The following is a 57671-nucleotide window of genomic DNA, read 5'->3' as shown; positions in this document are numbered from 1 at the left end:
TTGCTCACTTTATTGCCACTTACCTTTTCTTCAATAACTTCCCAGCCTTGCCTGTTGAGGATCAGCGTACCGTTGTTACCGATATAGGCAATCCCATGATTACGGTTATAAGATCCATTATCAATGCCCATGGCAGAGTCCCATACCATGTTGAACTTGTCAAACTCATATAAGGTAGTCAGCGTATCAGGAGTTTCTTCATACAGATCAGGATAAGCAAAGCGTCCCCCTAATGCAGATATGGTTTTGGGTACAGGAGAATTCATACCCAGCAAGCCATAATCCAATAAATGCACGCCCCAGTCCGTCATTAACCCACCGGCATAATCCCAGAACCAGCGGAAATTGAAGTGATATCTGCTCGCATTGAATGCTCTTTTATTCGCCGGCCCAAGCCACATGGCATAATCAACGCCTGCAGGCGGTAAGGTATCCGGTACTACCGGAGCAGGTTTCATCCAGCCCTGGTAACACCATACTTTTACAGTTCTGATATTTCCCAGCTGGCCGCTCTTTACGAAATCAACGGCATCTTTAAAATGTTGCTGACTGCGCTGCCATTGACCCGCCTGTACAACCTTATTATATTTTTCCTGCGCTTTTACCATGGTACTGCATTCGACAATAGAGTTACCGACCGGCTTTTCAACATATACATCTTTTCCAGCCTGTACGGCATGAATCATCATCAAGGCATGCCAGTGATCAGGTGTCCCGATAATTACGGCATCAACATCTTTATGATCAAGCAGCGCACGATAATCTTTATATCTTTTTACTTTTGCGGCATCAACATTCATCGACTTTAATTCGGCCATCCTTTCATCAAGCACATTGGCATCACTGTCACACAGGGCAATCAGGTTTACGCCCGGTACTTTGAGGGCCGCTTTAAGGTCAGACCATCCCATGCCTTTGATGCCTATTACACCAATATTGATTTGGTCGTTTGCGCCAATAGTCCTATTAAAAAGAGCATAGGCAGGATTGTCTAAAGCAGAAAGCATGGCAGTGGTTCCCACTGCGGTTGCAGCGTAGTTGAGGAATTTTCTACGGTTTAGCATTTATATTTGGTTTAAGGTTCATACTGAAAAGTAAATTACAAAATAATTAGTAGAGCATCCAAGATATATCGTTAAAATCAATAAGAATGTTACCCACATTGGTGTCCTTTATAGAGCGTGATCCCATCCTGTTATTCCCACTTTTGTTTTTCCCCTTTGTAAAAAACAAAGTCGCCCAGTTTACCAGGAAAACTGATCATTCCATTTAATGTTGCCATAATAATTGAGTATATTAGCGTAAGCAAGGGAATGATCAATTGAATATAGCATTTCCCCCCCGCTCTTTGTCAAAAATTGACTTCTTTACCCCGCCTCCACTCCACGTTTACCCCACATCTACCCCACCTTTAACCCACTCGTGCTTAGCTTTTGCTTCGTATATGATAGAAGATTGTTTTATGCGCCATTTGAGATCAGGTTTATTTTTGGCAACAAGTGAAGATGATAGTTTACATGATACAGCCAAGAGGGGAACTCCCCTCCTAATTTAGGAGGTCCAGAGGGTGGTTAACCATTCAGTAGCAGTTTTCAATTGACAAATCATAACCTTCCGAACAACTGAGGTGAGACACCAACCAGTAGGTTAATTCTATGCTTTCAAAGGAGTGCGGGTTCGATTCCCGCCCCCAGTACTTCAAAAAAAACCGAGATGAAAACACTGACTAAAATCAGGTTTTTTTTAAAAAGAAAAATTTGTTTTTGAAGAACGCTGTAGGCATATAAGATTGGTTTAGATCAAAACTATGCCATGTAAGGTTGGAAACATACCAGGGTAACTAAGTTAGCAAATGCAGGATTTACTTATCAAGAGATCATGAAGTTAACTGATACAACAACCATCAGTCATTTATTGCTTACAAGCGAGATCTTATCGTAAATACAACGATGATGAAAGGAAAGACATTTGGCTTTTAAAGCGTGACTTATCGTTTTAACTCCTCAATAGCAATGCTTCAGGCGCGTTAATCATTATTGATTCTATAATATTAGATTGAATGGGTTTATTATTAATAAGTACATTTTCATTTGAGGACGTCGGCCAGATCTTGATAAGATTAACACTTGCTAAGTCCTTATCTGATAGTTTAACTTCATCACTTCTTAAATACCTAGAAATCAAAACCATCTGCTTAATACCCAAAAGGGACAATTGATAATTGCATTTCTGGCTGAGATGATCAACTTTGCCATTCATAATATCTGATGCAGGCATAATTTTGAAAGCTTGATGAAAGAGTCTCCTTGAAAAATCAAGATTCCCTTCTTCTGCACGAGCGAGAAAGAACTCCCATTTACCAGTGGGAACCTGAAAATTATATAATGCTTCTCTTTCTTCTTTATCTACTGCCATGCTATCGGGCTGATCATTTTCAAGGATTATTGAAACTAACATCATCCAAACAGCAATCGATTCCCGTTCTTTCTGTGTTAGCGTGACCTTTTGTTCATTAACCAATCTTTTGACAATAGGCTTTGCTTCGTTCTCTATTATGGACATCCAATGGTTATTACATTTAGCACATACTATTTTCAATCTCTTAACTCCCAATCGCCCTTGTTTCAATTTTTCATTTGGCCTTATGATTAACTCACCATTCGAATATTCAGTTATAGTTTCAAAATTGAGATGACTTATCCTATTCTCTGGAAATTCCTTCTCAATCCAGTTAGGAATGCAGTGCTGTTCAGAAAGTGGTGAACCTCCACAAAAGATGCAAACTCGCTTAAACTGTTGCTTTTTTATTCTTGATTTCGATTTAGCCATTTCCAAAAATATAAAAAGCCTTCCATTTCTGAAAGACCTTTAAATCAAACGGGAAATGATTTATTTATTATTTAAGCCAATGCCAAATTAAGAAAGCAATTACGCCAACAACTATCCTAAAGGTCCAGAAGCACGGTTTTTTCCCTTGGTTTCATCAAGTTGGCTTTCCTGCTTCTTTATTTTTTGTTTTGAGTTATCGATACTATCTTTCTGCAGCTTATTGACCAGAATTTTTAATTTGGATGAATCAGTTAAATCCTTATTATTTGTTATCTCTCGATTTATAAGCAATTCATTCACTCCAACATTTCTTGATTTACCACTGCTTTTAAGATTCGTGATTAAATTATTGTTAAAGGGGTTTCTTGTAATGGTTAACCTTATTCCAGAACCTACCAATGTTAATGTTGTGTCGCTTTTAAGCTCTTTGCCGTATCTATTCTAAAAGAAGCAGTATTCAAAAATAATTTAGCACATTGGAAATCATTTTTTGACACGGAAAGTAGACCCGGTTCACTAGCTTACTTAAGTTTTATTGATCATCTTTTAAACAAAGATGAAGCATATCTCACAGGATTATATAAAGCTTTATATAGCGAATATATTAATTCAATAAATTGATAATCTGAACTTCTGTTGAGCTTGAAACTAAAATCATCTATCCTAAAAGATCGGCCAAACTTTGCAAATCGTTAATAAAATAATTCGGCATTTCTTCCAGTGAGTACTTCAAAAAAACCGAGATTAAAGCCTTCATGAAAATCAGGGCTTTTTCAGTTTAAGCCAGAAAGATCATATTCAAATTTGCGCAGAAAAGAATTAAAATTTATCTTAGAAGCAGTCTAAAAATTATAAGTTATCAACTTACGAAATTTCCTAAGCCAGTGCGCTGAAGAATTTCGTCAGTTTTGATGATAATACCACAAACTTTCGAAGTATTTCCCCAACAACGGCCACCAAAACTTCGCAAGTTGATCCTTATTTATGAAATTTAGACAGTTTCTTAGAAAAGAATAAAATTATATTTTAGGCATAGAATGAAATAGAACTGATCTATGCTGTCAGAACTAATCAGAAATAAACGATTCATAAAAATGAAAAACATAAGCTTATTGATGCTGATTGGTTTGTTTAGCATATCCTTATCTGCATCTGCGCAAGAGAATCGTTCAGATACTTTGTATACAGACTTAGACCATGATTTGATTAAAGACGTAATTACTATTGATCGACAAAGCTCAGTGATCATCTGCAAGCTCTCCACGCAGAAATTCAAATCCATCCGAAGCCTGGAACTGGAACTCGACCCCTCCTCATCTGGTATCCGAAAAACAAAGAGCGGCTTTGAGTATTATAATAACTGGATGCGTTCTGGTTATGCCTGCCAGTTCAGGTATAATCCAAAAGAAAAGCAGGTGCAATTAATTGGTATGAGCCGGTATGAACTCGGACCTGCAAGCAATGATGGCAGCGGAGAATCAAGTGTTAACCTCTTAACTCATGATTATATTGGTAACTGGAATTACTTTGATAATAACAAAATGAAATTAATTCCAATCCCTTCCATCAAGAAAAAAATGATCTTCTCTACGGTGTATTTATCAAAATATAGTGAGAAAACATTTTATAAATATCAGGATTGGTGTACTCAGTTATTTGAAAAAGCGAAGGCAAAAATGCTTCAAAAAGGATAAATAGATTACACCAGAATAATCATGTATTGGAATATATCCCCTAAAACAGCCAGACAACCATCTGCTCTGCGCAACCATCTGCATTAAGGCATCTAAAATAATTTTTAAATTAGTTTTGCATCTGATATTTATATTCCTATATTTGCAACCCCAAAGGGAATACAGCGATTGTATTCATTATGCGAAAGTAGCTCAGTTGGTAGAGCACGACCTTGCCAAGGTCGGGGTCGCGAGTTCGAATCTCGTCTTTCGCTCTAAATGCCTTCTTACCAGGAGGCATTTATTTTAAAAGGTTAATCGTCCCGAACTATCGGGATAGACTAATGCTCGGGTGGTGGAACTGGTAGACACGCAGGACTTAAAATCCTGTGCTTTCAAAGGCGTGCGGGTTCGATTCCCGCCCCGAGTACTTCAAAAAAAATCGAAATGAAAGCCTTGATGAAAATCAGGGCTTTTTGTTTTGCAAAGAGTTTTTCCTCAAAATAACTATTTTAAGAATATCGCATATTCAGGTACTCTATAAAATCCTATCTACATACAACAGAATTCCACTACGATTCCAACTTCACATTTTCTTTTAGAAACTCAAAATATTTTCCATCGCTGTCTTCAAAAATCTCATGACCTGCCAACATATAGGCACGTAATAAAAATTCTTTGGCTTCGTCAAATGCTCCCGCTTCAAAATGCAATTGCCCTGTTCTTAATAAAATAAATGGATTTGTTAAGGCGATTTCTTCAATGTTATCCATAGCATTGTTAAAGTGAAATCTGGCTTCATCATATTTTTTCTGCATGAAATAGGCATCGCCGATAGAAGATTCCAGCCACAAACTTTCGGCAAAGGTATGCTGAGGTTTGGGAATCAGGTTCAGCGCCCTTTTCCAAACAAGAATCGCCTTCTCATAAGCCTCATCTTCAAAATAAACATTCCCTTCTTCGCTCAATGATTCGATCTGTCCGGATATTTCTTCTGATAATTCGATTACGTTTTCTTTTGAAGATAATGATAAACGTTGCGATGTTTCCTTATTGAACAATCTTTGGATCTCTTCCAGATCGATTATTTTCGCTTTTGCGATTTCAAAATATAAATCCGGATATTCACTAAAATCCCTCTTACCTGCGCCATAATGTACGGCTTCTTTAAATGCTGCTATAGCCAACTCTGATTCTTTCAAATAAAGAAAAGTTTCACCTAGCAGGATGAAAGGTATGGTTTCGTAAATTTTATAACCACTTGTTTTTAAATCGTGAATCCACGCTTCTAAAATGGCTTTCGCTTCCAGGTGTTTCCCGGCCTGGTTTAGGATCCCAGCCAGATCACATAAAATTAAGTAAGAACAGGAGGTATTAAATTTGGATTCAGGGAGCAATTCCCAAGCCTTGGTTATTTTGACCAATGCCAGATCAATCTGATTTTCATCCAGAAACGCCAGGGCATCATCCCGCAAATCAAATACTTCATTTTCTAAGGCAACGGGCAAGGTCTGTGCCATGCGGATTTCATTATTCATCGACTAATCAGTTTAATAAATTAAAACGAATGATGCATTGATAAATGATATCTTAATTACATCATTAAACAAGGGCGGTTAAAATTCCGGCTTAACCGCTTTATTCCAGATATCTGCATATTCATCAGGATGGCGCTTAAACTGTGCAGCTACATAAGTACATAAGGGAATCACCTTCAGCTGATTGGAACGGGCATAATCACTCATGGCATCTAGCAGCATTTTGCCATAACCTTTCCCCTCCTGATCTTCATCCACTTCGGTATGGTATACTTTAAGATTGCCATCCAGGATCTCCACAATCATTTCACCAATTTTCTCATCCTGATCAAACAGATTGAATGCGGCAGGCGCTGCCCCATCATTTTCAAATTTAACTTCTGCCATAATATACCATGTAAAACAATTTATTTTTCTTCAGTATCTGCACCTGTTGTTCCTTCTTCGTAACGGTCTTCCCCACTTTTATCCTCATGAACAATTAAAGAATTCGGTGTTGCACCTGCAGGATTGCCACCTGTTCCGGTAGTGATTGGCGTGCTAAGCAGATCATGGTTATCAGATACATCTTCTGTTTGGTCAATAGCTGTATTACCCAATGCCTGCTGATTTAACTGCTCCTGATTTTTTCGTTCGTTGATTTCATCCAATGGAGATGAATTTGAATCTTTATTACTCATATGTTTTTCTTTGATTATAGAAATAACAAAGCGCAAATGTGAATGTTTCAACAAATAGCAAACGAAAATAAATTGCTTTAAAGCAAAAAAACAGTATCGAGGTTCGATACTGTTTTTTTTAAATCATTTAGCTGTAAATGATCTGGTAGTTAACATTTACCCGTTTAGGATAATTGCTTTCCTTTTCATTTAAAGATACAAAGGCTGCATTATTGTGAACCTTTGCCTTCAATGCATGTTCGTAATGAAACTGAATTGTTTTTTCGTAATCTTTTTCTGTGTGCATGGTGTTTTCAGCTAACAGATTCCGATCATTCAGATCTTCTGGCAATAAAGTGATGTCGCAATTTCCATCACTTATTTCTTTTACTAGATACTTCATTTTTGTTTAAATGTTGGTTTCCGCGCTCTAAACTATCTTTTGCGAAAGCACCAAAAATATGCTAAGTCTACGTGTTGCATGTAATCTGAAAGTTAATTTTCAATTATTTGTGCTGCAATCATCCTTTCACAATTTACCTGATTATCATTAGCTATTATTTTGGCATCAAATTGCCAAAAGTCAAATATCTTTAATGAACAAATTGGTTTACATCATGGATAATATCCAATCTAAATGCAAAAAGCAGGCAGGCAGTCTATTTTAAACCACTGTAAAAAACATACTGAAGAAAATTAGATCTATTCTGTTTAAACAGATCAGGTGATTAGCCACGTTTATTCATTCTTTTATTTCGCCTTACTGATGTAACATTTCGATTATTATTTGATTCGCATAATTATTGATTTGAACTAAATAATTAGATATTGTATCCATAATTTACATTTGCGGTGTAAATTATACAATATGTTTCGCACACCTTTATCTTATTTTGCCGTTTCATCCCTTATCTTTTTTTCACTAAGTACAAAGGCTCAAACACTAAGCCTGAAAGAAGCCGTAAATACTGCTTTAAATAACTATGGTACAATTAAAGCAAAGGATAATTACGCAAGTGCATCAAAATCTTCTATTCAGCAGGCCAAGCGGGAATACCTTCCTAATTTTAGCTTAAGTGCTCAGCAAGATTACGGAACCATTAACGGTCAAAATGGCCCTCAATATGGTTTTGGTGGCTTAGGAACGGCATCATCTGGCCCTGCGCTTGATCAACAAAACTGGAATGCTGCCTTTGGTGCCCTATATTTAGCCAACATCAACTGGGACTTTTTCACTTTTGGAAGGGTAAGCGCACGGATCAAAATTGCCAATGCAACCTATCAGAGAGATAAAAATGACCTGGAGCAGGAGAAATTTCAGCAGGAAATCCGGGTTTCAGCAGCCTATTTAAATCTACTGGCCGCTAAGCGGTTAACCCGATCACAACAAAAAAATTTAGACCGGGCCGTTATCTTCAAAAACACAGCTGTAATCAGGGCTAAAAATGGTTTAATTGCTGGTGTAGATTCCTCCTTTGCCAATGCAGAGGTATCAAGCGCCAGGATAGCTTTAATAAAAGCCAGAGATTTAGAGCAAGAGCAAGCCAACAAACTCGGAGTGCTCATGGGCTTAAATGCAATATCATATGAAGTAGATACCGCTTCAATCACCCGCATCCCAACCAATTTGATGAGCGATACCACCATCAAAAGTTCACATCCGGTATTAAGATTTTATCAAAACCGGATAGATGTCAGTAATCAGCAGGTAAATTATTATCGAAGATTATATTACCCAACCTTTTCTCTGTTCGGTGTAACCCAAACCAGGGGCTCTGGTTTTAGTTCTGGCTATTTGTTAAACCAGAGTGCTTACACCACCAGCTATATTGATGGCGTTAAACCAACACGAGAAAACTATTTGATTGGAATAGGTGTGACCTGGAACTTAAGTTCTCTGCTCAAAAACCAACCGCAGGTCAGGGCCCAATCCTTCATCAGTCAGGGCTTAAAAGAAGAATATCAAATGGCCGACCAACAATTAAGAGCGCAACTTCTGCTCGCCGAAACAAAACTGAAAAATGCCTTGGAAAATTACAAAGAGGCCCCTATACAAGTTAAGGCTGCATCCGATGCTTATTTACAAAAAAGCACTTTGTACAAGAACGGGCTAACTACTTTGGTTGATTTAACCCAATCATTATTCACCTTAAACAGAGCGGAAACCGATCGAGACATTGCCTATACGAACGTTTGGCAAGCCTTACTGTTGAAATCGGCAGCGCTAGGCAATTACGACATATTTATTAACGAATTTTAATCAACACCATCAATGAATCTTATACGTTTTGCCTTACGTAAACCCATTTCCATATTGGTTTTAGTTGCAGGCCTATTCTTTTTCGGAATCGGGGCCATTACCCAGATTAAGGTTGATATTCTGCCGCAAATGAATTTGCCCGTAATTTATATTGCCCACCCATTTGGCGGTTATACACCCACACAAATGGAATCTTATTTTGGGAAGCAATACATTAACATTTTGCTATTTGCGAATGGCATAAAAAGCATTGAAACCAAAAACACACAAGGTTTGATGCTGATGAAACTAACTTATTACGAAGGCACCAATATGGCTCAGGCCGCCTCCGAGTTAAGTGCATTATCCAATCGTGCGCAAGCAATTTTTCCGCCAGGGTCTCAACCACCCTTTATTATCCGTTTCGATGCCTCGTCACTACCGGTGGGTCAGCTGGTTTTGAGCAGTCCCATCCGCTCCAATAACGAACTGCAGGATTTAGCCAACACTTACGTCCGATCATCCTTCTCAACCATACCCGGGCTCTTATCGCCGGCGCCATTTGGTGGTAGTCCCAGAACCATTGAAATCAATGTCGACCCTACCCTTTTGCGTTCGCACAACTTAACGGTTGATCAGATTGTGGAAGCCATCAGATTAAATAACCAGACGGCACCTTCAGGGAATGTTCGCATTGGTGATAAAAACTACATCACGCCAACCAATTATACCATTAAAAAGATCAAAGATTTTGAGAACATTCCCTTGTTTAAAGGCGGCGTTCAAAATCTTCAGCTTCGCGATGTGGCAACGGTAAAAGATGGTGCCGACTTAACCGCAGGCTATGCGCTCATTAATGGAAAGCGATCAGTGTATTTAAGCATTGCAAAATCCGGCGATGCATCTACCTGGGATGTGGTTAAAAACTTAAAGAAGAACCTTCCTGCGATACAAAATACTTTACCAGAAGACGTAAAATTATCTTATGAATTTGACCAGTCTGTTTATGTAATTAACGCTGTAAAAAGTCTGGTGAGTGAAGGTGCTATTGGTGCCATTTTAACAGGATTAATGGTTCTGCTTTTCCTGGGCGATAAAAGAGCCGCATTAATTGTGATCCTTACCATCCCCACTTCCATTATTGCGGGTGTTTTATTCCTGAAACTTTTTGGACAAACCATCAATATCATGTCGTTGAGCGGTTTGGCTTTGGCTATTGGTATTCTGGTAGATGAATCTACCGTAACCATTGAGAACATCCACCAGCATTTTGACATGGGTAAACCCAAGGCGCTCGCCATTTGGGATGCCTGTAAAGAGATTGCTTTTCCGAAACTATTGATTTTACTGTGTATTCTGGCTGTATTCGCACCAGCCTTCACCATGACCGGAATTCCGGGAGCATTATTCCTACCTCTTGCTCTTGCCATTGGCTTTTCGATGGTGGTTTCATTTTTATTATCTCAAACCTTTGTGCCCATTATGGCCAATTGGCTAATGGTTGCGCATCCTAAAAAAGGAGCGGCACATCATCCTGGCGTAACACAGGATGAGGCAGATTTTGAGGCTACCGGAATTCCAATGAAAAGCGAAGGAGACACTTTGAATCAAAAGAAAATGCTTGCGGATCGTGAAGATTTCAACGCGGATGGAAAAATCAGCTTCTTTGATAAATTCCGGAACCGTTTTATGCGCTTTCTGGATCGGATTCTTCCACACCGAAAAATAGTAGTGATGCTTTATCTGGTGGTAATTATCGGATCTGCGGCATTACTTTTAATGAATATTGGGCGAGATGTATTGCCGAAAGTTAACTCCAGCCAATTTCAATTAAGGTTAAGAGCACCCGATGGAACACGTTTAGAACGGACGGAGGAAAAAGCGAATACGGTATTAGCAGAACTTAAAAAAATGGTTGGAGCAGAGCACCTTTCCATCTCATCTGTATATGTTGGTCAGCACCCTGCACTATTTTCTGTTAATCCCATCTATTTATTTATGGCTGGTCCGCATGAAGCCGTTTTCCAGGTAAGCTTAAAAGATTACGAAGCCGATATGGATGATTTCAAAGATCAGCTAAGGGCAAAAATTAAGGAAAAATTACCAGATGTAAAACTTTCCTTCGAACCGATTGAACTCACCGATAAAGTATTAAGTCAGGGCTCTCCTACTCCTGTTGAAGTGCGTATTTCAGGTAAAAACAAAAAACAGAATGAACTTTACGCAAACAAAATCCTGGCTGAATTAAAAGAAATTCCATACATGCGGGATGTGCAACTGGCGCAGCCGATAAAATATCCTTCGCTAAATATTAATATCGATAGAACCAGGGCAGCACAAGTGGGTGTAGACATGGCTGATATCTCCAGATCATTAATTGCCTCTACATCTTCATCACGTTATACAGATAAAAATGTTTGGCTGGATGAAAAAATCGGATTGCCTTATAACGTACAAGTCCAGGTTCCACTTAACCAAATGAACAGTAAGGATGATATTGGTGAAATTCCGCTCCTGAAAAATACGGCACGACCGGTTTTGAGTGATGTCGCCACGATTACACCAGACACCACTTACGGAGAAAACGACAATATAGGCGCCATGCCTTACTTATCGGTTACCGCTAACCTTTACCATACCGACCTGGGTACAGCCACAAAAGATGTGAATAAAGCAATTGCAGGTATTGGCGAATTGCCAAGAGGTCTAAACATTTCTGCCATTGGTTTAGGAAAAGTATTAACAGAAACATTAGATAGCTTACAATCAGGCTTATTAGTGGCCATAGTGGTTATATTTTTGATGCTGGCTGCAAATTTCCAGTCGTTTAAAGTTCCTTTGGTTATTTTAGCAACCGTTCCGGCAGTAATTTTAGGTGCTTTACTGTTGCTTACCTTAACCGGATCGACGCTTAATTTACAATCATACATGGGGATTATTATGTCGGTTGGAGTATCAATTGCCAATGCTGTTTTGCTCATTACCAATGCAGAGCATTTGCGCAAACACAACGGAAATGCCTTGCAATCGGCCAGAGAAGCCGCATCATTACGCTTACGCCCAATTATTATGACAAGTGTGGCGATGATTGTAGGGATGATGCCTATGGCAATTGGCCATGGCGAAGGTGGCGGACAAGTTTCGCCGTTGGGTAGAGCGGTTATCGGCGGATTATTGGCCTCTACATTCGCCGTTTTGATTATTTTACCGCTGGTATTTGCCTGGGTACAAGGCAAAGAAACTACTGATTCCATGTCATTAGACCCCGAGGATGAAGAAAGCGTTCACTACATTAAAGGTTTAGCAGAAAACGAATAAATTACGACCATCATGAATATAAAAATATTTTACACATTCTTAGGATTAACCTTTATTACCGCTATTTATGGCTGTGGAAATGGAGAAAGTAAGGCTGAAAAGCAAAAAGAAAAGCCTTTAACCATTGCAACCTTCGCATTAAAAAAAGAAAAGCTCTCTACCCAATTGAGTTTACCCGGAGAATTAATTGCCCTGCAACAGGTTGATCTTTACGCAAAAGTAAGCAGCTTTGTTAAATCGTTAAAGGTTGATATCGGATCGGAAGTAAGCAAGGGCCAGTTACTAATGACTTTAGAAGCACCAGAAATGGCTTCTCAACTGGCCGCATCACAATCCAGAATTAAAGCACAAGAGGCCATTTATACCGCCAGCAAGGCAAACTATAATCGTTTATATGAAACCAGCAAAACGCCGGGAACCATTTCAACAAATGACTTAGATCAGGCCTTGGCCAGAAAAAATTCAGATCTGGCACAATTGGAAGCTGCCAAAGCAGCGTATAAAGAAGTGGGTTCGGTACAGGATTATTTAACCATCAGAGCGCCATTTAGTGGTATTATCTCAGCAAGAAATGTAAATTTAGGTGCCTACGTTGGTCCATCTGGTAAAGGCTCAGACCTACCCTTGTTTACCCTTCAGGATCAGAAAAATTTGAGATTAGCGGTTTCGATACCCGAAGTTTACACGGGTTATTTAAAGGCCGGCGATGAGGTAAGCTTTACCGTTAAATCTATACCCAATAAAACTTTTACCGCAAGGGTTAAGCGCCTTTCTGGCGCATTGGATTTACGTTTAAGATCCGAACGCATTGAAATGGATGTTCCAAATGCCAGTAAAACGTTATTACCTGGAATGGTGGCAGAAGTGAATATTCCATTACCCGCCAACGCAGGTACTTTTGTAGTGGCTAAAAAAGCATTGCTTGATACCAGTGAAGGCTTATTTGTACTTAAAGTTGTGGATGGAAAGGCCGTTAAAGTGGCGGTGAAGAAAGGCAGGGAAACCGATAATCAAGTGGAGTTATTCGGAAGCCTGGAAGAAGGCGACAAATTAGTTGCAGAACCAACCGAAGAAATGCATGAAGGAATGCCAATTAAATCTTAAATTTGATTTTATAACTGCTTTAATATGCTGGCCAGAAATCAGGAAATTAATAACATCAATAAGAAGGAAACACTGGAGGATTTTTACAACAAACTAAAAATCACCCGCCCTGAAATTCCTACCCCTAGCCTGAGAATGATTGATGACATTGGCCACTTCAATGTTTTTAATCGCGCTGTGGTTTGTACCAATATGCCATCAGCCTTTAGCAGACGAGATTTTTATAAAATTTCGCTTATTATTGGGAACGGCATATTGCATTATCCTGATGCACAAATAGAGATCAAAGGAAGAGCCTTATTATTTACCAATCCCAATATTCCATACTCTTGGGAAAGCACCTCGCTGAAACCTGCAGGATATTTTTGCCTCTTCACGGAAAATTTTATCCATAGCCGAAATGAAAGCTTACGGGATTCTTTAATGTGGCGGATAAATGATAACCCTGTCATTCATGTTGATGAAGCACAGGAACAAACATTAGTGGGTATTTTCTCTGGCATGATGAAAGAAATGGATGGAGACTATGTACATAAATATGATCTGCTGCGCAATTACGTACATTTACTGGTGCATGAAGCTTTAAAAATAAAGCCACAAGGCAGCATTTTCAAGCAAAATAATGCTTCAGTAAGGTTAACTTCTTTATTCATGGAGTTGCTGGAAAGGCAGTTTCCGATTGGCTCTACCGAACATGTACTGGAATTAAAAACAGCGCACGACTTCTCCCAAAGATTATCAGTTCATGTAAATCACCTGAATCATACTGTGAAAGAAGTAACGGGTAAAACCACCTCAGAACATATTGCGAAAAGAATAACCACCGAAGCAATTGCACTTTTGAGAAATACCGAATGGAATATTTCTGAAATTGCCTATTGCCTTGGCTTCGAGTACCCGGCAAATTTCAATATCTTTTTTAAGCGTCAGCTACAATGTACACCTAAGGCATTCAGAACAAGTTAATCTTCAACCAGCCAGTAATGCCCATCCGCTGTCTATGAATAATATTTAAACCTTAACTTTATCGGAAACTTTCCGATCTCATGAACGCACAGATTTTTCCGGCGCAATATTCCACCCTCTCTTCAGCTGCTTTACAGATACATCTTGTTAATACCTATCAATTACCTGCTGATACCACCTGCAGGCTGCTGATTAGAAATGTAAGCGACACTTATATTTTAGAAAACCTTGAAAGCAAGTATATTTTTAAAATCTATCGCAATGCGCATCGCAAGTTAGATGAAATCAGGGCCGAGGTTTCCCTATTAAATGCATTAAGAGCAGAAGGTCATTCGGTATCTTATCCAATAACAGACAAAGATAATAAGCAGATTCAGCAGTTTAATGCAATAGAAGGCTTCAGAAATGGGGTACTATTTACCTTTGCACCTGGAAAAGTAATTCATGACCTCAATACAATACAACTCCAAACCTTAGGTACTGATGTTGCAAACATGCACATCACCATGTCATCAGTAACACTGAACGATTCAAGACCGGTGTTTAATTTTCAAACGACACTACTAGACCCGTTGGGTACGCTGGAACCTCATTTAAAAGAAATGCCTGAGGAATTTCAATACCTTGAGGAAATCTCCAGCCGTGTGATACAAAAATTTGAGTCGTTTGATACAAAATCCTTCTCAACAGGCTATTGCCACTATGATTTATTACCGAAAAATTTCCATTTTGATGAGGAAGGAAAAATCACTTTCTTTGATTTTGACTTTGCTGGCCATGGTTATCTGATTAATGATTTGATGTCGTTTTTGAATCACTTCTTTTTTCATCAGCTAAACAACGCCATTACCAAAGAACAGGCAACAGCAGACTTCGATATCTTTTTAAAGGCCTACCAAAAAGTTAGAAAACTTACTACAGATGAAATTGAAGCCATCCCCTATCTTGGCATCTGCTTCCATCTATTTTTCCTTAAGTTTTTTTATGATCATTTTGATGACTTTTCAAATCCCTTTCTAACGCCTAAATTTACCAGGCACCGAATTGATTTAATACGCAAATGGGAAACCTTGTATTGTAACTTTTAGCTAACGGAAAGAAAAATTCAGGCAACATGCTTATCTTGTATTAAACCTAAAAATACGTCAGATGGATCAGAAAATAATCACGCTTTACGATGAATACACCCATAGTGGTCTAAGCCGGAAAGATTTTATGAAGAAACTGGCTTTGTTAGCAGGTGGCACAGCCATGGCAATGACTATTTTACCTTTACTGGAGAATAACTATGCAGCAGCAGCGCCCTTTGTTAGTGATGAGATTTTGGTAGAAAATATTACTTATGCCGGGGTAGAAGGAAACATGAATGCGGTTTTGGCAAAACCTAAAACAGATCGAAAAATAGGCTGTGTATTGGTTATTCATGAAAACAGGGGCTTAAATCCACACATTATTGATGTTACAAAAAGAGTTGCAGCTGAAGGCTTTATTGCCCTTGGTGTTGATGCACTTTCGCCTTTAGGCGGCACACCAACTGATGAAGATAAAGGCCGTGAGCTGATCGGAAAACTAGATCCGGAAAAGAATTTGCAAAACTATTTAAGAGGGCTGGAATATCTCCGTAACCGAGAAGATGCCAATGGCAAAGTGGGTTGCGTTGGTTTTTGCTGGGGCGGCGGAATGGCAAATAAACTGGCTGTGAATGATCCAAAATTACAAGCTGCCGTGGCCTATTATGGGGCACAGGCAAATGTGGTGGATGTCCCTAAAATAAAAGCGAGTTTAATGTTGCATTATGGTGGCCTGGATGAACGAATTAATGCAGGTATTCCGGCTTATGAAAAAGCATTAAAAGAAAATAATAAAGATTACAAAATCTATATCTACGATGGCGTAAATCATGCTTTTAATAATAATACCTCACCAACCAGGTATAACGAAGCAGCAGCAAAACTGGCCTGGCAACGAACAATTGATTTGTTTAAGCAGAAGTTGGCAATATTAACGAGATGATAACCCACCCGTCATGCTGAATTTAGTTCAGCAACTATCTTAATAAGATCCTGAAACAAGTTCAGGAAGACAATCCCTTAAGCAGTATCGTCATTGCGAGGAGGAACGACAGCCTGCCCCAACCTTTCGGGGAAGCAATCTATTTTGTGGATTCTTCGATGGAGATTGCTTCAACAAATGAAGAATTTGCTTCGCAATGACGTTCTTTTTGAGTAGAATACTTAACCCAACCGTCATGCTGAATTTAGTTCAGCACCTTTCTAAAAAAGATCCTAAAATAAGTTCAGGAGGACGAATCTTCAAAGGGCATCGTCATTGCGAGGCACGAAGCAATCTATTTTGTATATTCTTCAACGGAGATTGCTTCAGCAAATGAAGAATTTGCTTCGCAATGACGGTCTTTTTGAGTAAAATCCTCAACCCAATCGTCATGCTGAATTTAGTTCAGCAACTATCTTAATAAGATCCTGAAACAAGTTCAGGAGGACGAATCTTCGAATGGATTCTTCAACCCAGCCTAAAACAAATCCGTTTTCAACATGGCCTTTAAGATATTCGATTGCACATCGAAATTGTTGAGGTGATTCAGGAAATTAATATCTGAAATTTTAAGGTAGCTATCTTCGAGCAATGCATTTATCTCTGCCGGGATCGCTACCTTCAATACGGCCGCATTACTTTTAAGCTTATCGTTTTTATATTCCAGCTCTTGAATAATACGCTCTTTCTCTGAAAGGTTATTATCTTTTTCTATCCCATTTAGAAGGCTTAAATCACAAAATAAAAACAGATTTCTGCTGGGAAAAAATAAGAAATACCTGTCGAGATCTAAAAAACGATATACCTCTATTACCAATTCACCAGATTTTAAACCGAATGAAAAAGCCGTACGGAAATCATATTTACACAACAGCCCCATCAATTTCCTTTCAATAATCGCATTGATATTGGTGTACACTCGCTTCGTACTAAAATCAATCAATTGAGAAAGTTGATCTGGAGTTACATCAAAATAAAAATCATTGGCATACTTTGAGCTAAATACATTAATGTTTCTGGAGAAAGGAAAGTCAGTACTGAGATCGGATAACACGGCAAATAGCCGCCTTAAAGATTGATTAACTTTTAAAGACTGCTTTTGTTGGTCAAGACGGTAATTTTGCTGATTAACTACCGAACCAGATATTCTACCAATGAGTTCTTCATTAAGATCAATCTCATCATAAATCAGACTCACATTTTTTTCGTTGCTCTTTTTTATTTTCCGCAGTAGCGCAATTACACTTTCGGTAAACTGAACATGGAAAAGATCAAGCTTATCAATTTCCAGTTCTTCATTATTGGCAAATAACTGGTGAATAACCTGGCTCCGTAAATAAATTTTATAAATAATCTCTTCATCAAAAAACACCGAAAGCAACTGTAAACGGTTGATTTCGGTGCTCGATTTTTTTAAAATATTTAAACGGTAATCATCCATGCTTTAATTTAGCTCACCCTCGTAACGTTCTTTTTCAGCTCTGCTTCTAAAGTTTTCAACTCACCATCAAGCACTCTTCTGCTTTGTGCACCCGCTTCATGAATTTGTTTAACTTCGTTCAGGGTACTGATTAAGGATGCTGTAGTCATTTTTAAGGTTTCCAAAGATACCACAGTTTTTTCATTCTCTTTAGCTACATCGATACTGTTTTGCTTCAACATCTCTGCATTTTTCTGTAGAATGGTATTGGTGGTATCAGAAACTTTCTTCTGCATTTCTACATTCGCCTTTTGCCTTTGTAGCGCCACGGCAAGGGTTAACTGGTTTTTCCAAACCGGAATAGTAGTAGAAACAATTGACTGTGCCTTTTCTGCGATGGAAGTATTGTTGTTCTGCACCACACGAATCTGCGCCAGCGATTGAAGCATAATAAACCGCACGATTTTCATGTCGGCCAGCCTTTTATCTAAACGATTGGTAAAATCTCTTAAATCCGCAATTTCATAATCCTGGTAATCTGCTGGTCTGCCTTCCATTTCCGCCAGTTTTAAAGACAATTCATTGTACTTTAACTGTCCGGCAATAATCAGCTCTTCCATTTGATGGATATAACTCACATTGCTATCAAACATGGTTTGAAGCGAACTGTTATCCTTGATTGAATTGAGGCGGCCCGCCTTGATTTTGTTGGTGATCTTATCGATGTTATTCACCACCACATCATACTTCTGGAAGAGTTTTTTAACATCTACCACCAATGATTTTAAGAAAGGAATCTTCGAAATAAAACTTTTAAAGCCACTTTGCTCCAGTTCAGAAACATCGATATAATTCAGTTCGGTAAGCAGTTCGTTAATTAAGCCGCCAACTTCGCCACTGTTATAGGTTCTTACAGATGATAAAAAATCATTACTGTATTTCTCCATAGAGTTTTGGGCATCACTTCCATAATTTAAAATAGAATTGACATCAGATGGCTCCAGAGACTTACCAAGTGCTGCATATTTTTCTGTTTCCTGAGGTGTTATTTTCTCCAGATCTACATTTCCATCTTTATCCAGTTTTACTGGTGTTAAATCCTGAGTAACGTTAGGGTTGGTTTCCATAGTTTTATATTTGTTAAGCCACGCTTATAAATAATTTTGAGTAACCGTCTTCACCGTATCTTCCAGTTTTTTATCTTTTGTTGGTTCACCTATGGCATTGAATTTCCATTCGTTGTTTTTCTTATAGAAAACACCCATCACCATAGATACATGGCCAGCAAAGTTTGAACCGTTGGCGATATCATATTTTGCAAAAACTTCCGTTACCTGTTTGGTCGTTCCTTCGTAAATCCGGATGGAGGCAAAAGGAATGGTTCCGAAATCATGCCCTCTAAAACTATTTAATACAAATGCCACATATGCAACACTCGCATCTAACTGAGAAAAATCTAGTGTGATAATTTCATTATCCAGTCCATCATCTCCCCCCATATCACCTGTCAAATCATCACCGCTGTGTTTTACAGATCCGTTTTTTGATTTGAGGTTACCAAAATAAACCACTTCTAAAAGTTGCTTATTTTCATTGTATAAAGCACAACTGGCATCTAAATCCACAGCCTCCTTTGATGCTCCAAAACCAAATAATCCTTTTTTCTCTATTGCGCCCCAGTTGATGCCTACACAAACATTTTGCAATTTGCTTCCATTACTTTTTTCAAGGCTAATGCGTTGTCCTTTTTGAAGATTGATTGCCATAATTTTATTGATATTTATTTAAATAATCCTGTAAACCACCTTTCATGCCCATTCCAACGGCTTCAAATTTCCACTTGCCTTCACGTTTATAAATTCTTCCGAATTCTACAGCCGTTTCAATAGAGAAATCTTCTTCCAGTTCATATTTCAAAATGACTTCATTGGTAACGGCATCAAAAATGCGTACAAATGAATTTCTCACCTGACCAAAGTTCTGTCTTCTGTTTTCAGCATCATGGATGGTTACCACCACGCAAATTTCACTAACCCTTGGATCTATTTTGGTTAAGTCAACTTTAATTTGCTCATCATCACCATCGCCATCTCCGGTTAAATTATCGCCAGTATGTTCTACTGCGCCATCCGGTGAAACCAGGTTATTGTAAAAAACGAAATTCTCATCAGAGACTAATTTCTTCTGATCGTTTAAAATAAAAATTGAAGCATCTAAATCGAAGGCAGAGCCTGTAGATGAATTGTTGGTATCCCAACCTAAACCTATTGTAAATTTTGGTGCATCGATATTTTCTCTTTGCCCCTTTTGCAAGTTGATAGCCATGTTATATTAATTTATAAGTATTGTCTTTGATGTAACTTTTAATGAGCTGTAAATTATCTGTGTAAGCCTCCATTAAATGGTAGCTGTTGCCTAACGCTAAATCATAAAGCTGATGGATAAAATCGTGGTCCATCCGCTCTAAAAATATCGAAAAGCTATTGTGTTCTGTATTCAAAATATATTTAACAATTCTGGTATTGAAACAAAAATAACCGCTCTTGATAATTTTTTCCAGATCGAAGATGGATTTAACCTGATGGTAATTTAGAACATTTTCGATATTCGGGTGGATCTGATGATTGACCAGTTCGGCAAAATAAAGCATATGAATCTCATTGTTTAAGCCATATGCTTTCGCCATTTTGATAATCATACGTTCATGACTTCCGGTGATTTTAATATCATCTAAAAACAATAAGGTTTTTCCTTCTAAAAAGTCCTTATCGATATGGAAGGAATCATTTCCGATCAAATTCATGCGTTCTTCAGCACTTAATTCACCATAATCTTCTTTGTAAGTAATGGTACGGTGTACTTTAGCCTCCTGCGCAGTAAGCCCTCCGTTTTCAACCAGCCAGCGGTTCAGTTGCGAAACAAAATAATTTTTCATGGCAAAAGTTGCTGTCGGAATAAAACTGTAAGGACTTGAAATCACTACTATCTGATCGGCAATCCGGTTTTCTGCCAAGTAGTACTTAATAAAGCCATCAGCCAGTGCTTTACCAAAAGAACGGGCAACTAAATCATCGCCGAATTTAAAACGACTGTAATCATTCGGATCAAAGCCAAAATCGGCCGTATTATCAATTTTATGGAGTGAATAGGTATATGGAATCATGAGAGTAGATTTGAGATAGATAAATTATTGGAGTGGATCAGCATACTGCTAATGCCCATCATTTGTGCTCCACGGATATCCGCAAATGGGTTATCACCTACATGGATAATTTCGTTTAAAGATAATTGCTGATGCTTTTGCCGATCAATGGTGTTGATCATCAATTGAAAAAAGCCACTGTTGGGTTTTGACATTCTTACTTCATCAGAATACAATTGAAAGTCTATAAATTCATCAATTCCCAAATGGCTAATTACTTTTCTGAGGGTATGTCCTTTTATAAAACCAGTGTTGCTCAAAATATTGGTGGAAGTTTCACCACTACTTTTTATCGCAGATAGCACATTCAGGCAATTATCGCAATAAATTAATGGCATATGGTTAAGCAGCAACACTTCCATTTTCTGGTATAAATCGTCTAGGTCGAGATCATGAAAGTTAAAGTCATAATCATTGATCAGGCTGATGACCATCAGGTACATTTCATCCGCATCAACATTTTTACCTGTTTTTTCATTCATGGCATTAACCATTAAATCTACCTGCCTGAAAATGACACCAACTTCCTGAACACTTTTATTTTTACCATTAAAATGTTGATGAAAATAGCGTGTTCGTTCTACCTTAAAGGCAGGGTTTGATTTAATTAAGGTTAACCAGAGATCAAAAGAGTAATGTTTATAAGAGTTCATTCCCTATGTATTTTCTTTAGCTATAAATTATAAACCTTAATATTACTTATTTAACTCAGCTTTTAGAATTATCATATGTAAGAATTTAATAGACATTTCATTGAAAATATGCTAAGACTTCTTTAAAACATCTTCGGCTTTGGCTGCCACTTCAAGCTCAGTTTTTGTTTTCTTAGGAAAGTTAAACAAGAGTGACGTTATTACCGGCAAAATAAAGATCGCTACGGTAAATATGGAAACAAATAAATCTGTTTTCTCACCTTCTATGGCATGAGAAATGGGTGATTGAGGATTAAAATGTGTAAATAATGATGAGGTTAACTTGATACCCAAAACGCCGATCACAATAAAAGCTACGGTTTCTAGAAAGGTAAATTTCTCCATTAGTTTCACAAAAGCCTGTGCAACGAAACGCATGGCTAAAATCCCTACGAATACACCAATATAAATCAGGTAAATATTATCAGTGAAGGCCACTGCGGCAAAAACGTTATCAATAGAGAAAGCCAGATCCATTACCTCTACCAGAGCCACTGTAGCCCAAAAAGTACCAATCAAACCCACCGTTGATTTATAAATCCAGCTTTTGCTTTTATCAACTTCTTCCTCTTCTTCATTCTTTTTGGCATTCTTTTTCCAGAAATAATCAAAGGCAAGGTAAATTAGATAGAGTCCGCCGAGTGGTTTTAGCCACCATATTTTCACTAACCAGGCGGCCAGAAATAAACAGATACCACGGAAAACATAAGCGCCAATGATACCGTATTTTAAAGCTTTATCACGTTGGTCTTTTGGAAGATCCATCACCATTGTAGCTAAAACGGCGGCATTATCAACAGATAGAAGGCTTTCGATTACAATTAAGTTTAAAATAATAAGCAAAGAAGCCTGAATGTCATCACCTAAAACAGTGTGCAAAAAATCCATAGAACGTTTAGTATATAATTAAGTATTAGTTAACAAAGAAAACAAAATATTCCCATTCCAGTATATTTCATCAATTAAATTCATTACCGTTTAGATAGGGTTTACAAAAAACTGTTACGTTTTTAGAGGAATTTATTTCTTGATGATCAATTCGAAAATGCTTCCTTTTTCTCCAGCCATGATAATACGGTTTCCTTTCCCTGCTTTTTGTACCGCATTAAAGCTTTGATCTGAAATATGTTTCCAGTTTTGCCCACTATCAGTAGAGATATCTGTGCCTGAAGTTCCTGTAGCCACTAATATCTGCTTAGTCAGGTAGGTTACAGCTGATCGGAAACCTGCAACTGGTGTTAGGGGCTTTTTCCAGGTTTTGCCACCATCATTGGTAAGTAATACATTGTTATCATTGGCTTTATTCTTCACATAATTTCCGCCGACTACAATTCCATTTTTAGCATCGTAAAAATCGATTGAAAAAGGTCCGGTAGTGCTTTCACCTTGCAAAATCGGACATTTAAAAACGCTCCAGTTTTCCCCGTAGTTATTAGAAAAATAAATATTGGATACTGTTCCACCGCTAGCAATCCAGACTTTACCATTTGATAAAGTTTTAATGGTGGTTCCACTTGCCGCAAATCCAGCCTCACCCTCGGCTAGCGGAAGTTTAAGATTAGAGGATATATCTTTCCAGGTTTTACCAGCATCTGTCGTTTTTAATAACTGCATTTTACCCCGAATCGGATCTCCAAAAATGATTCCGTTATTTTTATTCCAGAAACCTAACCCATCTAAAAAGATGGCAGAATCAATATTTTTATAATGCTCAGTCCAGGTAGCACCACCATCATCCGTTTTAAGCACGTAAGCGGGCGATCCGGCATTTACTATAATAGCATGCAGCTGGTCAAAAGCTTCTATATCTCTGAAATCCAGCTTTTCATACCCTTTTGGTTTGACCCATTGCCAGGTTAAGCCACCATCTTCAGTTTTCCCTACAGAACCATTGCTCCCACTGGCCCATATCACCTGATCAGACACCACATTCAAGCCACGTAAACTGGTTTTGGTATTTTCATTTAAAGGCTTCAAACTGAACGACTGCGCAGTGCAAAAAAAAGGTGCCATTAAAAGGCACCATATTAATCTTTTCATTTTATTTATTTAACTCGCTTAAAAGTCTCAGATCTACCCAATAATGATATTCCGACATAGCCCCTTACATTTAATACATCATTACCTTTCATGGTCATGTTACAGCTATAGGTTTTGCCACTTTTAGGATCATAAATAGTTCCATCTGTCCATTTACCATCATCATAAACAAAATCTTTTAACAATTCGAGATTTAATAAAGGTCTTTTCTTCATGGTGACACTTGGATTGTTAACATCCAGTTTAGGTTTTCCATTAATATTAGGTTCTTTAATCCAGGCTAATTTACCGAAGTATTTATCGCCCTTTTTATAGATTTCGATTTGTCCTTCTCCGGATGGATTTAGCCATTTACCAACGATTGCATCTTTATTCTGTGCAAACACTGAAAATGACATGGCTACAAACAGCAGCATTAGTAAGGGAAACTTTCTCATATTTTTTATTTATAGTTAGTTTTTAAAGATAGTGAATTGACTTTTGTATCCAAATAATAAATTAAAAAGAAAATAGTGTGTGCCTTAATTTATTTAGATATAATAGGCAGATATTTTTGCTTGTAGGCAAAGAAAAGAAACACATTAAAAATAAGCATAACCGCTACCATCGGCAATTCTTTAGGGCCTAAGAAAGCATGATAGAGAAAAATGTTTAAGGTAACCGGAAAGATGAGCAAAGCGCCTAATGGTGCAGTCCGCCCGATGAGCAGCAAAATTCCGGAGATAAGCTCCGTTCCTTTAATTAATGGCATGAGGTAAACCGATGCTGTAATTCCGGTCATAAAGGTAGTCTGATCGGCAGTCATGGCTGGCATTTCTCCAGGAATAATTTTTAAGAAATAAGGAATAGAGGCGAAAAGGTACATTCCTGCTAAGAGCACACGAATAACAATGGTTGCAATTTTCATAATACACTGATTTTTATTGGTTTATAAAACTTTAAATTATAAAAATTCAAGGATAATTTTATCATCTGCTTCTTATTTTTTCTGCCCATCATAATTAACCATCCATTGAATACCATATTGATCGGTTAACATACCAAAAAGTGCACCCCAGAACATTTTTTCTAAGGGCATGGCAATCTCTCCGCCAGCAGATAGGTTTTCAAAAACCTGACTGGCTTCCGCTTCACTCTCCGCATCTATAGAAATCGAAATCCCGGTGCCATGGGTGGCCGGAGACATGGGTGGCATCACATCTGTTCCCATTAAGATATTGCCACCAATGGATAGGGCAATGTGCATGATTTTTTCCTGATCAGCTGGTTTCATTTCTTCAGAGCCGGGCGCATCTTTAAATCGATGAACAGCTAAAAACTCACCTCCGAAAACGGATTTATAAAAATTAAACGCTTCTTCGGTATTGCCATTAAAGTTTAAATACGGATTAATTTTAACCATTTTCGCTGGATTTAGCCTTTCGGTATTTAATAAAGATTTGTTTTTATTATTTGGTTAAATGAAACTAAAAAAAAATTAAATAAATATTTTTCAACACTATTGACTTATTTCATTTTTATTTATATGTTTAATAAACAATTCACGAAAACTTAATGTTAAAATAACCTAACCAAAAAAACCTTAGATCATGAGCACATTCCTATTAATCACAGCAGCTTTCTACATCGGATCATTCGCCATCATGTTATATTGCTATTTTTCTGCAGAACAGATTCCAAGCGATGATGAAAAATTCTAAGTTAATTTATTGAACCACTTAAATTAGCGCTCTCGCAATCATTTCAATTTCAGCCTGCAACCTTCATTTACCATCTTTTGAAAGGATAGGCACTAAATCATTTTACTTTTTCTCTATCCACTCTATAATCATAGATGCTGATCCAGTGTACCAAACGATTAGCAAAATAATAGAAAGAATTAATAAAATCCACAAGATTGGCCATCCTTCAAATTTTCGCTTTGAAGTCTGCGCATAGGATTCGTTAAAGGTCTTATGATTGGATTCTACCCTATCGGATTTTTTTACTGGTTCCGGATGAGATAAATTGCTCATAAAATTATATTTGGTTAGCGCCACAAAATTATACTATTTACATTATAATTAAAAGAATTTACTTAAAAAAGTTTCGATTTTTTTCGAATTACCTAAACACCAATCAAAACGAAAGAAAAAACAACCCTATTTCGTACTAAGATCAATAATCTTTAATTCACAAAGGTTATCCCAGATTTAAAATACAGTATATAATAAGCGGCCTTCGAAAAGATTCGAAGGCCGTTTAAAAATTTGCTAAAACAAGAGATGGGCTTTAGTTCCATCCGCCACCAAGGGCGTGGTAAATATTGACTACGGCATTTAGCTGTTGCTTTTTAGTTTCAATTAATTCCAATTTTGATTGCAACGCATCACGTTGTGTCATCAAGACTTCAAAATAATCTGCACGGGCTGATTTAAATAAAGCATTGGATATGTCTATCGATTCGGTAAGTGCCTTCACCTGCTGATTTTTTAAATCATAACTTTTCTGCAGGTTATTGATATTAGACATTTGATTGGCCACTTCTATATAACCATTTAAAATGGTCTTCTCGTAATCAAACAACGCTTGCAACTGTTTAGCGTTTGCAGTAAGATATTCAGCTTTAATCGCATTTTTATTAATCAGCGGTCCGGCTAAATCTCCAGCTAAAGAATAGATTAGAGATTCTGGTGTCCTTAATAAATAGCTTGGGTTAAAAGCCTGATAACCTAATGTTGCAGAGATGCTCAAAGAAGGATAAAATTGTGCCTTTGCCACTTTCACATCTAACTTTGCTGCTGCCAGTTCCAGTTCTGCCTGTTTAATATCAGGTCTGTTAGCCAATAATTGAGATGGAATACCAGATTGTACCGTTGCGGGAACCAGATCTGTAAAACTTTTTCCATCCCTGATAATCGGTTGAGGATACCGGCCTAATAAAAAATTGATTTTATTTTCTGTCTCCGTTATATTTTGCTGAATATCAAATTGCATGCTCTTAGAGCTTAAAACCTCCGCCTGAAATTTCCTTACAGCAAGTTCAGTAACCCTAGTAGCCTCTTTCTGAATCTTCATGAGTTCCAGGGCATCGCTTTGAATTTTAATATTTTGTTTCACAATATCCAGCTGGTTATCTAAGGCCAGTAATTCATAATAAGAATTGGCTACCTCAGCCACCAGGTTAGTGACCACAAAATTTTTCCCTGCAATGGTTGATAGATAATGATTTACCGCCGATTGCTTTGCATTTCGCAATTTGTGCCAGATATCTGCTTCCCAGTTAGCCTGAAGACCAAATTTGTAATCAGGTAACACTTCAGGAACACCTTTTCCAGGTATAATTTCCGTTGAGGCATCACCAGCACCAGAGCTGGTGTATCTGCCTACTTTTTCCAGCCCAGCACCAACACCATAACCTACTGTAGGTAAAAGGTCACCCTTTTTAGCTTTAATGTCATTTCTGGCAATTTCAATATCCTGTAAAGTGATATTTAATTCCTGATTATTTTTTAAAGCCGTATCAATCAGGCTAACCAGGTTTGGATCTGTAAAAAATGTTTTCCATTGGATGCTTGCACTGTTCACAGTATCTTTTGAGTCACTAAAACCCTCAGGTACGTTTTTATTTTCAGCACGTTGCGCAACCTCTGGTAATTTACAGGCGGTATAAGCTGCACATATCACAGCTAAACCAAGGCTTTTATAAATGCTATTTTTAAACATTGTCTTCAATTTCTTCAGTTAACGGATGTCCTTCTTCAATAGTGGTGAGCTTACGTTTGGTTGCTATTGTACCGAATATGTAAAACAAACCAGGGATGATTAATACACCTAAAACAGTACCGAATATCATCCCTCCGGCGGCAGCTGTACCAATTGTTCTATTACCAATTCTTCCTGGCCCGGTAGCTATTGTAAGCGGAATTAAACCTGCAACGAAAGCAAAGGAAGTCATTAAGATTGGCCTGAACCTGATTGCTGCACCTTCCATGGCGGCTTTAAGAATCGTAACACCCTGACTATGCCGGTGCATCGCAAATTCAACAATCAGCACGGCATTTTTACCCAGCAACCCAATCAGCATGACCATGGCGACCTGTGCATAGATGTTATTTTCTAATCCAAACAGTTTTATGAATAAAAATGCACCAAAAATACCGGTAGGAAGTGATAAGATAACAGCCAGTGGCAGAATAAAGCTTTCATACTGAGCGGCCAATACCAGATACACGAAACCCAAACAGATTAAGAAGATATAAATGGCTTCATTTCCACGCGATACCTCATCTTTTGAAATACCCGCCCAGTCTATGGCATAGCCACGTGGCAAGGTTTTTTGTGCCACTTCTTTAATGGCTTCAATAGCTTGGCCTGAACTGTAACCTGGTGCAGCCTGGCCACTGATTTCGGCGGCATTGTGCATATTATGTCGGGTAATTTCTGATGGACCGTATACCTTTTTCATGGTCATAAAGGCTGAAAAAGGCACCATTTCATCTTTATTGTTTTTAACATAAAGCTTTAATACATCTTCTGGTAAGGCCCTGTATTGCGGCGAAGCCTGAACAACCACTTTATAAGGACGGTCATATTTAATGAAACTGGTTTCATAATCACTACCTACATAAGTAGATAAGGTACTCATTGCATTATCAATACTTACGCCTTTTTGCTGCGCCAGATCATTATCAATGTTCAGCATGTATTGTGGGAAACTTGCACTAAAGAATGTAAATACCGAAGAAAGTTCTTTCCGCTTATTCAATTCCTTTACAAAATCATTACCAACTGTTTCCAGCTTTTTGTAATCACCACTTCCGGCCATATCTAAAAGACGGCATTCGAAACCACCTGCTGCTCCATATCCCGGTACTGCCGGTGGTTGGAAAAATTCAACTGTAGCACCCGGAATATCTTTGGCTTTTTCTTCTAGCGCTTTAATTACATCTGTTGCAGAGTTTTTACGTTCGCTCCAGTCTTTAAGGTTAATCAAACATGTACCGGTATTTGATCCTGTACCTTCTGATAAAACCTCATAACCTGCCAATGATGAAACAGACTTAACACCTTCCACATCTTCAGACATTTTTTGCAATTTTTCTGCAGCCTGATTGGTACGCTCTAATGTAGAACCTGGAGGCATTTGAAGAATGGCATAAACCATCCCCTGATCTTCATTCGGAATAAAGCCTGATGGCACACTATTACTTATGAAATAAATTCCGACACAAAATACCGCCAACACACCAAAAGTAAATAACCGTCTGCCTACCACCTTACTTAAGATATTTTCATATCGGCCAGTCAGTTTAAAGAAGGCATTGTTAAAGCCATCCAATAATTTATCAACAACAGTTTTCTTTTTAGCTACGCCATGTTGATTTTTCAACATCATGGCACATAGGGCTGGCGTTAAAGTTAATGCCACCACACCTGATAAAATAATTGCTGTAGCCATGGTGATGGAGAACTGGCGGTAAAAAATACCTACCGGGCCGGACATAAAAGTTACCGGAATAAACACCGCTGCCATCAAAAATGTAATGGCAATAATGGCTCCGCTGATTTCTTTCATGGCCATTTGTGTCGCCTTCAAAACAGATAACTTCGGATCATGCTCCAGCTTGGCGTGCACGGCTTCAATTACCACAATCGCATCATCCACTACCACACCGATCGCCATTACCAAGGCAAATAGGGTAATCAGGTTTAAGGTGATGCCAAAGAACTGCATAAACACGAACGTACCAATTAAGGATACCGGAACTGCAATCGCCGGAATTAAAGTTGACCTCCAGTCTCCAAGGAACAAGAACACTACTAAACCCACCAGAATAAAAGCTTCTACCAATGTGTGAACTACCTTCTCTATAGATGCGTCCAAAAATTTAGAAACGTCATAACTGATTTCATAATCCAAACCTTTAGGAAAGGATGTTGCTTTGATTTCAGCCATTTTGGCTTTAACATCTTTAATTACCTGCGTGGCATTACTTCCGTAAGATTGTTTTAATACAATAGCTGCCGAAGATTTTCCATTTAAGGTAGAGTAAAGGTTATAGAATGAAGAACTGAAACTAATGTCAGCCACATCCTTTAAACGCAACATTTCACCATTCGCATTGGCCCGTAAAATGATGTTTCCATATTGCTCAGGTGTAGTAAAACGACCAGAATATTTCAACACATACTCAAAAGCTTCAGAACGCTGACCAGAACTTTCACCTGTTTTACCTGGCGATGCTTCTAAACTTTGTTTGCCTAAAGCATCCATTACTTCATCAGGAGAGATCTTGTAGGTCTGCATTCTATCTGGCTTCAACCAAATCCGCATGGCATAATCCCTGTCTCCAAGGATATCTGCATATCCTACTCCATCTACCCTTTTCAATTCAGAAAGTAAATTGATATCGGCAAAATTGTACAGGAAGTTCTGATTCATTTTCGGGTCTTTACTATACAAATTGATATACATCAACATGTTAGGTTCTTCCCTACTAATTTTCACCCCTTCACGAATAACCAATGGCGGGAGCTTGTTGTTCACCGCAGCCACACGGTTTTGCACGTTTAATGAAGCTTGATTAGGATCTGTTCCCAAATTGAAAACCACCTGAACACTGGCTTCACCATCATTACCGGCATTTGAAGCAATATATTTCATTCCCGGTACACCATTCAAGGCACGCTCTAATGGAATGATAACTGATTTAACTAATAACTCGTTATTTGCACCAGGATACTCAGCCGTGATGTTTACTTTAGGTGGAGATATCGTTGGGAATTGGGTTACGGGCAGACCTGTGATGGCCAAAACACCCAGAAACACAATAATTAGCGATATTACGATAGAGAGGACTGGCCTCTGTATAAATTTACCGAACATAATATTAAGATTAAAGGATGATTACTCTGCAGCAAGTCTTAACTGGTTAATTACATCTTTCGGATTGGACAACTTGTATTTAATTTTGTCGCCGTCTTTTACCTTCTGAATGCCTTCCAGCAAAATTTTATCGCCTTCTTTTAAATCAGTACCTACAATGTATAAATCTGGTATTTCGGTTACGATGGTAATTTCTCTTGAGTGCACTTTATTATCATTGCCAACAACAAATACATAGGTTTTATCCTGAATCTCATAAGTAGCTTTTTGCGGAATAACCAATGCATTTTTTAATGGGACAACCATTTGAATTTTACCTGTTTCGCCGTTTCTTAACAAATTATCAGGGTTATTGAAGCGGGCCCTGAAAGCGATATTTCCAGTCTCATTATTAAATTCACTTTCAATAACTTCTACCTTCCCCTTTGATTTAAGCACTTCGTTATTAGCAAGCAACAAACCAACTTCCTGTCCACCCTTTGCTTTAACTGTGCTTTGGTAGGTCAGGTATTCTGGTTCTGAAACATTAAAGTATGCAAAAACCTGGCTATTATCTGATAGGCTGGTTAATAACGCACCTTCATCAACCAGACTTCCCAATTTAAATGGAATACGATCTATCGTACCCGCGAAAGGTGCCCTGATTTCTGTAAAAGCAAGGTGCATTTTAGCCATTGAGGTTTCAGCATTGGCCGATTGTAATTTAGCCTTCGCCATGGCCAGCTCATTTTTCGAAACCACATTTTTATCTGAAAGCAACTTTGTATTTTCCAGTTCAATTTCTGCGGCTTTGGTTTCGGCTTGTGCTTTTAGCAATTCAGCCTGCGCCATTCTAGGCATAATTTTAAATAATACCTGCCCGGCATTTACATGCTGACCTTCATCAACATAAATGTTTTGCAAATAGCCTTTTTCTTGTCCGTGGATTTCGATGTTTCTTACCGATTTAATTTGAGAAACATACTCTTTGGTGTATGAAGTATCGATCTTTAACGGTGTAGTAACCGCGTAAGTAACCTCCTCTTCTTTCTCCTCTTTTTTTGATGTACATCCTGTTACATAAAGCAAAACGCTTAAAGCGAGGAACATGACATTTCTTTTCATTTTGTTTTTTGTGAATAGTTATCTGATTTTTTTTCTATCTGATTAATCTGGGATCGATTCATTCAGGATGATCACTGCTTCATGATGCAGTTCTGTTCTGTAATTTAGTTTACCCCATTTAATTAATACTGGTACGAAATAACTACAGATTTATGAAGTTATAATGAAGTTGAACTTCAGGTTGGAATGGATCCGTGCGAATGGCACCGGAATTAAACTAAAACAGGCTATAGCTGGGCGCTAAAACAGTGTTTTTTGGACAAGTTACAATATGCTTATCCCCTCTTCATGTTGCAAGTAAACAATGAGATTTAATGGCGATAGCAGGGTGCTATACCCAATAATATAATGATTAAGAAAGGGGAAAATGAGCTTATCTTTCTTGATGTTTAAAATAGTGGTGAAGGTTTAAAGGTCATAGCAAGCCACCAAAACCTGTGATGGCCATACTAAGATCAGTTTTAGATTGCAGATGATAATGTTTTACGCATCATAATATCAGTTTGCTCATCATCACCCATTTTAAAAATGTGCCGATCAAAAGCAACAAAGCCATTTTTTTCATAAAACCTAATGGCTCTGGAATTTTCTTCCCAAACCCCTAGCCATAGGGTATTTTTCTTTAATTGATTTGCAGTAACCAATGCTTGTTCATAAAGCATTTGGCCAACCTTTTTACCATGATGAGTTGATTTGACATAAATCCGTTCAATTTCTAATGCCGCATGCCCCTGATCTTCAGTTTGTGCAGCGCCAATATTCAATTTTAAATAACCTACAGGAAGACTTTCATCCCATGCAATGAAAAACATTGATTCACTATTATTTAGTTCGCTTTTAACTTTTTGTTCACTAAAGTTTTCATCAAGGTATTTTTGCATATCCTCTTTGGTATTGCTCTCAGAGAAAGTTTCGTGAAAGGTTTCTTTACCAATTTGTTGAATTGTACTGATGTTTTCAGCCGTAGCTGCAGTGATTATGATATGTTCCATATGATTAAATACTGTTCCCAAAATTATGTAATCCTTGGTCATTTACTTTTAACATTTGTTAAATATTTTAAATAAAGTGGCTGATCCGATTGAATAAAGGCATTTTTATATAAGAACAGTACTCACCCTACCATAAATCAAAAACAAGCCTGATTAATTTTTGTTAGCTTTTTGTACCAGTCAGCGCTATATGAAAAATGAACGACCGTATGTAATTTGCCTTATGATGACTTCTGTAGATGGAAAGATCTTAGGAGAAAAATGGGGCAATGGTAAAAAGATGCAAAAGCTTAGAGAAAAGTTTGAGCAGGCACATGAAGAAATCGGAATTAAGGCCTGGATAGTAGGTAGAACTACGATGGAAAAGGATTTTACGAATTTCGAAAAACCGATTATAAAGCGTGGGCATTCAGCCATAGATCGAAGTGACTTTATTGGCAAAATTGATGCTTCGGGCAAGTTTGCTATTGCCTTAGATGGGCATGCCAAATTAGGCTGGAAAGAATCAACGTTGCATGGCGACCAAGTGATTACCATTTTAACTGAAAACGTAAAGGATGGTTATCTGGCCCACCTTCAGGAAATTGGGGTGTCTTATATTTTTGCCGGAAAAGATGAAATAGATTTAACAATAGCCTTAAAAAAACTGCGTAAATTGTTCGGAATTGAAAAACTGATGCTGGAAGGCGGCGCACGTATTAACGGAAGCTTTCTACAGGCTGGATTAATTGATGAATTTCATCAGTTATTATTGCCCATTGCAGATGGTGGAATGGAAACATCATCAGTTTTTGAGATTGATCCAAAAATAAAAGGAAAAGACGCAACCCTGATGAAGCTAAAAAATGTTAAACAAATTGAGGATGATGTGCTTTGGATAACTTATACATTTTAAAGAACGATTCAAAAGTTGCCTCCCAGGATCAACATTTTTAATACAGATAAATTATGACCAGTTAAATCCCTATTCCCTTTACATGCTTAAGAACACCATTCCCCTCCTGCTTACACTGCATTTCCTCATCTTCTCCAATTATACTTTTGCCCGCAACGAAAAAATATTATCAGCGAATAAATCTGTTACTGTAACAGGTGGGCGTGTTCAGGGTTCGCTATCAGATCATGGCGTGCTATCTTTCAGAGGAATCCCCTATGCAGCACCACCGGTTGGAGAATTAAGATGGAAAGCACCACAACCTCCCTTACCATGGGAAGGAACCAGAAATGCAGCACATTTCGGACCCCGCCCTGTACAGGAGTCAAACCTTTTATATGAATTCCGTTCAAAAGAAATGAGTGAAGATTGTCTTTATTTAAACGTATGGACTTCTGCACGATCAAATCAGGAAAAACGGCCAGTATATGTTTTCATTCATGGGGGTTCATTTATACACGGAGATGGCTCGCAGCCAGCATATGATGGTGAAAGCATGGCAGAACAGGGTATTGTTTATGTCTCCATTAATTATCGGCTGGGTGTATTTGGGTTTATGTCGCATCCGGAACTAAGTCAGGAATCTGGCTATGGCGGTTCAGGAAATTATGGTCTGCTTGATCAGGTTGCAGCATTAGAGTGGATCAAGAAAAATATCAGTCAGTTTGGCGGAGATCCCAATCGCGTTACGATAGGTGGAGAATCAGTAGGCGCACAATCAGTAAGTGCACATCTGGTTTCACCACGCTCCAGTGGTTTATTTTCAGGTGCCATTGCCGAAAGTGGTTCCTTGATTGACGTACGTACAATGGTACTGCCCTTGAAGAAATCAGAAGAACTAGGTACAGCGTTATCTGGTTTATCTAAATCAAAAACAATAGCCCAAATGCGGTTAATGCCAGCAGAAAAACTTTTAGAATTGGTGGAAAAAGGAAATCCCCGCCGTTTCAGGCCAGTAGTAGATGGCTACTTCCTGAAAGAAAATCCTGAAAAAACTTTCATGGCTGGAAAACAGGCCAATGTTCCTTTACTGGTTGGATGGAATGCACAGGAAGTGCCTGCAATCGCCTTATTTCGACTTCGCCGAATCAACGTACAAAATTATAAAAAAGCAGTTGAAAAGATTTATGGTGAAAGGGCCGATGAAGTCCTTGCACGCTATCCGGCTGAAACCAATAAAGAGGTGAAAAAGGCAGCAAGTGAGCTCATGAGCGACAGGCTGATTAATTACAGTAGCTGGAAACTGGCTGAACTTCATGCACAAAATAAATCGGCAGCAGTTTACAGGTACCTTTTTGCGCACCCTCACCCCGGACTCAATTTGCGCACCATTCGGGAAGGTAATTTCTTTCAGGTTATAATTAAGAAAATGCTCAATAAAGTAATTACCGGCACTTCATTTCATGCATCCGAAATTGAATATGCACTGGGTAACCTAAAAGTACAGGATAATTATGAATGGAAAGCGGAAGATTACCAGGTATCGAAACAGATGCAAAGTTATTTTGTGAATTTTATCAGGAGTGGAAACCCAAATGGTTTGGGTATAGATCAAATTCCACTCACCAACTGGCCAACTTATCACAACGGAATGGGAGAATTTTTAAAGATTGATATCAACAGCAAAGCCGAAACGGATGTCACAAAAGACCGATATTTATTTTTTGAAAATCTTACAGAAACTGAATAATTAGAATTGAAGGATCGGATTTCCCAGATCGTGGTAGAGCAATACCTTCCAGTTTTGCTGTTTGCCTTTTTCTGACCATTCCTGGCGTGCTTCGAGAGCTTTTTTACCATCAAAATCATTTTTAAAAGCGAGTGGATATTTAAGGTAATTTTGCTGTGGTAAATTATCAGCACCATAAAAAATGGTTTCTTCTTTTTCCTTCACCCAGAAGACCTGATGAAAAGGCGTATGTCCGCCAGAAACCTGGTAAGTAATTTCATCTGTGATACTTCCCTGATCATCATCTAACAGTACAACGTTTGGCAGTTCGGCCAACTGTTGCAGCATATCTATCCGGTAAGATGGATTTCCTGTTTGCGTGAAGGCAAAATCCAATTCCCGGCGCTGAAGATAAATCGTAGCATTTGGAAAACTACCCATCAATTTTCCATTTGAAAGGTAACCAATCCCATCGATATGATCTTTGTGAAGGTGTGAAATCAGCACTTTTGTGATTTTTTCCGGCTTGATATTTTCATTTTCTAAACACTGTACAACCGGAGGCACTTCTTCCTGATTGGAATTAAAACCAGTGTCCATTAGCACATAATCATTTTCGGTAATCACTAAAAAAGGTTGAATAGCTACTTTTGTTCCTGTTGCAGTGGAATCAGTATCTATTAACGTAAATTTCTTATTCTGATTAACAGTGTAGTTTCCTTGTTTTAGGGGGATTACTTTCATGTTGTTCACTGGTGGCTAAAGCTAAATCTCATTATTATATCTTATAAGCGCTAACAGATGAAACTATTGAATGTTCGGGGAAATGGTGATTTTAATATTAAAGCGAATTTAAAATCTGAGAGTATGATTTTGGTGGATTTATCTTAGCGAAGGGTAATTACTTAATATCAAGCATATGCATTTGTTCTAGTTTAGAATTATAATGAACCTTCAAATAATTCCTTCATCGCCTTAATTTAGTATGGCCATTGTACATATAGTGGTTTAGTCATCCAGGGATATTTAATCACCGAAAAACTAAATGGCGATTGATTAATGAGGATATCGTATACTCTTTTCTCAATCAACAGTTCCCAGCGATCATCCTGCTCACTTAACAAGCCATCCCTGATTAGCCAGTTGCCTCTGAAACCATCAATTGAACTTGACCCAATGGCTGTCCAATACTCAATCGCGGCCTGCAGCAGTTGCGTCATCGTTTCTATATCAGCAGGGCTGATGAATGTTTGATTTTTAATGGATTCGCGAAGTAAAATGCCACATAAAAGTTTATTCAGCACCAAATCTGGTTCATCGGTTTCCAACTGGCCTGTTGCTAAAAACTGGAGATAATGAACAGCCGCAGCCTGCTTTTCAGGGAAGAATTCTTTATGATTATTTATAAGGTTTAAGCGTTCAAAAAGTAAAGGGATGTATTGGTTAATTAACACTATGCCCGCATTTTTGACAGGAATGCTTCCTCTAAATATTTCTTCCGGTTGAATGATCATAAATTCTGGATTTTCATTAAATTATTTCTGTTTTGGGCTGAAGTTTATCCGGTTTTTAATTTACTGAAAGGCGGCATTTTCTCCTTTGAAAGAAAGTTCAAAATAAAAGCCTGCCGCGTATTCTTTATTTGACATTGGTAATGGTTAACTGTTCATGCGCAATTTCAATGGTGTCAATCGCCACCTCATTGCCGTCCGATTTTAAATCGTTACTGGTAATTTTGGTTGGCCAGGCATTACTTAACGACCACTGCATGGTTACTTTGCCACCTTCATCCAGCAACTTAATTAAGATGGTTCTCCTTTTAATGGTATTCATCTTAATTTCTGCATGCCAGTTCCAAAAAGTATTGTCATTGACAAAAATCCCCCTTTTCATGGTAATGTTGCCGTATTTAGAAATACCAGGCATTTTTTCCGTAGAAAAAAGCGGACTATTACTTGCGCGGTATTCTATAATTTGTGTTTCTACATCCATTCCGAAAACTTCCTGGAAGGCCACACCTTTTAATTCTGTACCAAAGTCAACTTCAAACCTAAACTTAGGCATGGGCCATGTTGAGCCTTCTTTATTGCCGTCATCTGCCATAATTGGATGTATTATTTAATTGAAAATAATTTAATCGACTAATTGCTATGCAGAAACCGGCATTTTCTGCTGGAAGGTCAATACAATAAACTCTGCCGGACGAATCAGGGCTACTCTTACCACCACGGTCATGATGCCATTCAGCACATCATCTGCGGTCATGGTAGTGCCCATGCCACAGGCTACAGAAAATGCATCGGCAGGTGTTGCGCCCATTAATCCACCATTTTTCCAAACTGAGGTAAGAAAACTGCCAATCATTGATTTCACCGCTTCCCAGGTATTTTTATCATTAGGCTGAAATACGTATGGATGGCAGGCCAGTTTACAAGATTGCTCCAGGAACGTCATGGTCCGCCGCACCTGAATGTATTTCCAGTCCTGACTATTGCCTTCCAGTGTACGCGCACCCCAAACCAATATGCCAATGCCATTAAAAAAGCGAATGGCATTAATGGATTTACCGGAAACGGGATCCATATTTAAATTGGCTTGCTGACTTTCAGATAAACTGATTGGCAGGGAAGACGCACCAACAATACTCACATTAGCAGGTGCCTGCCATGGGCCAACCTGGTTATCGGTAGTGGTAATTACACCAGCCATTGCACCACTTGGCGGTAATATATTTGCAATAGCCAAAACCTGATTGATAATGGTGCTGTAAGTTTTACTTGCATTTTGCAGGGCGCTATGATATTGTGTAACCGTTAAAGGTGTACCGGAAGGGCTGGCGATATTGGTTAAAATCTGCGCTGCCGCAGCATTGGGATGATCTGCAGGATTTAAAAGTGGTGCCAGTTGTTTCATATCCCCACCAAACAGGTTGGTATAATCTATATCTGAAGTTTGCATGGTGGTTGTACCCACAAAAGGATAATAAGCTGCCCCATAATCCAGCCCCACTACTCCGGTATTGTTTCTAAAAGTCTGAATGTCCTGTGTATACAGTATTGGGTCAGGATTTCTACCGCCAATCACATCAAACAAAGCCATAGCCGTTTGCGTTTCAGTGCATTGCAGCAGCATGGCCTGCATTAAGGCGCCATTATCCGCTACCGATAATAAAGTTGCCTCCGGGCAGATGTACAGGGTGGGTTCCTGCTCATTCATCAATAACTGTAGCCCAGCGGTTAAATCGCTTAGTTTTACATTAGGATTGATCAAAGGCGCACCTACCGCCAGAGGGCTTTTGGATGGTGCTCCATAAGTACCCACAGAAACGATATAAGCATCGCCACCACCATTCTCATAAAACATTTTAATGCTGTTATAGAGGTAATAGATGGTATTGGGATCCGGAAGAATGGAATAGTAATTGCCATCAATAATCAAATAATCCGGATCAATAGGTTTCGATTTTTGCTTTATGAGGTAATATTCCGGACTATACTGTTTCGCCGGACTAGCTGGTGCTGGTGGATCAGGATAACAGTAGAAAGCCTGAAAATCAGAAAATGAGCTGATCTTTTGTGCTACATTGGCATAAGATCTTCCCTCATACATGGCCTGTGGCGTATAACCGATAAATGCAGGTACTGCTGTGGCCACTGGCACTACTGAATTTGGGAAAGCATTAAGTTCGTTGATGTATACCCCAGGTGATTGGATGTTAGATAAGTTCATGAGCGTTATTTTAGTAATGGATTGGCGTTAAGTGATTTTTTAAAAAATCTCAAGCCAATTTAGGTATTTCGATGGTATTATTTTAAAAAAAATACCTGCATCAAAATGATGATTAGTCTAAAAAATGGCAATCCTTATTTAAATACCTTGGTATTCTGGATATAATTTATAACGGAATAGGATACATTATAACAAAAAAAGGATTGATCACAATTGACCAATCCTTTGAGCTTATCGATTAAAGCTAACGCTTTTGATTTTAAGGTAGGTAATCCAATAAAAAAAACTTTTGAACTGATCTTTAATTCAAATGGAATTATATTTTCAATTGATCAAATTAAAAAAATACTTGGGCAGATATTGTGTACCTGGCTGGATATTATGATCAATCGCATTTTATTCGCAATTTCAAATGCTTTACAGGCGAAGATCCCCCGTCCTGCTTTTTCGAGGAAAAAATATGGCAAACTTCTTTTTGAAAAAACAAGACTATCCCTTTTGAAACAGTTTTATCAACATGGGTTTAAAATTTGGTTAAATAATTAAAGTACCATTTTTACAATAGAAGTAAATCTACAAAATAAAATCTAAAATCATACAAATCATCAACATCAGTTATGCTGAAAATTTTAAAAAATTCTAACGAATACCAATTTTACGATAAAGCCAGGTACTATGGTATGGTATGATATAGATAAATGCTAATTTAGCAAGCACAATGAGAGCTGGCCTCTGCAACAGACCATCTGATGTAGTTGAGCAATTTCTTTGCTTCGAGAATAACCCTGTTTAGTATAAAAGCTGATCGAAAGATCAGAACGGCCAGTTTGCCTCGAAACAGGTGGCCAATTTTAAGCAAAACGGGGTGACAGCTTAAATGCTAAACGGGCGGCCGTTTTGCCGAAATACCTACCTGATTGTTATAAACTTAAATACAAACATTTGCGGCCATGATTACGATTTTATCTTCAATTAATAATCGAACTCAGGCTAGTATATATATTCAGTTGAACGTTCTTAAAGAAGTTACCAGACCAACGTAAAAAAAGCCGCCTCAACAAGTTAGAGACGGCTCAATCTTAATTTAATTTAGCGATGTCTTACAACACGGAACTGTTAGTGAATTTTACTTTGAAAGGCCATTGGTCATCATTAGCTTCGTTTTCATCCCATGGATGTGGTGCATAGGTAGTCGGAGCTCCAGTCACTACATACCATAATTTTACAGTACCAGCCGGCACAGTAAAGCTACTAGTTGCGTTGTTGGTCCACATGCCGCTATACCTGCGTTCTCCTGTATTTAAAATCGCAACATATCCATGGTGCCAACCTGCTCTTGCTGGATTTGCTACCTGATTATACCCAGGCGCATTAACCATACCAGTAAAAACGGTAGACACAACCGTACCTGCGACAGGAACGGTTAAAGGGATAACATTGTAACCGGTAGTACCCGGGGCACGATTATATGCTACCTGGTAGCTTCCGTCAGTTAGCCTTGTATAGTTCCATGTTTGAGCACCCTGGTAATTGGTACCATAAGATCGGAGTGAAGGAATATCCCAGGTGACAAATCTTACAGCCTGATCATATATTTCTCCATTAAAAGTAGCCATATTAATACCATTGAGCCTCATATATGCCTGGATAGGATCTTCCGGTTGGCGAGACTCGCGCCATAATTTTCCAATAAAATCTCGCCCTCTTTTAAATTCCCAATAGTAGAGTATAAAATAGCTTGCATAACGATACCATTCATGGTGAACATGGCGGTGGTAATTATCCTTGTAAACGGTGAAATCATATGCGGTAAAAACCGTCGATGGATAACTCTGGAATCCCTGAAAATTAGCCGTTTGCTCCCAAAAGCCGTTACCTCCATTGCCACCAAACCCATAGCGGAACCCGCCAACACCCTGGTCAGCAAAAACCTGGTATTGGAAACTATGTCCAATCTCATGACCGATGACATGACCAACCGGCTGCATTGTACTTGGACTAACCCACAGGGCACCAATTACGTTATCATAGCCTGAACCGGTAGCCAGCCATTCCGTTTGATAATTTATAAAGATCATCATCTTATATTTACTCAGCTTAGATGTAGCTAAATTAGCAAAACCTAATTGAGTTACATTTAATTGAAAAAAGCCTTCTGCTTTGCTCAGCAGGTCAGTAATATCTACCCGGTATGTAGCTGGCACGGCAGTTGAATTTGGGTCGTTACTGCCATAGCCTTTGGCCCAGAAAACAATAAAGTGATCGGAAGAGCGGGATCTAGACCAACTCCATGTGCTAGCCGAATTATTAAAATCATTTGAGCTTAGTTCCTGCGGAATATAGACTTCGGGAGCAGCAGCTGCAACCGCTGCTGTCTTGGCCTGCTTTTGTGGGTTAGTTAGCTGATTGGGCTGAATGGAGTTGAATTCATCTTTACAGCCTGATAACCATACAATTATCAGGAATAATAAAATTTGTTTTTTCATTTCGGTTTTTGTCTGATTAGGTTTATAGATTGATTAAATTTTATAACAAAGCGTGCTAATCTTTAGGTTGTTGATTCCCTCAGGAGATCAACAGGCTGTTCGCGAAAAATATTTTTATGATGGGTTAATACTTAAAATATCAGACATTACAATACATTTCCATGCTCAGTATAAAAGTGGTGAAGCATGCGGCCAATTGATACCTTATCATTACAGTAATGAATGTTTAAATTTACATAACAGAAGATGACCATTCTGATCATATATTAGCAACAAGCGGCAAAATATTGATATATTGTTTGTTAAGTTTCCTTTCCTGGCGCAAGTCTTAGCGATTGGGGGAGCTGTTGTGGCTGACTTGTGCTTTCAAAAATTAATAAATTAATGATTTTTAATAATCATTTCTACTAATGCGCAAATCAATAGGAATTAAAAAAACCAGAGCCAAGATTAATAAACTTGGTCCCCGGTTAAGTACAATCAGCAGGAATAATTGAGCATTTAAATCGCTTTAAATACAGATTTGAACAGATACAAAAGGAAATACCTTGAAATTTGCCCGGGCCGTTAAAGTAATCGCTATGACCTATGGTAGCTAAAGGGGGTAGGCAAATTTTACCAAAACTGAATGACTACATGCCCAGTGATATAGGAAAGTTCATCAAGAAATATAGTCAATAAGCTAAAAAGATTAAAAAACACTTACCGCAAACAGTTGCCCATTTACTACATCATCTTCCGCCTCCAAACCCCTAACTTCTCTATAAAACTATACCGTTTTGCTTTCGCCTCTTCAATCATCGTTTGCGCAAGCTGCTGTTCATACTGCAGCATTTTAATGCGAAAAGTAATTTCTGCCTGTTGGTGAGGGCCGCAGTTATCTATTTTCTCTAAACAGCGTATCTCAAGCAGGTCTAAATAAACCATTAGCGGTGTATTTTCTGGTGTTTCTTCTTTTAAGCGCGAAATAATGGCCCACAACAATTCTGTTTTCGCGTAATCATTAATTAATGTAGTTAGTTTTCGCTGTAGTTTTAAACAATCAAATGCAGCTTTATCTATCTGCTGTTCCATTTTTTTTATCGTGGAAGCCGTATTTTGTTGTGCCTTGATATTAATTTTTTCGAATGGCTTTATTTCGAGCTCACCTTGCATTAACAGCTCTATTTTAGAAAGCAAAGCCAGCTGGCGACTGCTCAAATTACGCAAACCAATTTCATACATACTGGCAGAACTTCGGGGCATGCCCAATAAACCGCCCATATCAATTTGCGAAAGCCCTAATTTTTCTCTTATGTGTTTCATTTTTTTAATCGATTGTTATTTTTCAGGCAGCGTTGAGATCATTTTTATTGTGGCACTTTTTTATGCTTGTTAAAATATGCACACAAAATTGTGGCACTTTTTTATGTGTCATTTTTTTATGCCACAATAAAGTATGCCACAAAATATCAGTACTGACTATAAATAAAGTTTTCTATTATTTCTATTTTTTTTAATCTGGATAGTTAAACAGCAAATAAATATATAACCTTTAGATATATTATAGTAATTTAAATACTACAGATAAAATTAAAGAAGTGATTACGAAAAGGAAGGTAAGGATAAGTAGATAAATTAAATTTAAGCCCTTGCGAATTGCGAGGGCTTTTGATAGACTAAAAGGGGGCTGCCAGTGTGATAGGTCAAATTTGCATAAGCCTCTATCTTCAGAAGTTGGTTGCTGATTATCATAATGCAATATGATAAGGATATAAATAATAAAAGCTACTTGGATTAAGTGGCTTAACAATTTTCAATTATCCACTTCCAGAAATCATCCTTGGAAATGTTCATACTCTTCAAGTTTGTATTGATATGAAAAGCAGGTATATCTTTGTCTTTAGAGCGGTGAATTATTGATCTTGTACAGCCTGGACATCGCCATTTATCATGAGAGGCTTCAGTCGATTTGTACTTACAGCCTTTGGATTCAAGAAAACGTTCCCAACATTTTACTTGTACGGGACGATTATTACCCATTTATACGGTAACAAGGCCTTCATTTAAAACTGTGTCTTCCGAGAGTTCGAATTCTCTTAATATTCCTTCTTTGTCAATGTGAGCCGAGTTACTCAATTCCGTTCTAAAAAATGGGCTTGTATCCCATCCCAACTCTTTAAGATCGTTAATAGCTTTACTTAAAGGTTGTTCTAATAGGGAGTGACAAAAGTCTTTGAGAACTATATCTTTCATCATTTCGTTTGCTTCATCATATGTGTTACCATATGAACTAATACCTAAAGATGGAATGTATATAATCTTAAATCCGTCCTGTTCAAAATCAACGGATTGGAAACTTCCTTTGAGAAGATGTTCGTGTTTACTATATTTTATTTTAATAGTGTCTTTTGACATAAAAAAAATCGAGAAGCGATATTGTTAATTTAGATGCAATTAAAATGGTGAGTTAATGTTTTGTACAAACTTTTTGTAAAAAATATGTCCTAAAAAACATATTCACATTTCAATGCTGTGCTTAATTAACGTCGAAAATAGATATTTGGTTTTTCTTATGCAATAGCAACCGCTATTGCAACTGCAACTTTCATTCATGCTTCATTCATTCATTCATTCATTGAAAAGAGTATTCGCAAAAATCAATTCGAAATTTGGGTTTAAATCAAGATTTTATACCGATATAATAATTTTATATAATTATTTACCGAGCAAATAAAATTGCAATTTTAATTGTAATTTTATTATGACAATATTTTTTTTAACGAGAAACTACAACTGGCACAAGTCTTAGTGAACCTAGGCTTGAGTAGTGGCCTGACTTGTGCCCTATTTAAACCAATAGATTAATTCCGACCAATTAATAGAATACATACGTCAACCTCCCGTTTATTACCCAAATCACAAAGACTTGCGCCATTGGGACTCATCTAATTCTTAAACAACCGCTTTATACGTGCAAAAAAAACATTATAAGTTTTTGTTAATGTATTTTTAATTTCTCCCTTTGAGGATTGGAAAGTAGATACTAAATCTTCTTTTTTTACAACTGGCGATGTATTCTGTTTGTTATTTTGGGAAATTAGCTTTTGATGGGCGGCACTTGCCATTTCAAATATTTCGATTTCTCGCTCGGGCCTTGAATCAATGTAAGCAATTTCGGGAAAGAGGCCGCTCGATAACCTTGAAGATTCTGACTGGAAATCATTCATGATGGATTCATAAAGTTTGATGGCTATTGAGACATGAGAAGCTACATTTTCAAATGATTTTGCCATCTGAAGCATATCTTCCCCAATTTCCTCCTTTTTTAATAAATCTGGGACGGAACAACTGATTTTTGCCTTGGCTGAGCAAAGGTTTGCAATATCTTTAGCTTTCCCTTTTTTTGCATTGAGCAAGTCAATGAGCTCCTGTAATTGCTTTCTTATTTCGGGATTAAATTGATATTGGTGATCGAAGTTCGATAAGTAAAAACCTGCATCCATTGCATTTTTCGCTAAAGCATGGGTAAAGTTCGCCATTTCGTCTGCAAGGATAGTCAGAATATTAACAAATGTATCCAGTTGATCTGGAGTGGCAGAGTGCTTATATTTTTTATACAGTCTTAATCCCTCAAAAAATTCTTCCTGATAGACGTATTTGGAAAAAGTTATATTATCTGCAGGGTTTCCTTTCAATATTTCAGAAAAGACTTTACCTATTCTAATTTCTTTTAAAGCCTCATCAACATTTTCCGATTCGATAGGAACACCTTCTTTATTTCGGTATTTTTTATCATTAAGTATGCGTATCTGATGAAAGAGGCCCGTAACCCGTTTTTCTTCTTTGTAGAGTTTTAGTAAATAGAAAGCAGAAATGTTAAGTTGGTTTTCTGAAAAAGCAAAAAGATTTGTTTCGACAAAAGCCAATACAGCATCCTTAAATTTCTCGTGGTAACAGCCAATTTTTAAAAAATATTCTAAAGCACGTTCACTTAGTTTGCTGTGATCTGAAAGAATCAAATTTTTAAGATAATTGATATTTCGCTCTTGGTATTCAAATGCAACAATAGATGTTATCGCATGAAGAATCGTATGTTTTAGTGCTTTTTCAGTGTCACTATACCCTTCTTCGTAGATGTAAATATCAGTAACGCGATCTAAATTTTCGCTACTGGCGATTTCGGTCATCCAAACCATTGCATCAACGAGGCTAACCTCTTTACCTTGCTCCCGCTTTAACAATAATTCAGCAGCACTAATTATCTTTTGATGGGTTTCAAGACTGAGAGATTCTTTTTTCATAGCGTCAATTTAGATTTGTGTTTTTTTTTATCCAATGATTAGCATAATCTGGCCATGATACTAACGCTACATTCGGTTTATCTTTTAAATATCCGTTTAAGGCGACAAAGGTTTTTCTGGTCAAATGCTTTACCTTCTAAGATAGTGAGATAATCTAAAAAATCAATGCAGCTCCTGAGTTTTCGATCCGTTAACCAATCGCTAGCTTTTTTTGTAGAACTGTCAGCATAAATACCCTGCAAATATTCATTTAGCCATTCAGCTAAACCCAAACAACTTCTGGTATAAAAACAAATTAATTTTTCAGAAAAAAAGGATATAGACTAAAGCCATAAACAAACAAAAAAGCTTCGGTAGAACCGAAGCTTTTATCGTACTCAAGAGGAGATTCGAACTCCCACACCCATACAGGCGCCAGCCCCTCAAGCTGGTGCGTCTACCAATTTCGCCACCTGAGTTTATGATGCAAATATAATTTAATTTTGCACGTTAGAAATAGGAATCAGAAAATTATTTAAACCTGCAAATAAACAGTTCCTACAATTCAATTTTTAAACCATCATAAGCCAGTCTGATGTTGGCAGGTAATTCCTTTTCAACTTCTTCGTGCAAACCTAAATTATGACTGATGTGTGTAATGTACGTGGTTTCTGCACCCACTTTTTCTGCAAAAGCAATTGCTTCACTTAATGTAAAATGAGAGATATGCGGTTCCTTTTGCAAAGCATTAATCACCAAAACTTTAGTGCCCTTTATTACCTCAAAAGATTGATCAGGAATGGTTTTAGCGTCTGTAATATAAGTAAAATCACCTATCCGATAGCCTGTTATCGGCAATAGATGGTGCATCACTTCAAAAGAAATAATCGTATTTTCGCCTATCAGAAAGTTTTCTCCATTAGTTACAGTATGCAGGTTAATTTGAGGTAAACCATGATACTTCGTATCTGCAAAAATATAATAGAACTCACGCTTTAAAGCAGTTTGAACCCTATCTGTAGCATACACATCAATCACTTTTTGCAGCAGGTAATTGAACGGACGAATATCATCCAAACCGGCAATATGATCTTTATGTTCATGCGTGAAGAGAACAGCATCTAAATCTTTTACCTGCTCACGCAAAAGCTGGTATCGAAAATCTGGCCCACTATCTACTACAATGGTTTTATCAGCCAGTTCAACTAAAATAGATGTTCTCAACCGATTGTTTTTTCTATCCGGAGATAAACAAACTTCACAATTACAAGCAATTACCGGGACTCCTTGTGAAGTACCCGTCCCTAAGAAAGTGATCTTCATTGTAAAAAACCCTCCTTTTCTGATATGTAATTTGCTCTTTCTATAGTGATCAAAATAACTCCATTTGTTGTAAAGAATGAAAAAACTGTCTTTGCTTGTCATCTAAAAGGTTTTCATCCGGATTGGTTTGCTTAATCAGCGTGACCAGTGCCGCAATTTTACCTTCTAAATTTGAAAACTTATTCACCACAATAACCCTATTGTGCTCAAGCAGGCAAGCACCTGTTTTAAAGTTCCCCTTCTCATAACGAACTTTAAAACCCATCGCCAAAAGCAATTGCTCTAATTTCTCTAATGAGTGATTGGTTAAGGGCAGCGACATTGGAACAAACTTAGAGAAATCTGTGGAGCATTCATAAAGACGAGCTGATTTTTTTACCTAAATGAGGGAATAGTCATCAGATGAATACGAGAAATAGCCAATATCTATCCGATAGCTAAAAGAAAAATTAATGCATCTGCTTCACAAAAATTAAATCACCTTAATAGAAAAAGGTTCAGCTGTTTCCAACTGAACCTTTAAGTAAGAGCGCGATTTTAGTTAATTCGGTTAAAAAGTCCTTTTACATTACCAGAGCCACCGCTGCCTGTAGTGGTGATGTGTCCTGTGTTTCCATTTCCATCATAACCACTTCCTTTGTTATTGCTGGCAGTACAATTGGTAACGGTATGTGCAACATTTTGTCCGGCACTACCCAACTTGAAACCATTTCCATCACCATTGGTACCATAACCATTATTGGTGGCCGTACAATTGTTCATCACCACTGTATAAGGCTGTCCATATAAATCCCAACCATCATCAGAATTATGGTAGGCATTGCAGGAATTGAACTGATTACCAGCACCAGCAGACAATTTACAAGCATATCCATCTGCATTTTCACCTCCATTGGCCACATCATAATTATCATATGAGGTAGAATTGTTAATGCTATTGTGGTGTCCGCCATTGTAAATTTGTAATCCAGAATCCTTATTGCCGTAGGTAGTTACCTTATTTACATAGTTGTAACCGCCTGTTTGGAACACAATACCACAGTCAGGTGCATTTCTAATGGTCATATTGGTAATATTCCAATAACTTCCATTTACTTTAACACCCCAGTTGGCACCAGAAATTCCAGAACAATCCAGTATGCCTCCGGTAAAATTAATCTTGGAACCTGATGTACCGTTTTTCAACAATTGAAGTGTGCTGGTTAGATAGATCGTGCCACTTACCGTAATGACATCGCCTGGTTGCGCATTTGCTATGGCTGATTTTAATGCAGCCTCAGTGGTTACTGTTGAACTTACAGCTGCGGCTGCAAGTCCTAATTTGTTTGGCTGAACGATAGATTGACCATCTGCAACTTCAGCAATAGTAGTTTTGTCTTTCTTGCATCCGAACAATGCAATAGCCATCCCGAGTACGAGAATACCTGAGTTCTTTTTCATAATTTTAGATTTATATTTGGTTATTAATAGTTATGAAATTAATTATTAAACTACAATAATGTATAATAAATCATATATATCTGTGCAATCGTTCCCGTAACTAAAAAACAACTAAAATTACAAAATTGAAATACCTGATATACTCAATTACAGGGAACAAGAATAAAGATGAAGCGATGGATATAAAAAAAAGCGATTTAACAGGAAACATCCTGATTAAATCGCTTTTTATATGAGCACAGAAATAATGCGCCCCATGTGTTATCTATTATCTTAAATCTACTACCTCAACACCAGGATATTTCTTTGCATCAAAAGCAAAAGTAGTTTCTGGGATATTTACGTTAGGTGAAAAAGTTTTTACGTTATAGGTGTATTTGTTTCCGTTTTTATCAAATAAAACAACATTCGCGATTTGCTTAGCTGCTTTATCAATACTTAAACGAACCTTAAAGATTGATTTTTTAGTATCAACTGGTGTTAGGTCTATCATTTGATAAGTTTTTGCACCTGCTTTTTGTTCACCAGTGTAAATGTATTTGAAACCTTTTTCATAAACGGTAAAGATTTTAGCAGGATTAATGGCATCGCTACTGTTATCAACATTACTTACCTGAACTTCTTTATCTTTTTTAAGATAAGTCCATTGGCTTTTACCATCACTGAATAATTCCTGATTGGTCATCGCCACTTTATATTTATTTGAATTGGCTTTAACATATAAAGTACCTTGCTGTGTTTCTTTAATCTTAGCTTTCGGATTATCTAAAGTGAATGAAAAATCTGTTTTAACAATATTATACGATTTATACTTTTTACTTACTTCTGCTAAAATTGCTTTAGCCTTGGCATCAGTCTGCGCATAGGTTGATGTTGTAAAAGCAACAACAACCATTACTGCTGAAATTAATTTCTTCATTTTGTGTTTTTTAAATTCTAATTGAAAGGTAAGAGTAGATTCTTTACGATTGGTTTAATCTAATCTTTGCTCTTCATATCATTCAAGAATTGTTCCAAAGAATATTCATCAGGATATAAAACCTCGCGGGCTTTACTCCCTTCGAAAGGACCAACAATACCGGCAGCTTCCAATTGATCAATAATCCGTCCTGCACGGTTATAACCCAATTTCAGTTTACGCTGAATAAGCGATGTAGAACCTTGTTGATGCATTACAATCAGTCTTGCAGCGTCTTCAAAGAATTTGTCACGTTCATTTGGATCAAAATCGGCCTTACTACCTTCCCCAGCCTCATCAATATATTCCGGAAGTTGATAAGCATCTGCATAACCACGTTGGTTACCGATAAATTCAGAGATCCGGTCTACCTCTGGTGTATCAACAAAGGCACACTGTAGGCGGATTAAGTCGCTACCTGTTGATAAAAGCATATCACCTCGACCAATCAGCTGATCTGCACCACCACTATCTAGAATAGTACGCGAATCAATTTTGGATAAAACCCTGAAGGCTAGCCTGGCCGGGAAATTGGCTTTAATGGTACCTGTAATAATATTAACCGATGGACGCTGAGTGGCCAAAACCAAGTGAATTCCAATGGCTCGGGCCAACTGTGCCAAACGGGCAATTGGCGCTTCAACCTCCTTACCAGCAGTCATCATTAAATCGGCAAACTCATCCACCACCAACACAATAAAAGGCAAGAAACGGTGTCCGTTATTTGGATTTAACTTCCGTTTGATGAATTTATCATTATACTCTTTAAGATTTCGAACCTGTGCATCTTTCAATAAATCATAACGCTGATCCATCTCAATACAAAGCGAATTTAAGGTATTGACCACCTTTTTGGTATCAGTGATAATCGCATCAGCCTCTCCTGGTAACTTCGCGAGGAAGTGACGCTCGATTCTATTAAATAAAGTTAATTCTACTTTCTTTGGATCAACCAGTACAAATTTTAATTGTGCCGGATGTTTTTTAAATAAAAGGGAGACCAGAATCGCATTAATCCCTACCGATTTACCCTGACCAGTAGCACCGGCAACCAGCAAGTGAGGCATTTTTGCTAAATCTGCAATAAACACTTCATTACTAATGGTTTTACCTAAAGCAATTGGTAAATCCATGGTATTGGAAGTCCATTTTTCTGTGTTTAAAATGCTGCGCATCGGCACCATTTCCGGGTGTTGATTTGGAACTTCGATCCCAATGGTTCCTTTTCCGGGCATTGGTGCAATAATCCGGATACCCAGTGCTGCTAGAGAGAGCGCAATGTCATCTTCCAGGTTTTTAATCTTCGAAATCCGAACGCCTGGCGCCGGAATAATTTCATAAAGTGTAACCGTTGGACCGATAGTAGCCTTAATCTTATCGATTTCAATATTATAATGATTAAGGGTTTCTACAATCTTATTTTTATTGGCTTCCAGTTCTTCTGCATTGACAGAAATCTTATTGGTGCCATAATTTTCTAATAAATCTACAGTAGGATACCTGTAACCAGACAGATCTAATTTCTCATCATAATTACCAAACTGCTCTACCAGATCATCCGATTTTTTATCTTCTTCCGTTTTTTCGATGGTAAAAACAGGCTCTTTTTCTTCCTCTATTACAGGCTCTACAGTTAAGGGCATTGATTCAGCAACGGAGCTTACAATAGGTAAATTGGTTGCCATTGGGGATAACACCACCGGAGCAATCACCGTTTCTTCAATCTCCTGGTGCTCAAATCTGCTGGGTTGTAAAACAACATTCTGCTGTTTTCTTTCGCTACCTGAAATCGGTTTTTCTCTTACAGGGAATTCAACAGGTGTTGAAAAATCTTCAGCTGCTTCCCTTTTGTTCGCAAATTTTTCTCTTACCTCATTTACAAAATCAGGTGTTTCGTTATCTAGGTATACTTCTTTTTCTTTACGCTCCGGAAATTTGAAATCAATGTTATAGGCAATAATTAAAATGGTTAATCCAGCAAAGGCAATTAAACCCGCTACACCCGCAGCACCAATTTGTGCAGCCAATAGCTTATTACTCCAGTAACCAAATTCGCCTTCTACATAGTGGGGAGATTCTGCCCAAAAACTATGTGCAAACCCTAAGGTTAAAGAGATAAACAATAAAAAGAAAAAACTATAACCCAGTGTTTTTGAGATGGACAGTATTTTTACTTTAAACAATAAGCGGTATCCGATAATAAAAAAGGCTAATACAAATAAAAATGAGGCGATACCGAACCACTCGTAAATAAACTGATGCGATAGTAATGCACCAAATTTCCCTAGCCAGTTCTGAACAATTGGCGTGGTTACCCCGGCATCTTTCAGTTCTTCTGCCGTTTTAAATAAATTTCCCCAACCACCGTTAGCGTCAATCACATAACTCTGATCGTCTTGCCAGGTAAATAAATAAGAGGTAAAGGCAATTAAAAAGTATAAGGAAAGAATGACGAAAAATAAGCCTGCAATTTTAACAGCACGTCCATCCTGCAAATCGAAATTTGGCAAATACTCTCGTTTTTCTTTTGGCTGACGATTAAAAGATGACCTGCCTGATGCATTTTCAGCACCTTTATCTCTGAATGTGTTGGTTTTAAATTGGTTTCCCCTTACCGCCATTTTCTATCCTAATAATAATTAAAGAACAAATATAAAATATATAGTTGTATCTATCGTGATTTTAAATTCCCCATAAATTAAATAAAAGATTTATTGACGGGTTAAACCCTCAACAAAAAATCCTGTCTATTATTTTAACAACACACAAGTTGTGCGTTTAGTCTATTGAAGGAGATTTGTTTTAGGTTTTTATCCCGTTTTACCCATTTGGTTAAAACGGGATTTTTTATGATTCCTTCACAGCATAAAATAAAACCAATTTATATACATTAGATAATCACATATTTTTTCTTAATTTAAATCAGTTTTTACATCAGATTTATCTTACATGAGTATAGCACAACTGGAGGAACAAATTGAGAAGGGCGATTTTCAGGCTGTAAAAGAAATTTTGCTTCAAAATCCGCAATTAGCCAATACAAATACTTCCCATTATATTTCGCCATTATTACTGGCATGTTACTACAAGAAACAGCAAATTGCTAATTTAATTCTGGAATTTACAGATGACTTAACTCTATTTGAGGCTTGTGCAGTAGGTAAATTTGATACAGCAAGCTTACTCATCTTTCAAAACCCGGGGAGTATAAATACTTATTCTGAAGATGGTTTTACTCCTTTGGGCTTAGCCTGTTATTTTGGACATGAAGAATTGGCAAGGTTTTTAGTTATGAAAGGTGCAGATGTCAACATCGCTTCTAAAAATGGCTTCAATGTATTCCCCATACATTCTGCTGTAGCTTCAAATAATTTACAAATCAGCAAAATGCTTTTGGATGCTGGTGCTTATCCCAATGTTTGTCAGAAAGCTGGCATGGCACCTTTACACACCGCAGCACAATTAGGAAATATTGAATTGATCATTCTTTTATTGGAACATGGTGCCGAAGTAAACTTAAGAATGGAAGGTGGAAAGCTACCTGCGGATTTAGCCGCGGAAAAAGGCTTTAATGAAATCGCGGAAATCTTAAGAGAAGATGATTAATTCCCTAATTGACTAAATGGGAATGAAAAGACAGCGCAAAATTTTGTAATCAATTTAGTCGTACGGAAGATTATGATTTGTCCATTGAAAACTGCTAAAGGACTAACCACCCCTGCCCCTCCTAAATTAGGATTGGAATTCTCATCATAGCTATATAGTGTAAACTACTATTAATCCTACGAATATTATGGCGTCTCACCAACCGATAGATAAAAGTTTCTGTTAACTTCAAACAAACGCTTGATGGAATTGATTTTGGACTAATATATATAGCCAAGTGCAAGATAGTTCTCTTTAAGAAAGAATGGATTCATTTACTCCCAGATTCTTAACCGTATTTTTTTCATGTAAGTTCGGATATCCAAAACTACTGCAGCTAGGAAATAAATTAGTATAGGAAAGCCTACCGCCAGAAATGACGAGTAAATAAAAAACAAACGAACCTTAGCCGTACTCATGTTCAGCATACTAGCCAGATAAGTAGAAACACCAAAACTTTGTTGTTCGAAATAGGTTATGATTCTCTGAAACATTTTTAGTTTATTTTAAATCTAAATCACTAGAACAATAAATAACAAACAATATTATGCCAATTCTATACTAATTTAGCAATAATATTTGGGTAAAAATGCACGAATAACACAACCACATTAAATGATTGCTTAACTAAGCACCAGCTTTTCAAAATCTTGCCTGTTTTCATGTTTAATAAAAAGAATTTGCTGCTCATCTAAATGTGCATATTTCTTTTTTAATTCATTTTTGAACTTCTCAATATCTACGTCAGCATTTAAGATAACTGTTAAGGCATCAGCATTACCTCTCACTTCAATAATTTGATCAGGATAATGTTCTCTAAGTTCGTGTGGGAATTCCATAATACTAAAACCTTGTTTAAGCTATAAAGTTTGACTTTCCTTTTAAAATTCGAAATCTGTATTCTTAGCCAATTTACAGAACAGTTAAAGCCCTACAGTAAGCAAGGCTTTAACTGTTAACCAGCATCCATCCAGATTCCTGATTTTTAGTCTAAAGTTAAATGCAATATGATCAATACCGCATTGGTTCGTAATCTAAATCGTCCCGTTGATTTAATTCTAACTGCCACGAAGATAATGCATTATGTATTATGTGAGCTACGTTATTTGATAAAAGGGTAATTATACCTTTTTAAAACAGACCATTTCTGGTGACGACAAAGTATTTTTACGGTATCAGAAATATTTTACGGAGATTTCGGAATTTAACCCTTAACTAGGGTATGATTGAAGCTATTGTATTTGGTTTTAATATTCGAATGCCAATACCACACGACAAACATTTTTTATGATCGCAATATTGCTTTTTCAGCTGCAAAATGGCTTGCGAGGCAAAAGCTTTTTCGATTTTGACTCCTGCTTCGATAAATTTATCTGTGATGGCATTTTTTTCAGGTGGCAAACTTTCCAGCAGCAAAATGGCCCTGTTGATGTAAGATTGCGTTCCTGTATGCTTTCCATAAGCAAACAGAAATAGCGCAACGGTATTGAGCAATATATTTTCAACAGATTTTTTCCCAATCTGAGTATTTACACTTAACGCCTTCTTATGGAAGTGGTAGTGTTCTTTCCAATATGGATTAACAGGCAAATCTTCAAAAAGGTGACTTAATTCTTTAATATCTTTTATTTCTATAATTTTTGAAAAAAGATGATTAGAATTTAAAATCAATGCGGCAAACTGTGCCAAGCGAAGCGTAGGGAAATTTTGTGGCCTCATCCGCATAAATTTCCAATTAGATGCTTCTATTGGCGTAATTGTATATTTTTTTTGAAGAAAACCAAATTCTGATTTCAGCTTGTTCGGATATTCTTCTTCAAAGTGATGATTCAAAAAACCTGCAGTACCAAATACCAGCGCCTCAATTTGCTGTTGATTATTTTTGTGTTTCCTAAAAATCTGTTGAGGAATAGCCTCCGCTAGAAATTCAAAAGGTAAAGCATTTACTTTAAAACCAAAATTCCTGGCCATAAACTGATAAAAAGTTTCATCCCAGTTGCCCCTCGCCTCCTCCAGACTTTCAAACAGCAAATGTGTTTTTTGCTCAAATCTTTCAATTAGGGTTCGGGAAAGGAAGGAATCAATAATCAATTGATCTACAGATCCGATCTGGGCAGCACATGGGAAATCGTTTAACGAGAGATAAAGATTTTCATATTTCTCTATCAGCTCATTCGCAATTCTGTATTTTAAGATCAGCACTGGTAAAACCGACCCATCCATCCTTTTAATTTCCACATCATGTTCATAAACAACATGAAGTATCACATTTTCATACGCCAAGTCGGTCTGGTGGTGATGCTTCAGCCAATCAGACGATTTCAGGTGGATTTCTACATTTCCAACCCAAACTGTTTTTCCCATCTCAATTTTAGCCTGGTTAAAATCAGGGCCAGCATTCTTATTTAGAAACCCTTGATGAATGACTTTCAGATTTTGCCCATCAGCTGTTTTTAAGTCGAAATGATCAAACGACTTAAATTGCCAGACATAATGAAGGAAATCTTCAGAAAAATTCATTTTTGAAGATAAAAAATATTCTTTTAAGTTTTAAAACAAATTAATTGCTTCCTGCGAATAATTATTAAAAACGTGAGTGATGAGATATCTGTTATCCTCCTTTTCAAAGACAAAATACCACGTAGTTTTAGGATTTATATAAAAGCTAGCGTAAAAGCTGCCATACTGAGTAATTGATGGATGAGATAGATGATGTTTTTTCCTGTCTATCCTATTTTCAACTAACCAAAGTAGATGTGTGATATATTCTTCGGCGCTTTCTTTGTAAAGAAAATAATTTTCATAAAAAAGGTCTTCGATTAGCTCGTTAAAATATTTTTGAACAGTAGGATGATATCTTACAATTATTTCCAAGGTAAGCTATTAATATGTTGAATGGCTTTATCTTTAAATTGCTTAGAATCGAGACTTTCCTCCCATTTTTTATCAAATTCAACATTTTTTGCTGATGCATTTATATACAATGCGGCCTCTTCATTAATTATTGAAAGTTCATTATCATTTAAAATTGATCTGAGTTTTCTTTTTTCAATATCAGATAGTTGCAGAACATGCTTTACAAGTGTTTCAAAATTCATATCTGGAAATGGTTTAGCCTTAATAAATAAATCTTGTAATAAATATAAGAATTTTAATTCACCGCTGCCTTCTTCTTATAATTAGTAATAAAAACTCCCGCAATAATCAGGGCAGTAGCTACAATCAAATCCATTCCAACCTTTTCGTTTAAAATCAACCAGCCCAAAAATATCGCAATAATGGTATTAAAATAAGTAAGAATAGAAACTTCTGATGCAGTTACCCTTTTCAACGCGTAATGATAACAAAAGAATGCCAATACAGAGCCAAAGATAGCCAGGTAAACTGCTGCAAAAATACTTTCTGTTTTCCATGTACTTACCTCTGCCTTGCCCGAAAAAATAAATGCCAACCCCAATTGAACAATAGCCGAAAAAACAAACTGGTAAAATAAATTCAGGAATATATATTCTGGCTTGCCACTATGTTTCTTAGAATAGATCGTACCGATGGTCCAGCCGGTAACCGCTAAAACCAGCGCAATAATTCCGTTTCGATAACCTGGCTCCAATAAATCTGTAATCCCATCCCTGAAAATAAATACGATCCCCAGAAAACCAATAAAAACACCAATAAAACCTTTAAGGCTTGGCTTTTGAATACCTAGAAAAACACAACCTAAAAACACCAGTAATGGCGACGTTGCATTGATTAAAGAGGTTAAGCCACTGGGAATGGTTTTCTCAGCAACAGTTGTCAATCCGTTGGCAATGACCACCATTAAAATAGAAAGTATAATTTGCCTTTTAAAAGCAGACCAGCCAATCCACTTGAGTTCTTTTTGTTTAATCAGGATAACCAGAATAATAAGTGAAGCGATGGTTTGGCGGATTGCTGTTACATACCACGCAGGAATTGATGATACAGCAATGCGAATCCCTAAATAAGTGGTTCCCCAAATTAAGGCTACGCCCATTAAGGCGAGTATAAGTTTTAAATCTACTTTTGACTTCATAGTGTGTTTGAAATTAACGAAAGGATGCTCAGCTTTACGCAAAAAATAGGGAGGCTTTTTACCAGAAAAATATTGAACACGCTACATGACGAACTGTTATGCTACGCGATCTGTGTTTCCTAACAAAAAATAATAACTGAAATGAAAATCTACTGATTTTTGGCTAAACTAAATTAGCCTTCATTAAAATCTGCTCCATTTCCTGCTGTAACTTAATGGCTTCTTCTCTTGCCTTTTCAGCAAAATCAACACCTTGGCTGGCGTAAATAATTCCACGTGATGAATTAATCAACAATCCGCATTGAGCATTTAGTCCGTATTTACAAACTTCTTTCAAATCTCCACCCTGTGCGCCAACACCTGGTACCAATAGAAAATGATCTGGCGCCAGCTTACGGACATCGCCAAATGCTGCCCCACGTGTGGCACCCACAACGTACATCATTTGTTCATCCGTTGCCCATTGCTGAGCAGT

At 37.5% G+C, this 57671-nt stretch carries 52 protein-coding genes and 4 tRNA genes (2 of these 56 cut by a window edge); 13 read left to right on the top strand and 43 right to left on the bottom strand.

From position 1 onward, the window contains the following. A protein-coding gene (locus EV200_RS03870) for a Gfo/Idh/MocA family protein (RefSeq protein WP_132529479.1) crosses the window boundary here: on the bottom strand, nt 1-1064 show its 5' portion. 268 nt of this gene lie to the left of the window's left edge; 1064 of the gene's 1332 nt are visible here — the first part of the coding sequence; it begins with the start codon at nt 1062-1064; the stop codon falls past the left edge of the window. Nucleotides 1065-1621: 557 nt separating this feature from the next. On the opposite strand from EV200_RS03870, the gene EV200_RS21705 reads away from it, so the two are divergent. Beyond that, nucleotides 1622-1696 (top strand) — tRNA-OTHER (locus tag EV200_RS21705). A 299-nt stretch (nt 1697-1995) separates the two neighbouring features. Here EV200_RS21705 and EV200_RS03865 read toward each other — a convergent pair. Both EV200_RS03865 and EV200_RS03860 read right to left on the bottom strand, forming a co-directional pair. Continuing rightward, the gene (locus tag EV200_RS03865) at nt 1996-2829 is read right to left on the bottom strand and encodes a hypothetical protein (RefSeq protein WP_132529478.1); all 834 of its coding nucleotides are present in this window, start codon (nt 2827-2829) and stop codon (nt 1996-1998) included. A 111-nt stretch (nt 2830-2940) separates the two neighbouring features. After that, nucleotides 2941-3228 (bottom strand): hypothetical protein, encoded by a 288-nt coding sequence (locus tag EV200_RS03860; protein ID WP_132529477.1) that lies wholly within the window; start codon nt 3226-3228, stop codon nt 2941-2943. A gap of 695 nt (nt 3229-3923) precedes the next feature. On the opposite strand from EV200_RS03860, the gene EV200_RS03855 reads away from it, so the two are divergent. The 3 genes from EV200_RS03855 (at nt 3924) to EV200_RS03845 (ending at nt 4932) form a co-directional block, all read left to right on the top strand. Next, nucleotides 3924-4523, top strand: a complete 600-nt coding sequence (locus tag EV200_RS03855) for a hypothetical protein (RefSeq protein ID WP_132529476.1) — start codon at nt 3924-3926, stop codon at nt 4521-4523. A 181-nt stretch (nt 4524-4704) separates the two neighbouring features. Then, a tRNA-Gly gene (locus EV200_RS03850) sits at nt 4705-4777 on the top strand. Between the two features lie 71 nt (nt 4778-4848). Continuing rightward, a tRNA-Leu gene (locus EV200_RS03845) sits at nt 4849-4932 on the top strand. 142 nt (nt 4933-5074) lie between these two features. Here the strand turns inward: EV200_RS03845 and EV200_RS03840 are convergent. The 4 genes from EV200_RS03840 to EV200_RS03825 form a co-directional block, all read right to left on the bottom strand. Next, the gene (locus EV200_RS03840; RefSeq protein WP_132529475.1) at nt 5075-6040 is read right to left on the bottom strand and encodes a tetratricopeptide repeat protein; all 966 of its coding nucleotides are present in this window, start codon (nt 6038-6040) and stop codon (nt 5075-5077) included. A 78-nt stretch (nt 6041-6118) separates the two neighbouring features. Further along, nucleotides 6119-6427: a GNAT family N-acetyltransferase gene (locus EV200_RS03835; protein ID WP_132529474.1), complete on the bottom strand. Its 309-nt coding sequence runs from the start codon at nt 6425-6427 to the stop codon at nt 6119-6121. A 20-nt stretch (nt 6428-6447) separates the two neighbouring features. Beyond that, nucleotides 6448-6720, bottom strand: a complete 273-nt coding sequence (locus EV200_RS03830) for a hypothetical protein (RefSeq protein WP_132529473.1) — start codon at nt 6718-6720, stop codon at nt 6448-6450. Nucleotides 6721-6847: 127 nt separating this feature from the next. Beyond that, nucleotides 6848-7102: a hypothetical protein gene (locus tag EV200_RS03825; RefSeq protein ID WP_132529472.1), complete on the bottom strand. Its 255-nt coding sequence runs from the start codon at nt 7100-7102 to the stop codon at nt 6848-6850. 465 nt (nt 7103-7567) lie between these two features. Between EV200_RS03825 and EV200_RS03820 the strand changes: the two genes are divergently transcribed. The 6 genes from EV200_RS03820 (at nt 7568) to EV200_RS03795 (ending at nt 16339) form a co-directional block, all read left to right on the top strand. Beyond that, entirely contained in the window at nt 7568-8959 is a 1392-nt protein-coding gene (locus EV200_RS03820) for a TolC family protein (RefSeq protein ID WP_132529471.1), read from the top strand. Nucleotides 8960-8971: 12 nt separating this feature from the next. Continuing rightward, nucleotides 8972-12256 carry an efflux RND transporter permease subunit gene (locus tag EV200_RS03815; protein WP_132529470.1) on the top strand — a complete coding sequence of 1095 codons (3285 nt, stop codon included), beginning with the start codon at nt 8972-8974 and terminating at the stop codon, nt 12254-12256. A gap of 12 nt (nt 12257-12268) precedes the next feature. Continuing rightward, nucleotides 12269-13360: an efflux RND transporter periplasmic adaptor subunit gene (locus EV200_RS03810; protein ID WP_132529469.1), complete on the top strand. Its 1092-nt coding sequence runs from the start codon at nt 12269-12271 to the stop codon at nt 13358-13360. Nucleotides 13361-13384: 24 nt separating this feature from the next. Beyond that, on the top strand, nt 13385-14326 hold the full coding sequence (locus EV200_RS03805; protein ID WP_132529468.1) for a helix-turn-helix domain-containing protein: 942 nt from the start codon (nt 13385-13387) through the stop codon (nt 14324-14326). An 80-nt stretch (nt 14327-14406) separates the two neighbouring features. Continuing rightward, entirely contained in the window at nt 14407-15414 is a 1008-nt protein-coding gene (locus tag EV200_RS03800) for a phosphotransferase enzyme family protein (protein WP_132529467.1), read from the top strand. Between the two features lie 61 nt (nt 15415-15475). After that, entirely contained in the window at nt 15476-16339 is an 864-nt protein-coding gene (locus EV200_RS03795) for a dienelactone hydrolase family protein (RefSeq protein ID WP_132529466.1), read from the top strand. Nucleotides 16340-16856: 517 nt separating this feature from the next. On the opposite strand, the gene EV200_RS03790 is transcribed toward EV200_RS03795, so the two are convergent. The 16 genes from EV200_RS03790 to EV200_RS03715 all read right to left on the bottom strand — a co-directional run bounded on the left by EV200_RS03790 (nt 16857) and on the right by EV200_RS03715 (nt 32696). Continuing rightward, on the bottom strand, nt 16857-17819 hold the full coding sequence (locus EV200_RS03790; RefSeq protein WP_132529465.1) for a hypothetical protein: 963 nt from the start codon (nt 17817-17819) through the stop codon (nt 16857-16859). Nucleotides 17820-17827: 8 nt separating this feature from the next. Then, complete coding sequence (locus EV200_RS03785; protein WP_132529464.1) at nt 17828-18925, bottom strand: toxic anion resistance protein; 1098 nt, start codon at nt 18923-18925, stop codon at nt 17828-17830. A gap of 24 nt (nt 18926-18949) precedes the next feature. Next, complete coding sequence (locus tag EV200_RS03780) at nt 18950-19564, bottom strand: TerD family protein (RefSeq protein WP_132529463.1); 615 nt, start codon at nt 19562-19564, stop codon at nt 18950-18952. A gap of 4 nt (nt 19565-19568) precedes the next feature. Beyond that, the gene (locus EV200_RS03775) at nt 19569-20123 is read right to left on the bottom strand and encodes a TerD family protein (protein WP_132529462.1); all 555 of its coding nucleotides are present in this window, start codon (nt 20121-20123) and stop codon (nt 19569-19571) included. Between the two features lies 1 nt (nt 20124). After that, nucleotides 20125-20961 carry a phosphoribosyltransferase family protein gene (locus tag EV200_RS03770; protein ID WP_132529461.1) on the bottom strand — a complete coding sequence of 279 codons (837 nt, stop codon included), beginning with the start codon at nt 20959-20961 and terminating at the stop codon, nt 20125-20127. Further along, nucleotides 20958-21653, bottom strand: coding sequence for an HAD family hydrolase (locus tag EV200_RS03765; RefSeq protein ID WP_132529460.1), 696 nt, complete (start codon nt 21651-21653; stop codon nt 20958-20960). The genes EV200_RS03770 and EV200_RS03765 overlap by 4 nt, the downstream gene beginning before the upstream one ends. 111 nt (nt 21654-21764) lie before the next feature. Beyond that, nucleotides 21765-22580 (bottom strand): TerC family protein, encoded by an 816-nt coding sequence (locus tag EV200_RS03760; RefSeq protein ID WP_132529459.1) that lies wholly within the window; start codon nt 22578-22580, stop codon nt 21765-21767. Between the two features lie 132 nt (nt 22581-22712). Continuing rightward, nucleotides 22713-23732 carry a WD40/YVTN/BNR-like repeat-containing protein gene (locus EV200_RS03755; protein WP_132529458.1) on the bottom strand — a complete coding sequence of 340 codons (1020 nt, stop codon included), beginning with the start codon at nt 23730-23732 and terminating at the stop codon, nt 22713-22715. A gap of 5 nt (nt 23733-23737) precedes the next feature. After that, complete coding sequence (locus tag EV200_RS03750) at nt 23738-24169, bottom strand: DUF2147 domain-containing protein (protein ID WP_132529457.1); 432 nt, start codon at nt 24167-24169, stop codon at nt 23738-23740. Nucleotides 24170-24258: 89 nt separating this feature from the next. Next, a complete protein-coding gene (locus tag EV200_RS03745) occupies nt 24259-24639 on the bottom strand; it encodes a DoxX family membrane protein (RefSeq protein WP_132529456.1) in 381 nt (126 codons plus the stop codon). A 72-nt stretch (nt 24640-24711) separates the two neighbouring features. Next, the gene (locus tag EV200_RS03740; protein ID WP_132529455.1) at nt 24712-25134 is read right to left on the bottom strand and encodes a VOC family protein; all 423 of its coding nucleotides are present in this window, start codon (nt 25132-25134) and stop codon (nt 24712-24714) included. A gap of 400 nt (nt 25135-25534) precedes the next feature. Continuing rightward, nucleotides 25535-25747, bottom strand: a complete 213-nt coding sequence (locus EV200_RS03735) for a hypothetical protein (protein WP_132529454.1) — start codon at nt 25745-25747, stop codon at nt 25535-25537. A gap of 256 nt (nt 25748-26003) precedes the next feature. Beyond that, nucleotides 26004-27437, bottom strand: a complete 1434-nt coding sequence (locus EV200_RS03730) for a TolC family protein (protein WP_132529453.1) — start codon at nt 27435-27437, stop codon at nt 26004-26006. After that, nucleotides 27430-30600 (bottom strand): efflux RND transporter permease subunit, encoded by a 3171-nt coding sequence (locus tag EV200_RS03725; RefSeq protein ID WP_132529452.1) that lies wholly within the window; start codon nt 30598-30600, stop codon nt 27430-27432. The genes EV200_RS03730 and EV200_RS03725 overlap by 8 nt, the downstream gene beginning before the upstream one ends. 21 nt (nt 30601-30621) lie before the next feature. Next, nucleotides 30622-31704, bottom strand: coding sequence for an efflux RND transporter periplasmic adaptor subunit (locus EV200_RS03720; RefSeq protein ID WP_132529451.1), 1083 nt, complete (start codon nt 31702-31704; stop codon nt 30622-30624). A 461-nt stretch (nt 31705-32165) separates the two neighbouring features. Further along, complete coding sequence (locus EV200_RS03715; protein WP_132529450.1) at nt 32166-32696, bottom strand: GNAT family N-acetyltransferase; 531 nt, start codon at nt 32694-32696, stop codon at nt 32166-32168. A 190-nt stretch (nt 32697-32886) separates the two neighbouring features. On the opposite strand from EV200_RS03715, the gene EV200_RS03710 reads away from it, so the two are divergent. After that, a complete protein-coding gene (locus EV200_RS03710) occupies nt 32887-33591 on the top strand; it encodes a RibD family protein (RefSeq protein WP_132529449.1) in 705 nt (234 codons plus the stop codon). An 82-nt stretch (nt 33592-33673) separates the two neighbouring features. Next, the gene (locus EV200_RS03705; RefSeq protein ID WP_132529448.1) at nt 33674-35320 is read left to right on the top strand and encodes a carboxylesterase/lipase family protein; all 1647 of its coding nucleotides are present in this window, start codon (nt 33674-33676) and stop codon (nt 35318-35320) included. Here the strand turns inward: EV200_RS03705 and EV200_RS03700 are convergent, their stop codons facing one another. From EV200_RS03700 to EV200_RS03630, 14 genes are all read right to left on the bottom strand, one after another. Beyond that, the gene (locus EV200_RS03700; RefSeq protein WP_132529447.1) at nt 35321-36043 is read right to left on the bottom strand and encodes an MBL fold metallo-hydrolase; all 723 of its coding nucleotides are present in this window, start codon (nt 36041-36043) and stop codon (nt 35321-35323) included. Between the two features lie 236 nt (nt 36044-36279). Continuing rightward, a complete protein-coding gene (locus EV200_RS03695) occupies nt 36280-36813 on the bottom strand; it encodes a contractile injection system tape measure protein (RefSeq protein WP_132529446.1) in 534 nt (177 codons plus the stop codon). Between the two features lie 124 nt (nt 36814-36937). After that, on the bottom strand, nt 36938-37402 hold the full coding sequence (locus EV200_RS03690) for a phage tail protein (RefSeq protein ID WP_132529445.1): 465 nt from the start codon (nt 37400-37402) through the stop codon (nt 36938-36940). 45 nt (nt 37403-37447) lie between these two features. Beyond that, nucleotides 37448-39028 (bottom strand): phage tail sheath family protein, encoded by a 1581-nt coding sequence (locus EV200_RS03685; RefSeq protein ID WP_132529444.1) that lies wholly within the window; start codon nt 39026-39028, stop codon nt 37448-37450. Between the two features lie 1100 nt (nt 39029-40128). After that, nucleotides 40129-41514 (bottom strand): DUF6055 domain-containing protein, encoded by a 1386-nt coding sequence (locus EV200_RS03680; protein WP_132529443.1) that lies wholly within the window; start codon nt 41512-41514, stop codon nt 40129-40131. A 726-nt stretch (nt 41515-42240) separates the two neighbouring features. Beyond that, nucleotides 42241-42819 carry a helix-turn-helix domain-containing protein gene (locus EV200_RS03675; RefSeq protein WP_132529442.1) on the bottom strand — a complete coding sequence of 193 codons (579 nt, stop codon included), beginning with the start codon at nt 42817-42819 and terminating at the stop codon, nt 42241-42243. Nucleotides 42820-43536: 717 nt separating this feature from the next. Beyond that, complete coding sequence (locus EV200_RS03665; protein ID WP_132529440.1) at nt 43537-43911, bottom strand: hypothetical protein; 375 nt, start codon at nt 43909-43911, stop codon at nt 43537-43539. Between the two features lie 530 nt (nt 43912-44441). Next, the gene (locus EV200_RS03660; protein WP_132529439.1) at nt 44442-45797 is read right to left on the bottom strand and encodes a hypothetical protein; all 1356 of its coding nucleotides are present in this window, start codon (nt 45795-45797) and stop codon (nt 44442-44444) included. A gap of 374 nt (nt 45798-46171) precedes the next feature. Next, nucleotides 46172-46255 (bottom strand) — tRNA-Leu (locus EV200_RS03655). Between the two features lie 79 nt (nt 46256-46334). Continuing rightward, complete coding sequence (locus tag EV200_RS03650; RefSeq protein ID WP_132529438.1) at nt 46335-47099, bottom strand: MBL fold metallo-hydrolase; 765 nt, start codon at nt 47097-47099, stop codon at nt 46335-46337. Between the two features lie 49 nt (nt 47100-47148). Continuing rightward, nucleotides 47149-47421, bottom strand: a complete 273-nt coding sequence (locus tag EV200_RS03645) for a hypothetical protein (RefSeq protein ID WP_132529437.1) — start codon at nt 47419-47421, stop codon at nt 47149-47151. A 215-nt stretch (nt 47422-47636) separates the two neighbouring features. After that, a complete protein-coding gene (locus tag EV200_RS03640) occupies nt 47637-48539 on the bottom strand; it encodes a right-handed parallel beta-helix repeat-containing protein (protein WP_132529436.1) in 903 nt (300 codons plus the stop codon). Between the two features lie 268 nt (nt 48540-48807). Then, complete coding sequence (locus EV200_RS03635; RefSeq protein WP_132529435.1) at nt 48808-49458, bottom strand: LolA family protein; 651 nt, start codon at nt 49456-49458, stop codon at nt 48808-48810. A gap of 59 nt (nt 49459-49517) precedes the next feature. After that, nucleotides 49518-52118 (bottom strand): FtsK/SpoIIIE family DNA translocase, encoded by a 2601-nt coding sequence (locus EV200_RS03630; RefSeq protein ID WP_132529434.1) that lies wholly within the window; start codon nt 52116-52118, stop codon nt 49518-49520. 328 nt (nt 52119-52446) lie between these two features. Here EV200_RS03630 and EV200_RS03625 point away from each other — a divergent pair, with 328 nt between their 5' ends. Next, entirely contained in the window at nt 52447-53103 is a 657-nt protein-coding gene (locus EV200_RS03625) for an ankyrin repeat domain-containing protein (protein WP_132529433.1), read from the top strand. Nucleotides 53104-53417: 314 nt separating this feature from the next. Here the strand turns inward: EV200_RS03625 and EV200_RS03620 are convergent, their stop codons facing one another. The 6 genes from EV200_RS03620 to pyrF all read right to left on the bottom strand — a co-directional run. Further along, nucleotides 53418-53636: a PspC family transcriptional regulator gene (locus EV200_RS03620; protein ID WP_132529432.1), complete on the bottom strand. Its 219-nt coding sequence runs from the start codon at nt 53634-53636 to the stop codon at nt 53418-53420. Nucleotides 53637-53765: 129 nt separating this feature from the next. After that, nucleotides 53766-53981 carry a hypothetical protein gene (locus EV200_RS03615; RefSeq protein WP_132529431.1) on the bottom strand — a complete coding sequence of 72 codons (216 nt, stop codon included), beginning with the start codon at nt 53979-53981 and terminating at the stop codon, nt 53766-53768. Between the two features lie 376 nt (nt 53982-54357). Then, nucleotides 54358-55662, bottom strand: coding sequence for a DUF2851 family protein (locus EV200_RS03610; RefSeq protein ID WP_132529430.1), 1305 nt, complete (start codon nt 55660-55662; stop codon nt 54358-54360). A 344-nt stretch (nt 55663-56006) separates the two neighbouring features. Next, a complete protein-coding gene (locus tag EV200_RS03605) occupies nt 56007-56240 on the bottom strand; it encodes a hypothetical protein (protein WP_132529429.1) in 234 nt (77 codons plus the stop codon). A gap of 53 nt (nt 56241-56293) precedes the next feature. Then, complete coding sequence (locus tag EV200_RS03600; RefSeq protein WP_132529428.1) at nt 56294-57196, bottom strand: DMT family transporter; 903 nt, start codon at nt 57194-57196, stop codon at nt 56294-56296. A 163-nt stretch (nt 57197-57359) separates the two neighbouring features. After that, nucleotides 57360-57671 carry the 3' end of an orotidine-5'-phosphate decarboxylase gene (gene pyrF, locus EV200_RS03595; RefSeq protein ID WP_132529427.1) on the bottom strand. It continues 519 nt past the right edge of the window, so the window shows 312 of its 831 coding nt (coding positions 520-831); its start codon lies beyond the right edge, outside the window; it ends in the stop codon at nt 57360-57362.

The organism is Pedobacter psychrotolerans (genome assembly GCF_004340665.1).
Lineage (GTDB): Bacteria > Bacteroidota > Bacteroidia > Sphingobacteriales > Sphingobacteriaceae > Pedobacter > Pedobacter psychrotolerans.
Note: the sequence above shows the minus strand (reverse complement) of the source record. Positions and strands in the feature narration are given on the sequence as shown.

What these genes read in the sequence shown, in the direction of transcription:
- EV200_RS03605 (WP_132529429.1), bottom strand. Translation starts at nt 56,240, where the DNA reads ATGAATTTTGAAACACTTGTAAAGCATGTTCTGCAACTATCTGATATT.
- EV200_RS03610 (WP_132529430.1), bottom strand. Translation starts at nt 55,662, where the DNA reads ATGAATTTTTCTGAAGATTTCCTTCATTATGTCTGGCAATTTAAGTCG.
- EV200_RS03620 (WP_132529432.1), bottom strand. Translation starts at nt 53,636, where the DNA reads ATGTTTCAGAGAATCATAACCTATTTCGAACAACAAAGTTTTGGTGTT.
- EV200_RS03715 (WP_132529450.1), bottom strand. Translation starts at nt 32,696, where the DNA reads ATGGAACATATCATAATCACTGCAGCTACGGCTGAAAACATCAGTACA.
- EV200_RS03755 (WP_132529458.1), bottom strand. Translation starts at nt 23,732, where the DNA reads ATGAAAAGATTAATATGGTGCCTTTTAATGGCACCTTTTTTTTGCACT.
- EV200_RS03720 (WP_132529451.1), bottom strand. Translation starts at nt 31,704, where the DNA reads ATGAAAAGAAATGTCATGTTCCTCGCTTTAAGCGTTTTGCTTTATGTA.
- EV200_RS03635 (WP_132529435.1), bottom strand. Translation starts at nt 49,458, where the DNA reads ATGAAGAAATTAATTTCAGCAGTAATGGTTGTTGTTGCTTTTACAACA.
- EV200_RS03735 (WP_132529454.1), bottom strand. Translation starts at nt 25,747, where the DNA reads ATGAGCAATTTATCTCATCCGGAACCAGTAAAAAAATCCGATAGGGTA.
- EV200_RS03640 (WP_132529436.1), bottom strand. Translation starts at nt 48,539, where the DNA reads ATGAAAAAGAACTCAGGTATTCTCGTACTCGGGATGGCTATTGCATTG.
- EV200_RS03680 (WP_132529443.1), bottom strand. Translation starts at nt 41,514, where the DNA reads ATGAAAAAACAAATTTTATTATTCCTGATAATTGTATGGTTATCAGGC.
- EV200_RS03630 (WP_132529434.1), bottom strand. Translation starts at nt 52,118, where the DNA reads ATGGCGGTAAGGGGAAACCAATTTAAAACCAACACATTCAGAGATAAA.
- EV200_RS03725 (WP_132529452.1), bottom strand. Translation starts at nt 30,600, where the DNA reads ATGTTCGGTAAATTTATACAGAGGCCAGTCCTCTCTATCGTAATATCG.
- EV200_RS03815 (WP_132529470.1), top strand. Translation starts at nt 8,972, where the DNA reads ATGAATCTTATACGTTTTGCCTTACGTAAACCCATTTCCATATTGGTT.
- EV200_RS03800 (WP_132529467.1), top strand. Translation starts at nt 14,407, where the DNA reads ATGAACGCACAGATTTTTCCGGCGCAATATTCCACCCTCTCTTCAGCT.
- EV200_RS03730 (WP_132529453.1), bottom strand. Translation starts at nt 27,437, where the DNA reads ATGTTTAAAAATAGCATTTATAAAAGCCTTGGTTTAGCTGTGATATGT.
- EV200_RS03685 (WP_132529444.1), bottom strand. Translation starts at nt 39,028, where the DNA reads ATGAACTTATCTAACATCCAATCACCTGGGGTATACATCAACGAACTT.
- EV200_RS03865 (WP_132529478.1), bottom strand. Translation starts at nt 2,829, where the DNA reads ATGGCTAAATCGAAATCAAGAATAAAAAAGCAACAGTTTAAGCGAGTT.
- EV200_RS03780 (WP_132529463.1), bottom strand. Translation starts at nt 19,564, where the DNA reads ATGGCAATCAATCTTCAAAAAGGACAACGCATTAGCCTTGAAAAAAGT.
- EV200_RS03665 (WP_132529440.1), bottom strand. Translation starts at nt 43,911, where the DNA reads ATGTCAAAAGACACTATTAAAATAAAATATAGTAAACACGAACATCTT.
- EV200_RS03775 (WP_132529462.1), bottom strand. Translation starts at nt 20,123, where the DNA reads ATGGCTATCAACTTGCAAAAGGGGCAAAGAGAAAATATCGATGCACCA.
- EV200_RS03745 (WP_132529456.1), bottom strand. Translation starts at nt 24,639, where the DNA reads ATGAAAATTGCAACCATTGTTATTCGTGTGCTCTTAGCAGGAATGTAC.
- EV200_RS03625 (WP_132529433.1), top strand. Translation starts at nt 52,447, where the DNA reads ATGAGTATAGCACAACTGGAGGAACAAATTGAGAAGGGCGATTTTCAG.
- EV200_RS03855 (WP_132529476.1), top strand. Translation starts at nt 3,924, where the DNA reads ATGAAAAACATAAGCTTATTGATGCTGATTGGTTTGTTTAGCATATCC.
- EV200_RS03835 (WP_132529474.1), bottom strand. Translation starts at nt 6,427, where the DNA reads ATGGCAGAAGTTAAATTTGAAAATGATGGGGCAGCGCCTGCCGCATTC.
- EV200_RS03750 (WP_132529457.1), bottom strand. Translation starts at nt 24,169, where the DNA reads ATGAGAAAGTTTCCCTTACTAATGCTGCTGTTTGTAGCCATGTCATTT.
- EV200_RS03645 (WP_132529437.1), bottom strand. Translation starts at nt 47,421, where the DNA reads ATGTCGCTGCCCTTAACCAATCACTCATTAGAGAAATTAGAGCAATTG.
- EV200_RS03615 (WP_132529431.1), bottom strand. Translation starts at nt 53,981, where the DNA reads ATGGAATTCCCACACGAACTTAGAGAACATTATCCTGATCAAATTATT.
- EV200_RS03705 (WP_132529448.1), top strand. Translation starts at nt 33,674, where the DNA reads ATGCTTAAGAACACCATTCCCCTCCTGCTTACACTGCATTTCCTCATC.
- EV200_RS03840 (WP_132529475.1), bottom strand. Translation starts at nt 6,040, where the DNA reads ATGAATAATGAAATCCGCATGGCACAGACCTTGCCCGTTGCCTTAGAA.
- EV200_RS03650 (WP_132529438.1), bottom strand. Translation starts at nt 47,099, where the DNA reads ATGAAGATCACTTTCTTAGGGACGGGTACTTCACAAGGAGTCCCGGTA.
- EV200_RS03740 (WP_132529455.1), bottom strand. Translation starts at nt 25,134, where the DNA reads ATGGTTAAAATTAATCCGTATTTAAACTTTAATGGCAATACCGAAGAA.
- EV200_RS03825 (WP_132529472.1), bottom strand. Translation starts at nt 7,102, where the DNA reads ATGAAGTATCTAGTAAAAGAAATAAGTGATGGAAATTGCGACATCACT.
- EV200_RS03710 (WP_132529449.1), top strand. Translation starts at nt 32,887, where the DNA reads ATGAAAAATGAACGACCGTATGTAATTTGCCTTATGATGACTTCTGTA.
- EV200_RS03675 (WP_132529442.1), bottom strand. Translation starts at nt 42,819, where the DNA reads ATGAAACACATAAGAGAAAAATTAGGGCTTTCGCAAATTGATATGGGC.
- EV200_RS03600 (WP_132529428.1), bottom strand. Translation starts at nt 57,196, where the DNA reads ATGAAGTCAAAAGTAGATTTAAAACTTATACTCGCCTTAATGGGCGTA.
- EV200_RS03760 (WP_132529459.1), bottom strand. Translation starts at nt 22,580, where the DNA reads ATGGATTTTTTGCACACTGTTTTAGGTGATGACATTCAGGCTTCTTTG.
- EV200_RS03805 (WP_132529468.1), top strand. Translation starts at nt 13,385, where the DNA reads ATGCTGGCCAGAAATCAGGAAATTAATAACATCAATAAGAAGGAAACA.
- EV200_RS03795 (WP_132529466.1), top strand. Translation starts at nt 15,476, where the DNA reads ATGGATCAGAAAATAATCACGCTTTACGATGAATACACCCATAGTGGT.
- EV200_RS03790 (WP_132529465.1), bottom strand. Translation starts at nt 17,819, where the DNA reads ATGGATGATTACCGTTTAAATATTTTAAAAAAATCGAGCACCGAAATC.
- EV200_RS03810 (WP_132529469.1), top strand. Translation starts at nt 12,269, where the DNA reads ATGAATATAAAAATATTTTACACATTCTTAGGATTAACCTTTATTACC.
- EV200_RS03700 (WP_132529447.1), bottom strand. Translation starts at nt 36,043, where the DNA reads ATGAAAGTAATCCCCCTAAAACAAGGAAACTACACTGTTAATCAGAAT.
- EV200_RS03830 (WP_132529473.1), bottom strand. Translation starts at nt 6,720, where the DNA reads ATGAGTAATAAAGATTCAAATTCATCTCCATTGGATGAAATCAACGAA.
- EV200_RS03695 (WP_132529446.1), bottom strand. Translation starts at nt 36,813, where the DNA reads ATGATCATTCAACCGGAAGAAATATTTAGAGGAAGCATTCCTGTCAAA.
- EV200_RS03690 (WP_132529445.1), bottom strand. Translation starts at nt 37,402, where the DNA reads ATGGCAGATGACGGCAATAAAGAAGGCTCAACATGGCCCATGCCTAAG.
- EV200_RS03820 (WP_132529471.1), top strand. Translation starts at nt 7,568, where the DNA reads ATGTTTCGCACACCTTTATCTTATTTTGCCGTTTCATCCCTTATCTTT.
- EV200_RS03765 (WP_132529460.1), bottom strand. Translation starts at nt 21,653, where the DNA reads ATGAACTCTTATAAACATTACTCTTTTGATCTCTGGTTAACCTTAATT.
- EV200_RS03770 (WP_132529461.1), bottom strand. Translation starts at nt 20,961, where the DNA reads ATGATTCCATATACCTATTCACTCCATAAAATTGATAATACGGCCGAT.
- EV200_RS03785 (WP_132529464.1), bottom strand. Translation starts at nt 18,925, where the DNA reads ATGGAAACCAACCCTAACGTTACTCAGGATTTAACACCAGTAAAACTG.
- EV200_RS03660 (WP_132529439.1), bottom strand. Translation starts at nt 45,797, where the DNA reads ATGAAAAAAGAATCTCTCAGTCTTGAAACCCATCAAAAGATAATTAGT.